The 57,671-nt window shown below is 40.6% G+C and carries 56 protein-coding genes and 3 pseudogenes; 29 read left to right on the top strand and 30 right to left on the bottom strand.

Annotation, left to right across the window (positions count from 1 at the left end; translation table 11 throughout):
* Positions 1-72: 72 nt before the first annotated feature.
* The 6 genes from ACLFKQ_RS25160 to ACLFKQ_RS25135 all read right to left on the bottom strand — a co-directional run bounded on the left by ACLFKQ_RS25160 (position 73) and on the right by ACLFKQ_RS25135 (position 3,357).
* A complete protein-coding gene (locus ACLFKQ_RS25160; RefSeq protein WP_449002418.1) occupies positions 73-564 on the bottom strand; it encodes a Jag family protein in 492 nt (163 codons plus the stop codon).
* Positions 565-573: 9 nt separating this feature from the next.
* A complete protein-coding gene (yidC, locus tag ACLFKQ_RS25155; protein WP_449002417.1) occupies positions 574-1,722 on the bottom strand; it encodes a membrane protein insertase YidC in 1,149 nt (382 codons plus the stop codon).
* 94 nt (positions 1,723-1,816) lie between these two features.
* Entirely contained in the window at positions 1,817-2,212 is a 396-nt protein-coding gene (locus ACLFKQ_RS25150; protein WP_449002416.1) for a PH domain-containing protein, read from the bottom strand.
* Positions 2,202-2,570, bottom strand: a complete 369-nt coding sequence (gene rnpA, locus ACLFKQ_RS25145; RefSeq protein ID WP_449002415.1) for a ribonuclease P protein component — start codon at positions 2,568-2,570, stop codon at positions 2,202-2,204. Before rnpA ends, ACLFKQ_RS25150 begins: the two co-directional genes overlap by 11 nt.
* A gap of 44 nt (positions 2,571-2,614) precedes the next feature.
* The gene (rpmH, locus tag ACLFKQ_RS25140) at positions 2,615-2,752 is read right to left on the bottom strand and encodes a 50S ribosomal protein L34 (protein WP_449002414.1); all 138 of its coding nucleotides are present in this window, start codon (positions 2,750-2,752) and stop codon (positions 2,615-2,617) included.
* 68 nt (positions 2,753-2,820) lie between these two features.
* Positions 2,821-3,357 (bottom strand): DUF2808 domain-containing protein, encoded by a 537-nt coding sequence (locus ACLFKQ_RS25135; protein WP_449002413.1) that lies wholly within the window; start codon positions 3,355-3,357, stop codon positions 2,821-2,823.
* A 385-nt stretch (positions 3,358-3,742) separates the two neighbouring features.
* Here ACLFKQ_RS25135 and fabD point away from each other — a divergent pair, with 385 nt between their 5' ends.
* Complete coding sequence (gene fabD / locus ACLFKQ_RS25130; protein ID WP_449002412.1) at positions 3,743-4,633, top strand: ACP S-malonyltransferase; 891 nt, start codon at positions 3,743-3,745, stop codon at positions 4,631-4,633.
* Between the two features lie 13 nt (positions 4,634-4,646).
* Here the strand turns inward: fabD and ACLFKQ_RS25125 are convergent, their stop codons facing one another.
* A complete protein-coding gene (locus ACLFKQ_RS25125) occupies positions 4,647-5,258 on the bottom strand; it encodes a hypothetical protein (RefSeq protein ID WP_449002411.1) in 612 nt (203 codons plus the stop codon).
* Positions 5,259-5,746: 488 nt separating this feature from the next.
* On the opposite strand from ACLFKQ_RS25125, the gene ACLFKQ_RS25120 reads away from it, so the two are divergent.
* Positions 5,747-6,007, top strand: a complete 261-nt coding sequence (locus ACLFKQ_RS25120; RefSeq protein WP_449002410.1) for a DUF1816 domain-containing protein — start codon at positions 5,747-5,749, stop codon at positions 6,005-6,007.
* Between the two features lie 170 nt (positions 6,008-6,177).
* Here the strand turns inward: ACLFKQ_RS25120 and ACLFKQ_RS25115 are convergent, their stop codons facing one another.
* On the bottom strand, positions 6,178-8,220 hold the full coding sequence (locus ACLFKQ_RS25115; RefSeq protein ID WP_449002409.1) for a diguanylate cyclase: 2,043 nt from the start codon (positions 8,218-8,220) through the stop codon (positions 6,178-6,180).
* Between the two features lie 785 nt (positions 8,221-9,005).
* Here ACLFKQ_RS25115 and ACLFKQ_RS25110 point away from each other — a divergent pair.
* Complete coding sequence (locus tag ACLFKQ_RS25110) at positions 9,006-10,382, top strand: NAD(P)/FAD-dependent oxidoreductase (protein ID WP_449002408.1); 1,377 nt, start codon at positions 9,006-9,008, stop codon at positions 10,380-10,382.
* Positions 10,383-10,476: 94 nt separating this feature from the next.
* Here ACLFKQ_RS25110 and ACLFKQ_RS25105 read toward each other — a convergent pair whose 3' ends face one another.
* Positions 10,477-13,032: an EAL domain-containing protein gene (locus ACLFKQ_RS25105; RefSeq protein ID WP_449002407.1), complete on the bottom strand. Its 2,556-nt coding sequence runs from the start codon at positions 13,030-13,032 to the stop codon at positions 10,477-10,479.
* Positions 13,033-13,305: 273 nt separating this feature from the next.
* Here ACLFKQ_RS25105 and ACLFKQ_RS25100 point away from each other — a divergent pair, with 273 nt between their 5' ends.
* The gene (locus ACLFKQ_RS25100; RefSeq protein WP_449002406.1) at positions 13,306-14,037 is read left to right on the top strand and encodes a DUF928 domain-containing protein; all 732 of its coding nucleotides are present in this window, start codon (positions 13,306-13,308) and stop codon (positions 14,035-14,037) included.
* 29 nt (positions 14,038-14,066) lie between these two features.
* On the opposite strand, the gene ACLFKQ_RS25095 is transcribed toward ACLFKQ_RS25100, so the two are convergent.
* Both ACLFKQ_RS25095 and ACLFKQ_RS25090 read right to left on the bottom strand, forming a co-directional pair.
* Positions 14,067-14,825, bottom strand: a complete 759-nt coding sequence (locus ACLFKQ_RS25095; RefSeq protein WP_449002405.1) for a WecB/TagA/CpsF family glycosyltransferase — start codon at positions 14,823-14,825, stop codon at positions 14,067-14,069.
* Between the two features lie 55 nt (positions 14,826-14,880).
* Positions 14,881-15,204, bottom strand: coding sequence for a YbjQ family protein (locus ACLFKQ_RS25090; RefSeq protein ID WP_449002404.1), 324 nt, complete (start codon positions 15,202-15,204; stop codon positions 14,881-14,883).
* A 308-nt stretch (positions 15,205-15,512) separates the two neighbouring features.
* On the opposite strand from ACLFKQ_RS25090, the gene ACLFKQ_RS25085 reads away from it, so the two are divergent.
* From ACLFKQ_RS25085 to thrB, 4 genes are all read left to right on the top strand, one after another.
* On the top strand, positions 15,513-16,457 hold the full coding sequence (locus ACLFKQ_RS25085; RefSeq protein WP_449002403.1) for a hypothetical protein: 945 nt from the start codon (positions 15,513-15,515) through the stop codon (positions 16,455-16,457).
* A 185-nt stretch (positions 16,458-16,642) separates the two neighbouring features.
* Complete coding sequence (locus ACLFKQ_RS25080; RefSeq protein WP_449002402.1) at positions 16,643-18,913, top strand: HD family phosphohydrolase; 2,271 nt, start codon at positions 16,643-16,645, stop codon at positions 18,911-18,913.
* A gap of 7 nt (positions 18,914-18,920) precedes the next feature.
* A complete protein-coding gene (locus ACLFKQ_RS25075) occupies positions 18,921-20,300 on the top strand; it encodes a DUF697 domain-containing protein (RefSeq protein ID WP_449002401.1) in 1,380 nt (459 codons plus the stop codon).
* A gap of 16 nt (positions 20,301-20,316) precedes the next feature.
* The gene (gene thrB, locus ACLFKQ_RS25070; RefSeq protein ID WP_449002400.1) at positions 20,317-21,228 is read left to right on the top strand and encodes a homoserine kinase; all 912 of its coding nucleotides are present in this window, start codon (positions 20,317-20,319) and stop codon (positions 21,226-21,228) included.
* Between the two features lie 31 nt (positions 21,229-21,259).
* Here the strand turns inward: thrB and ACLFKQ_RS25065 are convergent, their stop codons facing one another.
* From ACLFKQ_RS25065 to rpaB, 8 genes are all read right to left on the bottom strand, one after another.
* The gene (locus tag ACLFKQ_RS25065; protein ID WP_449002399.1) at positions 21,260-21,496 is read right to left on the bottom strand and encodes a hypothetical protein; all 237 of its coding nucleotides are present in this window, start codon (positions 21,494-21,496) and stop codon (positions 21,260-21,262) included.
* A gap of 221 nt (positions 21,497-21,717) precedes the next feature.
* Entirely contained in the window at positions 21,718-22,437 is a 720-nt protein-coding gene (gene rnc, locus ACLFKQ_RS25060; protein ID WP_449002398.1) for a ribonuclease III, read from the bottom strand.
* Positions 22,438-22,508: 71 nt separating this feature from the next.
* Positions 22,509-23,345 (bottom strand): PHP domain-containing protein, encoded by an 837-nt coding sequence (locus ACLFKQ_RS25055; RefSeq protein WP_449002397.1) that lies wholly within the window; start codon positions 23,343-23,345, stop codon positions 22,509-22,511.
* A gap of 27 nt (positions 23,346-23,372) precedes the next feature.
* On the bottom strand, positions 23,373-23,870 hold the full coding sequence (locus ACLFKQ_RS25050) for an SLOG cluster 4 domain-containing protein (protein ID WP_449002396.1): 498 nt from the start codon (positions 23,868-23,870) through the stop codon (positions 23,373-23,375).
* Positions 23,871-23,892: 22 nt separating this feature from the next.
* Positions 23,893-24,816: an alpha/beta fold hydrolase gene (locus ACLFKQ_RS25045; RefSeq protein ID WP_449002395.1), complete on the bottom strand. Its 924-nt coding sequence runs from the start codon at positions 24,814-24,816 to the stop codon at positions 23,893-23,895.
* Positions 24,817-25,069: 253 nt separating this feature from the next.
* Complete coding sequence (locus ACLFKQ_RS25040) at positions 25,070-25,534, bottom strand: DUF4168 domain-containing protein (protein WP_449002394.1); 465 nt, start codon at positions 25,532-25,534, stop codon at positions 25,070-25,072.
* Positions 25,535-25,936: 402 nt separating this feature from the next.
* Positions 25,937-26,590, bottom strand: a complete 654-nt coding sequence (locus ACLFKQ_RS25035; RefSeq protein WP_449002393.1) for a cofactor assembly of complex C subunit B — start codon at positions 26,588-26,590, stop codon at positions 25,937-25,939.
* A 141-nt stretch (positions 26,591-26,731) separates the two neighbouring features.
* On the bottom strand, positions 26,732-27,460 hold the full coding sequence (gene rpaB, locus ACLFKQ_RS25030) for a response regulator transcription factor RpaB (RefSeq protein ID WP_449002392.1): 729 nt from the start codon (positions 27,458-27,460) through the stop codon (positions 26,732-26,734).
* Positions 27,461-27,732: 272 nt separating this feature from the next.
* Between rpaB and radA the strand changes: the two genes are divergently transcribed.
* From radA to ACLFKQ_RS24990, 8 genes and pseudogenes are all read left to right on the top strand, one after another.
* Positions 27,733-29,226 carry a DNA repair protein RadA gene (radA, locus tag ACLFKQ_RS25025; protein ID WP_449002391.1) on the top strand — a complete coding sequence of 498 codons (1,494 nt, stop codon included), beginning with the start codon at positions 27,733-27,735 and terminating at the stop codon, positions 29,224-29,226.
* Between the two features lie 166 nt (positions 29,227-29,392).
* Entirely contained in the window at positions 29,393-29,992 is a 600-nt protein-coding gene (locus ACLFKQ_RS25020; RefSeq protein WP_449002430.1) for a peroxiredoxin, read from the top strand.
* A 242-nt stretch (positions 29,993-30,234) separates the two neighbouring features.
* Positions 30,235-30,570 (top strand): hypothetical protein, encoded by a 336-nt coding sequence (locus ACLFKQ_RS25015; protein WP_449002390.1) that lies wholly within the window; start codon positions 30,235-30,237, stop codon positions 30,568-30,570.
* A gap of 289 nt (positions 30,571-30,859) precedes the next feature.
* Positions 30,860-30,994, top strand: a pseudogene (locus ACLFKQ_RS25010) (IS110 family transposase); the annotation flags it as partial.
* A gap of 3 nt (positions 30,995-30,997) precedes the next feature.
* A complete protein-coding gene (locus ACLFKQ_RS25005) occupies positions 30,998-31,513 on the top strand; it encodes a transposase (protein ID WP_449002389.1) in 516 nt (171 codons plus the stop codon).
* 23 nt (positions 31,514-31,536) lie between these two features.
* Entirely contained in the window at positions 31,537-31,884 is a 348-nt protein-coding gene (locus tag ACLFKQ_RS25000; RefSeq protein WP_448999900.1) for a hypothetical protein, read from the top strand.
* A gap of 130 nt (positions 31,885-32,014) precedes the next feature.
* Positions 32,015-32,239 (top strand): NAD(P)H-quinone oxidoreductase subunit O, encoded by a 225-nt coding sequence (gene ndhO, locus ACLFKQ_RS24995; protein WP_449002388.1) that lies wholly within the window; start codon positions 32,015-32,017, stop codon positions 32,237-32,239.
* Positions 32,240-32,527: 288 nt separating this feature from the next.
* On the top strand, positions 32,528-33,727 hold the full coding sequence (locus tag ACLFKQ_RS24990; protein ID WP_449002387.1) for a phosphoglycerate kinase: 1,200 nt from the start codon (positions 32,528-32,530) through the stop codon (positions 33,725-33,727).
* Between the two features lie 89 nt (positions 33,728-33,816).
* Here ACLFKQ_RS24990 and ACLFKQ_RS24985 read toward each other — a convergent pair whose 3' ends face one another.
* Positions 33,817-34,080, bottom strand: coding sequence for a hypothetical protein (locus ACLFKQ_RS24985; RefSeq protein ID WP_449002429.1), 264 nt, complete (start codon positions 34,078-34,080; stop codon positions 33,817-33,819).
* A 156-nt stretch (positions 34,081-34,236) separates the two neighbouring features.
* Positions 34,237-34,875 (bottom strand): L-threonylcarbamoyladenylate synthase, encoded by a 639-nt coding sequence (locus ACLFKQ_RS24980; RefSeq protein WP_449002386.1) that lies wholly within the window; start codon positions 34,873-34,875, stop codon positions 34,237-34,239.
* Between the two features lie 340 nt (positions 34,876-35,215).
* Between ACLFKQ_RS24980 and ACLFKQ_RS24975 the strand changes: the two genes are divergently transcribed.
* Positions 35,216-35,365 carry a hypothetical protein gene (locus ACLFKQ_RS24975; RefSeq protein ID WP_449002385.1) on the top strand — a complete coding sequence of 50 codons (150 nt, stop codon included), beginning with the start codon at positions 35,216-35,218 and terminating at the stop codon, positions 35,363-35,365.
* Here ACLFKQ_RS24975 and ACLFKQ_RS24970 read toward each other — a convergent pair.
* A complete protein-coding gene (locus tag ACLFKQ_RS24970) occupies positions 35,362-36,300 on the bottom strand; it encodes a cysteine peptidase family C39 domain-containing protein (RefSeq protein ID WP_449002384.1) in 939 nt (312 codons plus the stop codon). The genes ACLFKQ_RS24975 and ACLFKQ_RS24970 overlap by 4 nt on opposite strands.
* A gap of 442 nt (positions 36,301-36,742) precedes the next feature.
* A complete protein-coding gene (locus ACLFKQ_RS24965) occupies positions 36,743-37,885 on the bottom strand; it encodes an IS4 family transposase (RefSeq protein WP_448998311.1) in 1,143 nt (380 codons plus the stop codon).
* 112 nt (positions 37,886-37,997) lie between these two features.
* On the opposite strand from ACLFKQ_RS24965, the gene ACLFKQ_RS24960 reads away from it, so the two are divergent.
* The 5 genes from ACLFKQ_RS24960 (at position 37,998) to ACLFKQ_RS24940 (ending at position 44,171) form a co-directional block, all read left to right on the top strand.
* Positions 37,998-38,345: a response regulator gene (locus tag ACLFKQ_RS24960; RefSeq protein WP_449002383.1), complete on the top strand. Its 348-nt coding sequence runs from the start codon at positions 37,998-38,000 to the stop codon at positions 38,343-38,345.
* A 236-nt stretch (positions 38,346-38,581) separates the two neighbouring features.
* Positions 38,582-39,289: a Crp/Fnr family transcriptional regulator gene (locus tag ACLFKQ_RS24955; protein WP_449002382.1), complete on the top strand. Its 708-nt coding sequence runs from the start codon at positions 38,582-38,584 to the stop codon at positions 39,287-39,289.
* Positions 39,290-39,382: 93 nt separating this feature from the next.
* Positions 39,383-42,610 (top strand): UvrD-helicase domain-containing protein, encoded by a 3,228-nt coding sequence (locus ACLFKQ_RS24950; protein ID WP_449002381.1) that lies wholly within the window; start codon positions 39,383-39,385, stop codon positions 42,608-42,610.
* A 260-nt stretch (positions 42,611-42,870) separates the two neighbouring features.
* Entirely contained in the window at positions 42,871-43,227 is a 357-nt protein-coding gene (locus tag ACLFKQ_RS24945; protein WP_449002380.1) for a hypothetical protein, read from the top strand.
* Positions 43,228-43,416: 189 nt separating this feature from the next.
* Positions 43,417-44,171 (top strand): IS5 family transposase gene (locus ACLFKQ_RS24940; protein ID WP_448998612.1). Its coding sequence is split into 2 segments (ribosomal slippage): positions 43,417-43,737 and positions 43,740-44,171, totalling 753 coding nucleotides; the frame shifts between segments, so codons are not numbered across the junction.
* Positions 44,172-44,191: 20 nt separating this feature from the next.
* Here ACLFKQ_RS24940 and ACLFKQ_RS24935 read toward each other — a convergent pair.
* Positions 44,192-44,629, bottom strand: a complete 438-nt coding sequence (locus ACLFKQ_RS24935) for a secondary thiamine-phosphate synthase enzyme YjbQ (protein WP_449002379.1) — start codon at positions 44,627-44,629, stop codon at positions 44,192-44,194.
* Between the two features lie 179 nt (positions 44,630-44,808).
* On the opposite strand from ACLFKQ_RS24935, the pseudogene ACLFKQ_RS24930 reads away from it, so the two are divergent.
* Positions 44,809-45,375: pseudogene (locus ACLFKQ_RS24930) on the top strand (DUF1614 domain-containing protein); the annotation flags it as partial.
* A 226-nt stretch (positions 45,376-45,601) separates the two neighbouring features.
* Here ACLFKQ_RS24930 and ACLFKQ_RS24925 read toward each other — a convergent pair.
* Positions 45,602-45,697: pseudogene (locus ACLFKQ_RS24925) on the bottom strand (erythromycin esterase family protein); the annotation flags it as partial.
* Positions 45,698-46,329: 632 nt separating this feature from the next.
* Here ACLFKQ_RS24925 and ACLFKQ_RS24920 point away from each other — a divergent pair.
* Positions 46,330-47,076 carry an LmeA family phospholipid-binding protein gene (locus tag ACLFKQ_RS24920; protein WP_449002378.1) on the top strand — a complete coding sequence of 249 codons (747 nt, stop codon included), beginning with the start codon at positions 46,330-46,332 and terminating at the stop codon, positions 47,074-47,076.
* A gap of 272 nt (positions 47,077-47,348) precedes the next feature.
* A complete protein-coding gene (locus tag ACLFKQ_RS24915) occupies positions 47,349-47,537 on the top strand; it encodes a hypothetical protein (RefSeq protein ID WP_449002377.1) in 189 nt (62 codons plus the stop codon).
* Between the two features lie 108 nt (positions 47,538-47,645).
* On the opposite strand, the gene ACLFKQ_RS24910 is transcribed toward ACLFKQ_RS24915, so the two are convergent.
* Together ACLFKQ_RS24910 and ACLFKQ_RS24905 are read right to left on the bottom strand one after the other, a co-directional pair.
* On the bottom strand, positions 47,646-47,873 hold the full coding sequence (locus ACLFKQ_RS24910; RefSeq protein WP_449002376.1) for a hypothetical protein: 228 nt from the start codon (positions 47,871-47,873) through the stop codon (positions 47,646-47,648).
* A gap of 1,095 nt (positions 47,874-48,968) precedes the next feature.
* Entirely contained in the window at positions 48,969-50,678 is a 1,710-nt protein-coding gene (locus ACLFKQ_RS24905; protein ID WP_449002375.1) for a hypothetical protein, read from the bottom strand.
* Between the two features lie 1,048 nt (positions 50,679-51,726).
* On the opposite strand from ACLFKQ_RS24905, the gene trxA reads away from it, so the two are divergent.
* Together trxA and ACLFKQ_RS24895 are read left to right on the top strand one after the other, a co-directional pair.
* On the top strand, positions 51,727-52,050 hold the full coding sequence (gene trxA, locus ACLFKQ_RS24900; RefSeq protein ID WP_449002374.1) for a thioredoxin: 324 nt from the start codon (positions 51,727-51,729) through the stop codon (positions 52,048-52,050).
* Between the two features lie 322 nt (positions 52,051-52,372).
* Positions 52,373-53,443, top strand: coding sequence for an LOG family protein (locus tag ACLFKQ_RS24895; protein ID WP_449002373.1), 1,071 nt, complete (start codon positions 52,373-52,375; stop codon positions 53,441-53,443).
* Positions 53,444-53,575: 132 nt separating this feature from the next.
* On the opposite strand, the gene ACLFKQ_RS24890 is transcribed toward ACLFKQ_RS24895, so the two are convergent.
* On the bottom strand, positions 53,576-53,914 hold the full coding sequence (locus ACLFKQ_RS24890) for a hypothetical protein (protein ID WP_449002372.1): 339 nt from the start codon (positions 53,912-53,914) through the stop codon (positions 53,576-53,578).
* A gap of 93 nt (positions 53,915-54,007) precedes the next feature.
* Here ACLFKQ_RS24890 and ACLFKQ_RS24885 point away from each other — a divergent pair, with 93 nt between their 5' ends.
* Positions 54,008-55,258 (top strand): lipid-A-disaccharide synthase-related protein, encoded by a 1,251-nt coding sequence (locus ACLFKQ_RS24885; RefSeq protein WP_449002371.1) that lies wholly within the window; start codon positions 54,008-54,010, stop codon positions 55,256-55,258.
* Here ACLFKQ_RS24885 and thpR read toward each other — a convergent pair.
* Positions 55,242-55,787, bottom strand: a complete 546-nt coding sequence (thpR, locus tag ACLFKQ_RS24880; protein ID WP_449002370.1) for an RNA 2',3'-cyclic phosphodiesterase — start codon at positions 55,785-55,787, stop codon at positions 55,242-55,244. The genes ACLFKQ_RS24885 and thpR overlap by 17 nt on opposite strands.
* Before the next feature lie 604 nt (positions 55,788-56,391).
* On the opposite strand from thpR, the gene ACLFKQ_RS24875 reads away from it, so the two are divergent.
* The gene (locus ACLFKQ_RS24875) at positions 56,392-57,402 is read left to right on the top strand and encodes a DUF2382 domain-containing protein (protein WP_449002369.1); all 1,011 of its coding nucleotides are present in this window, start codon (positions 56,392-56,394) and stop codon (positions 57,400-57,402) included.
* Positions 57,403-57,447: 45 nt separating this feature from the next.
* Here ACLFKQ_RS24875 and ACLFKQ_RS24870 read toward each other — a convergent pair.
* Positions 57,448-57,671 (bottom strand): IS1 family transposase (locus ACLFKQ_RS24870; protein ID WP_449002368.1); only part of this gene is annotated, 224 nt, incomplete at its 5' end.

Here is a 57,671-nt window from a genome sequence, read left to right as displayed (position 1 = left end):
ACCTAAAAATTACGGTGGGAATTCATATAAAAACTCATTCTTTTGGAGAATTTTGTGTTCGGAGTTGGCAATTTATTGTCGTAACTTTACTACCAATCTTCGATTTGGTTCCTGACCGCGACTTTCTGTAGCTAAATCTTCAGCGTTCTGCAGCAAAGTATGAATTTGTTTTCTTTCTGCTGAGGATAAATTGAGTATTTCAACTTCTCGTCCCGTTTGGCGAACTTTCTCTGCCGTCGATTCAGTTAAACTCAACAATTCATCGTATCTTTTAGTGCGATAGCCATTGAGTTCGAGCGTCAGCGACCGTTGAGATTCTGAATCTAAATTTAAATTTACTAGAGTATTGGCTAAATACTGCATAGCATCTAAATTTTCACCTCGCTCTCCAATGAGCAGAGCCTGTTGTTCCAGGGTTAAATTAGCTGTTTCAATATTCAACCAATCCGAATTGCGATCGCTTTCTGTCCTGGCAAATCCTTCCGTACTTACTGCAGCGGTTAGACCCATTAATGACAAGAGTTTTTCTAACCACTGCTTACCTTTTTCTACTTGACTGTCCACTATTGCCTACTAACCTGAAGTTTTCTCTTTTTTCTTAGAACGCTTGCGCTCGAAAGGTAATGCTTCTCTGCTGGCTTCTGCTTTTTCTTGTTCTTCAACAATTTTTTGCAGGTTTTCTGGTAGGGGTTCTCGCATTAAAAACCAGGTTTGACCCATTTGGAAGAAGTTAGCAACCACAATGTACATCAGTACACCGGCAGGAAGTGGGAAGAATAAAAACATTCCGCTAAACAACAGAGGAGTTATTTTGTTGACTGTCTGTTGTTGATCTGCGCCTTGTCCCCCTGACTGGGAGCCGCTTAGTTGCTGGTTGATGTAAATTCCAATTCCAAATAACAGCACCATCGATAAAATATCGAAGTTGATGTTCCCATTCTCGTCGGTCACACCGACTCTTCCTAAAGCTTTAATAAATAAAAATCCCTTATTTGCTGCAATACCTGGAATGGTCATCTGTACGGTTGCATCTCCAGGCTCTAAGGCAGTAATCGTACCGTCATCATTAATTTTTAATCTTTCGCTACCTTTGGTTATCTCTAATTCAGGTTCGAGTTGAGCCTGAGGATTTTCAGCCAGCAAAGTTTTGAAAGATTTACCTTCAGCAGTTTGCAATTCTACTTTAGTCGTTTCACCTACAGTAAGCTTGTTACCGCTCGGTAGTAGTGCCGCTATTTTATAATGAACGCCATCATCAACATAAATATTTTTAGTTTTAGTAGCAAAAGCTTGGGGTTCGATGCGCTCGATTTGTTCTCTGGGAAAGATTTGTACGTCGATATCGTATGGAGTATCGGTAAAAGGCGATCCTCTAAGAGTAGCAAACAGGGCAAATAAAATTGGCATTTGTAATAAGAGGGGCAAACAACCGGCTAACGGGTTGCCAAACTCCTGCATTAACTTTGCCATTTCTTCTTGCTGTTTGGCAGTATCGTTTTGATATCTTTGTTTTATTTGTTCTTGCCGCTCCTTCATTAATGGCTGAACGATTTTCATCTTCCGCATGTTGCGAATTTGTCCCGCACTCAAAGGGAAAACGGCAAAGCGAATGACCAATGTTAAAGCGATAATTGCAAAACCGTAGCTGGGCACAATCCCGTAAAAGAAATCTAGGATTGGCAGCATAATGTTGTTCGAGAGAAAGCCTATACCAAAATCCATGTTTATAATTTCGTGCGGTAGTTTTTTTCTCAGTCTAGTTTAGCCGATCACTCGTTCGGGAAACCGAATCTAGCTCCCAATCAGCGATCGCCGTTTAGTTGGCTTGTATTGCTCCGACTGACTTGCCTGTTTTTTCGGCTACTCGTTCGGAAATATAGTCACATATTTCTCTAAATCGAGGAACTGCTCGCATTTCTAAGCGACTTTTATCTTTAAGAGTAATTACGATATCGCCCCATAAGCCAATTCCTCTGGGAACTTTAATTATTTTTACTATTTCTGAATAGATAATATCTGTGCGTTCTCTACCCATCCAACCGCCAATTACCGAAATACGGCGGTCGGTAATTCGATAGCGCAACCACAAGGCTCTAACAATTGCACCAACTGTCAGAGGAATACAAATCACCGTAAATGCCAATAAAATATTAAATATCAGATCTCCTATATGAGGACCACCTTCATAATATACGTCTTCTTTAATGCCCATTGATTATTTTGGTTTCGATTAGTAACTCATTTAATTCTCTCAAAAAATGTTCGTATTTGCACTTAACTGCTGAGGGTTTGACGACGATTACCACTTTCCAATTAGGGGTGATCGCCGGCAATAATTCTCTAATTGCGCCTTTGATTTGCCTTTTGATACGATTGCGAACTACGGCTTTTTTACTAACTTTTTTCCCGATGGAAATTCCAATTTTACTAGGCTCTGGTATTTCAGAGTTACTATTTTTCGGGGACAAAGCTCTTAAAATTAAGTTAGGACTGTAACGGCGGATTTCTCCTTCGTAAACAGCCCGAAACTCTCGCCAGTTGGTGAGTCGGTGGTTTTTTGGTAATCCCACTTTAGTTCGCTCATTTTCATCGATAAACAATAGGTCGAATTTTTCTATACTGCTAAACGATGTCTTCCTTTTTGGCGGCGAGCTTTAATTATTTTGCTACCATTCTTAGTCCGCATCCGAGCGCGAAAACCAGATTTTCTTTTTTGCTTGCGGTTAGTACCGCCTAAAGTACGTTTAGTCACTAGATCTATTCCCTCTGGAAGTTTAGAGTTGTTTACAAAAAATCAACAATCTCTAATTTTACCATAAATTAAGGGTTGATGTTGATAACCCAAGCTCCTAACTGTTCGCGAATGGGTAAATCTGTCGCTGGTAGTACCTGAGCGAAGAAGTAATAGGTACCTACATCGGGATTTTTAACATTAGAAAAAACTAACTCGACTTTCCGGCTTTCAGTCAGGGGTTCTTCTAAGTCAATTTCAATTATATGGCTTTCTTTATCCCAGATGACTTCTCTGATTGGCAGAGATTCTTCTTCGTCTTTTTGGACTCTAACTTCAATCTTATCCGTATCGAATTTGCCATCAAAATATTCGGGATAGGAGATAAAAAATTTCGAGGCACCGCCAATTAATTTTTTGCCTGGAATTCTCAAGCGATAGCGATCGCGAGCATCGGCTTGTCCGCCAAAGTCTAGATAATAATTAAGTACATCTACATCATCTTTGCCAAAAATAACCAAACCAGAACCCCCTTGGGCATTGGCGATCGCGCTAACACCACCGAGAGTAAAGGTGGCTACAGCTAATGCTGTCAAGCAGGATTTAAAAGATAATTTACCAACCATAACCATAATTTTACTTAAATGTTTTTTTCTTTTGAATTACTGGCGATTCGGTTCCGTCTCTGTCGGACGAACGGCGGAGTAATTTCGTGACTTGAGAATCTATTTATTTTTTGACTGTAGCAAACTTATCGTTCTATCGGACGTAGTCCGAGATAAAAAGTGCCATCAGTTGGATTGTCAGTAGCTCGAAAAAATAGAAAGCAAATAGACGATTACCCCTATTCACCTACCCTCTCAATCACAACATGTCCTCGTAATCCAAAGAAAGTTTTCACGTTTTCATTTTGCTGGCTGGGTAGAAGCAATTAATTGCTTAAATCTTTCTATCCCGCCTTTTTATGAGATAATTCTTAGACGATAAAAGATCGCTAGACTAGATTAAATCGTGACCAAAACAGCATGGGTATTTCCAGGACAAGGATCGCAAACTCTCAACATGGGTGTCGATCTACAGAATATTCCTAGCGCCCGACACAAATTTGAAGCCGCAGCAGCAATACTAGGCTGGTCTGTCTTAGATATCTGTCAAAAAGACGAAGCAACTTTATCTCGCACTCTCTACACTCAGCCTTGCTTGTATGTTGTCGAATCAATTTTAGCTGACTTGTTAATGGAAAAGCTCTCCTTACCTCAGTTGGTTGCCGGCCATAGTCTGGGAGAATACGTAGCTCTTTACATTTCTGGTGTATTTGATTTTGAGTCTGGATTGAATCTGGTCAAAACAAGAGGCGAATTGATGGATAGTGCAGCAGGCGGAAAAATGGTAGCACTAATGAACTTCGATCGCGATCGCTTAGAAACCAGTTTATCAGCAACGAATAACGTGGTTTTAGCTAACGACAATAGTGCTACACAGGTGGTTATTTCCGGTGTGCCAGAAGCGGTAGACCGCCTTTTATCCGAAGTTAAAGCTAAGCGAGCTGTAGAATTGGGAGTATCTGGTGCTTTTCACTCCCCGTTGATGGAAGCTGCATCGCAACAATTTCAGTCCGTGTTGAATACTATTACTTTCTTCGATGCTAAAGTTCCCGTCTTGTCTAATGTCGATCCTACTCCCACTATTGATAAGGAGCGATTAAAACAACGCTTGATGCGACAAATGACAGGTTCGGTACGCTGGCGTGAAATTATGCTACAGCTAGGTCGAGAAGACATAGAGCGAGTAGTTGAAGTGGGACCTGGTAAAGTTTTGACGGGCTTGATTAAAAGAACCTGTCGCGGTATTGAATTAAATAATGTCGGTACCCTAGAAAAATTACAGCAAGTTACCGTCTAGACGATTGTAAAATCTATTCAAGCCGACTCCATAAAGCCAATCCGCCACCTCGCCCTCTAGCAGCAATAAAATTTTGGTGAATCAGAAAATAGACAAAAAAGGCAGAATCGGCGATCGCTCGCTCCTGGAATTTTACTTCTCTACTATGACCATTTCTGATGTAGCCGTGATAAATCTTTAAAGAACCAATTTTTACAGTTATAGCCGTAAAATCGAATACCAAAATGTTTTTGGTCGGTAAAAACTTAACTGGACCGGTTAAAGATAAGCTCACGCTACCTAATTTGACAGTATTTTTTATTCTTCCGAGATTTGCCGATTGCCTGTCGGAACCTAAATGTGGAAGAGATTCCTCTGCGGTATGATAAACCAATTCGATGTCGATAAACTTGGGAATATAGCGTCCTGCGCCTAAAACAACACCTGCTTTTTCTCTGGTTTTTTTCGTTCCCGTTATCAGACGCAATTTCCAGTTTCCTAGTAGTTCTTCAAAAGAATGTTGGGGTTTTTCTTTTCTGTTGGTTTTTTCTGCAGCAATAAGTTGCTCGACTACTTCTGATGCAGGAGGTAGCTCGTTGCTACTCAGAGAAAGATCAGCGGCTTTTTCTAAAATAAAGAGCTTCATAAATAAACCTATTACAGAGTAATCTCTAACTGCCGAAAGCGGTGTACCGTCCACTTAATCGATTAAATCGCCTCGAGCGTAAAAATACTAAGATGTATGTACTTAGTGGGAATACTTGCTATTCTTTTTGTCTAGTTGAGAATCAGATGACTACTATTAACATAGAGGTGTTAGGTGTTTAACTAAAAGCGAGCGCTAAATGGCTAGTTTAGCTTGGCATTTCGATCTTAGACATCTAAGTAACAACCTAAATTAAATACTTATTGAAAGTTGAGATGCTATATTTTCTAATTACACAATGAGAGCCAAGATAGGAAATTAGGTTACACTTCTTATCTGCCATATTTCACCGCTGAAGCTCTTCTGAGCCACATAATTACTTTGGCATTATTTGGTAGGTAAAGATTCTATCTTAATTAAAATCGATTTAAAGTTTAGAAGTATTCTGTAAATTTTTGGCAAAACTCAGCAACAAGCTAGTAATATTTATGTATTTAATTACTGAACTGCTAGGATGGTTGGGCTTTAAGAAAACATCAAAATCTTATTGGCTGAAAATCACCACTACCGTTCCTAAATGTACTTATTACTTCGGTCCATTCGATAGCCCCTGGGAAGCTAGATTGATGCAGCCTGGCTATATTGAAGACTTGACCGAAGAACGAGCAGCAGGGATCGAAGTAAAACTGCAAAAGCGCGTTCGACCCTCACAAATAACTATTTATGATGATGAAGAGCTTCTCAAGTAAGAGCAATTAGCCTAATTGCATCTGACTCAGTATAATATCCTTCTGCTTTTAGTTGAGGGGATCGTTACCCCAGTTCATTAACCGCACTTTTATCGACCTTTGGCTTTCCCCATTCATCCCTGTTACTGGGCACCTATTGTATTAGTCGGAAATTGGCAATAATTATCGCTCTAACAGCGAGCAACGCGATCGCGACCCTGTTGTTTTGCCTGATACATCGCTTTATCGGCAGCTCTGAGCAAAGCACGAGTTTCAATTCCATCATCGGGAAAACAACTAATGCCAATGGAAACTGTAACTCCTTCTAACTTCTGCCCTTCATAAACTATGTTTAAATTCTTGATTCCTTCTCGAATTCCCTCTGCCCGAAAAATTGTATTTTCGAGCGAAGCCTCTGGCATAATTGCCACCAATTCTTCACCACCATAACGACAGGCAATATCATACTGACGGGTTTGTTCGCGCAGATATTTACTAATCGACCGTAAGACCCAATCTCCCGCATCGTGACCGTAAGTATCGTTAAAGCGTTTGAAGCGATCGATATCGAGAATCATAATTCCAATGTAGTGTTGTTTTCGCTGAGCGCGCTCGATTTCTCTATCGAGAGATTCTTCTAGATAGCGACGATTGTATAATCCTGTTAGAGGATCTCGTAGACTTTGATATCTTAGAGTTTCTTGTAATTTTAGGTTGGCTAGTGACATCGCAAGGTTTTGAGCCACGGTCTCACCAAGCTTTCGGACTGAGGCTCGATTTGCATTAGAAGCAACATTTTTTATGGTTAGTTGGGTAGCGGTACGATTTGTTTGTTTATCAGTCTGAGATGTTGCTTTAGCCAGATTATGTAAATTTTTCCAACTTAAATAAAGCAGTCCTAAAGTTTCTCCTTGTGCCATCATCGGAAAGCAAATCGTAGGGCAGAGATTGTTCGGATTGACATGAATATGATGGCAGTAAACACTGGGAAAAGCTGGTTCGCTTTGATGAATATTGCTACGCCGCAGTGCCCAGCATTCTGAGGTGGTGAAATTTAACTCGCTATTGACGGTTCCCCAAGTGGCGATCGCTTCGACAAAAGTCTTGCTGTTATTAATTAAATATACTGCACCATCAGTATCGGGAAATAAAGGTCCGAGTAAATCTGCTAGTGATTTTTGCACCTCTTCTAAAGTCAAACAGGCTTGTAAAAATTCATTAATTTTTCCTAGTTTAATTTTTTGTTGATTGCTAGTTTCTAAAGCGAGAATTTTTTGTTTCAATTGTAAATTTGACGACTCTAATTTTAATGTGGTTTCTTTGTTCTTGGTAATATCTTGAGTTATACCCAAAATTTGCTTAGGTGTCCCGTCAGGTTTACGTTCGAATACAAGATCTTGATTGTGCAACCAATGCCATTTTCCTTGTTTGTCTTCGATCCGATATTCAATTTCTAGATAGTCATCATCTTCTAAAGTCATTAAGTTTTGATAATGTTGCTCTATCGATTCAGTATCTAAAGGATGTAATAATTTATTAAACAAACTACTACAGTTTAATTTTTTGTTAGTGTTATTAAAATAGTTAGGTATTTCTCCACTAAACCGATTGCAATACATATAGTGACCAATGTCTAAATCATAAATGTAAAGCAGATTGGGAGTTAAATTGAGGATTTTTTCCTTAAATTTCGTGTTTTTTGATGAATTTTTGCTGGGTCGATCACTTTGATTTAAAGTAGCTGTTTTTTGTTCTACTTCTCTTTCTAACGCTAAATTTAGTTGCTCAATTTCTATCTCTGATGATTTGTATTCTGTAATCTGCTCTTTCTTCTGTTGGTACAGAAATTCTAGCTGTTTTAAGAAAGTAAAACTTAACTTTTTAGAGATCGAGCTAATTAAACGAAATGCCGTGTATAGAAGAATTAGAGCCATAATTGCTTTAGCAACGCCAGATAACCAATACAATGGATACCATAAAGTCCAAAATTCAAGTAGATGGCTAATTCCACACGATACTATTAAAACGCTAAAAAAAACAAAAACTTGTCTAAACGGTACATTTTTTTGTCGATTAATAAAATAAACTATAAAACTTGCAATTAAAAAATAAGCACTCGCAATCAAACTATCAGATAAGGCATGTAGTAAAACTAAAGGCGTGTGCCATAAATAACAAGAACCGTAAGGTAGATATTGACTTATTATTAATAAATTAAAATGTAATTCTGACATGAACGATCTATTAATAGCTTTTCTGCTAAGTATATCTTTGTCATTTATAGCTCGTTCTCAGTTAAAAAATATAAGAAAATACCACAGTTTGTCTTGTCTAGATACGCTCGAATCAGTATTATTAACTACGAATCGTGGTTTGATTCCTAGTAAATTACTAGTTAAGAAACAAGTTCTTATTATTTTTATATTTTTTTAATAATTTATACTGAATTTACACCAGTGTACAAATCAATTAAATACAGTTGCAATCGTCTATTTCTGAGCAAATCGGATTTTTACTGTGCTTAATATCTCTGGATATCACTATGTTGTTGCGATCGTCAGCAGTACCCAAATACTAATTTAACCTCGCCCTTGGCTAACTCGAAGCTTCAAACTAAGTCTATTCATAAAAGTAATACCAATTTTCAAAAGCAACTGTAGACTTAGTCGGTCTAACTTGTCTATCTACCATCGTTTCAGGCTCGCACTCTATCTAGCCACTTTTAATAAACTGTATAAATATTAATTTATTTCCCTGATTTCCCTATTTTCCCTAGCCATTTGAACAGACAGAAAGTAAATTTTATTGTTCGATTCGCTACATTAAGCTCGAAAACTAAAGCTAATAAATTATAAAGTTTTTTAGGCTATGTAAGCAAACCATCACAATTTTTCTTTACCTTAGTTAATTAAAGTTAATATGTAGATATTTGCAGCCGACTCGGTTTTACAGAGTAAAAACTACTCAACAGCCAACAAAAAACTAAAAAATTGTAGTTCCAACAAAACATTTAGTTCTCATGCAAACTGCTCATCAAAATGACACACAAACGCCAGTTTCAGTTCCTCACGTTGTTATTGTCGGCGGTGGGTTTGGCGGACTTTATGCCGCCAAGTCCCTGAAAAATGCTCCAGTTAAAGTTACTCTCATCGATAAACGCAACTTTCATCTGTTTCAGCCATTGTTGTATCAAGTAGCCACAGGAAGTTTATCACCTGCTGATATTGCCTCTCCTCTACGAGTAGTGTTGAGTAAGCATAAAAACACCCAGGTACTACTCGATAAAGTAGTAGATGTCGATCCTGAAGCCAAAACAGTCTATTTAGAAAGTAGAAAAGAATTAAGCTACGATACCCTAGTCATAGCCACAGGAGTAAGCCACCACTACTTTGGTAACGACCAGTGGCAAGCCGACGCACCGGGATTAAAAACAGTCGAAGATGCTCTAGAAATGCGCCGTCGAATCTTTATGGCATTTGAAGCTGCTGAAAAAGAATCAGACCCTGAAAAACTTCAAGCTTTATTAACTTTTGTCATAGTCGGTGGAGGTCCGACTGGAGTAGAATTAGCTGGGGCGATCGCTGAAATTGCTCACCAATCTCTTAAAGGTGATTTTCGCAACCTCGATACCACTCAGGCGAGAGTTTTACTGTTTGAAGGTATGGATCGGGTATTACCCCCCTATCCTCCAGAATCTTCGGCTCAGGCACAGCGAGCTTTAGAAAAGTTAGGAGTTGAAATTCAAACTAAAACTTTAGTCACTAATATTTCTAACAATACGGTTACTTTCCGGCAGGGTGAAAATACGGGCACGATTGAAGCTCACACTATTTTATGGGCGGCAGGAGTCAAAGCTTCGTTTATGGGTAAAATCCTGTCAGAAAAAGCAGAAGCAGAATTGGATCGAGCGGGTCGAGTTATTGTCGAGCCAGATTTAAGCCTGAAAAAATATCCAGACATTTTTGTTATCGGCGATTTAGCCAACTTCTCCCATCAAGGCGGACGACCTCTACCTGGAGTTGCACCCGTAGCCATGAAACAGGGTAAGTATGTTGCTAAACTTATTACCAAACGTGCCCGAGGTAAAAGTATAGAACCATTCAAATACTCCGATCGCGCTAGTCTAGCAGTAATCGGGCAAAATAAAGCTGTAGTTAATTTGGGTTTTGCTAAGCTTTCAGGTTTCTTAGCTTGGATTATCTGGGTCTTTGCTCATATCTATTATTTAATTGAATTTGATAATAAGCTTATTGTCATGATTCAGTGGGCTTGGAACTATATTACTTTAGGAAGAGGAGCACGGTTAATTACCGAAAGCCCTTCTTTCTCCTTGGATTCGACAGAAAAACCAGAAGCCAAAACCGCAGTTTCAAAATATCAATTGGTAGAAAATTAATTTGATAGTGAGAAATTGAAAATCAACCAGTGGTTGTATGAGGTGGAATTAACTTTCTTGGTTACCAATTATGCGCTCGTACTTAGTAAACTAGCTACCACCTAATTTTGTCTGTTAATAATTTGGTGGCATCCGCTGAGGACAGAGGCTTTGCAAATAAATAACCCTGTCCGTATTCACAGTTCAAACTTTGTAAAATCTGCTTCTCCGTTTCGGTTTCAATTCCTTCGGCGATTACATCCATGCCCAGTTTGTGAGCCAACATCACGATGGTACTAACTATTTCTTGATTTTTGGTTCCCTCGCTCATATTACTCACAAAAGAACGGTCTACTTTTAAAGTATCCAATGGAAACCGATGTAAGTAACTAAAAGAAGAAAATCCCGTGCCAAAATCATCCATGCTCAACTTAATACCCAGATTTTTTAGGCGATTTAATAAGGCGATTGTATTTTCTACATCTTCCATCACCATACTTTCAGTGATCTCTAGCTTTAAATTTTTAGAATTTAAATTGCTAAATTGTAAAATTCCTTCGATTTGTTCTATTAAGTTGGGTTGAGAAAACTGTTGACTAGAAAGATTAACGCTAATTAATAACGAATTGCAATGGTTAAATTGTCGTTGCCATTGACGCATCTGGCAACAAGCAGCTTCTAAAATCCATTCTCCCAAAGCCACTATCGAACCCGTTTCCTCTGCTACTGGAATAAATGCACCGGGAGAAACGAACCCTCTTTTAGGAGACTGCCAGCGCACCAAAGCTTCAAAACCGACAATTTTCGCGGTTTTTAACGAAATAATTGGCTGATAATACAGCTCAAATTCACGATTAGCAATTCCTTGTTGTAAATCTGCCTCTAATTGTAGTCTTTTTAAAGCCTGTTCGTGCATTCTGGTGGCGAAGACTTGATAGCGTGTTTTACCAGAAGCTTTAGCTTTATACATCGCCGTATGGGAAGCACGAATTAATTCTTCTGAGCTAAAGTCTTCACCCCGAGATTCGGTAAAGTTTTCGCGCTTTGAAGACTTGCAGGCTTGTCCGAGCTGATTGATAGCCAGTCCCAGACTAACTGAAACTGAAACATTTTGTTCGTTTAGCTGATAAGCTGTAGCTAATTCTCGTTCGATCGCAGTTGCCAAATCGATCGCCTCAGAGATTTCCCCGGCAATTTTAATGGCGACCCCAAATTCATCCGCTCCAATTCTGGCGACAATTGCTGTTGAATCCAAACAATGTTTTAAACGTCGAGCAGTATACATCAAGAGTCGATTGCCAGCTTCATATCCCAAAGCTTCATTAATCAGGTTAAAGCGCTCGAGATCGATACATAAAACTGCAATTAGTCCATCCTTTGCAAGTTGATTTCTCTGTTTGAGCTGTGTTAGCTGTCTGGCAAAGAGCAAGCGATTGGGTAATCCCGTAAGAGAATCATAAAAGAGCATATATAAGACTTTGTATCCCAATACCAGTCCACCACTAAAGATAAATGCCAACGCGGGCGGAAAAAGTGGAATCCATCCCGATAAGATGAACGCTAGAACACAGCTACTCCATAGTCCTATCAACGAGAAAACCCCAGCCACAGCGATTGATAGAGGATGTTTTAATTTCCAGGCGATCGCCGCTCCGACTACCGACCAACCCCAAATCCAAAGAATTTCACTCCACTCTTCCCAAAACCAAAGTTGAGTAGAATCATCAAGCACTAATCCCAAAATTTGACCGACCATATGAGCATGGGCTACTGCTCCGGGAATTAAGCTTTTTGAACCCTGATAGGGAGTGTAAAAAATATCTTTAATACTAGGCGCGCTATTACCTATGATTACGATTTTATCTTTAACTAAGTCTGGTTCTAATTTGCCTGAAAGAGCTTCGGTTAAAGTAATCTTTTGAGCGATATTAGGATAAGTGTAGTCGAGTAAGATTTGCCATCCTAATGCTTCTGAAGGCGGCATTTGATAGCCTCCAGAATTGGGTTGGAGACGAGTGAAAACTTTATCGCCAATTTGTAAAGAGTCAGGATAAACTTCAAACTCAAGTTGATGCTCTTGCAAGTAAAGCAAACTCAAACGTAAGGCAAAGGAATATAGTTGGCGATCGCCTAAACGAGCATACATTAGATTACGCCTCAGCACGCCATCAATATCTAACACTACATCATTAAAACCGACTCGGTGTTCTGGGACTCCTTTTGGGGCATTGACGCGACTTTCTCCACTGCCAAGATACTCAATAGTAATTACATTTTCCGCTTGTAGCTGTCGAGCTAGAGCCGAACTACCGGGAGGGTGAGAAATATCTCGATATAAATCTAAACCAATCGCTGTTGGTTGGTGTTGTTGTAAATTTTGTAATAACCGAGCAATTGTGGCATCGGCGATTGGCCATCGATTTTGTTTTTCAATGTCTGCATCTGTAATTTCAACTACTAGTAGTCTAGAGTCAGTATTTTCTTTGGTATGTAGATTTACCATCCAGTCATAAGCTGTTAATTCTAAAAATTGCCAACCGCCTAAACGCCGAACTGTTACTACTATAAAACTAGTAATTACAGTGAGCAATAAAATTGACCAAACATATCTTTGCTCGTGATTTTTAACTAATTTGGATTGTTTTGACAGTAGAAAAAAAAACTTTTTCATGAACACATTGTCTGCAATAGTTTTGTAGCTAAAAAATCAATTATTTTATAAGTAAAATTACTGAGATTTTAATAGCCGATCTAACTTAGTGAAAATACTAGATTGCTGAATTAAAAAGTAGTTTGAACTGAGTATAAGGTTATTTATTTTAGTGGACAATTTAATTTTTTGTTATTAAAATTATACTCATGTTATAAAAAAATATTTGTCGATATTATCAAGATGATCTCAGTAGCTAAAAATATTTTTAATAGATGCAGTAAAATTATTAGTTTGCTAATAATTTTTAACTGTTTATTAGTATTTTCTCAGCCAGTCAAAGCTGAAAAATCGAGCGATCGTCGCTCGCTAGACGAAGATAACCAAGGGTTACCGATTTATCGTCGCGATGGAGGAAGCAGAACTGGTGATTTAAATCGCTGCATAGACAGCAACCGTAATTTAGTTGCTTTAGTTCCAAAAGATCGAGTACCAGCTACTGCTTCTATCTCTCCCAATCTTTTCTTCTATGTTCCCGAAACCACCGAGCCAAAAACCTTGGAGTTTGTCCTGAGAAACGAAACAGACGAACTGGTTTACGAAGCTTTCTTGACTACTAATGGCAAAGGGATAGTTGAGGTAAACATACCTGCAGAAATTCGAACTTCAGAAATAGAAACCAAGCAAAATTATCGTTGGTATCTATCATTAATTTGCAATCCCCAACAACGGGCTCGCGATCTTGTGGTTCAAGGATGGATGCGCCGAGGAACAATTGATTCAGCCAATATTAAACACCTATTAAATAACTCTGATACTGTAGATAAAGCAGAGATTTACCAACAACAAGGTTTTTGGTATGATGCACTATCAATATTAGCCGAAAGCCGCGAAAATTCTGGCACAGAGCCAATGATAGAAGCTAAATGGGTAGATTTATTAGAATCCGTAGGCTTAGCAGAATTTGCTTCCGAACCTTTTATTCAAAGTTTTCCGCTAGCAACTCCCATTAGTAAACGCTTCTAAAATAGGCTTTTGCTAAAAACTCAAAGCATTTACCTAATTTTTAGTGGGAGAGAACGCCAGAAAAATCGGGGTAAATAGAGCATTCTTCGCCAACGCCAAGGTTCTTGATAGAGGCGGTAAGTCCACTCTAAATTATTCTTTCTCAACCATCTGGGGGCACGAGATTTTTTTTCTGCCCAAATATCAAAACTACCGCCAACCCCAATCCAAATTGAGTTGGGACATAAATGGCGATTTTGCTGTATCCATAGCTCTTGCTTGGGTACACCCAAACCCACTAAAATTACTCTTGGTTGTCTGGTTTGTAAAGTCTGTTTCCATACAGCTTCAACCTCACCGGCTATATAGCCATTTTGAGTAAAAATAGAAAGGGAAGGAACTTTTTGCTGCCAATTCCGAGCGGCATCAGCAGCCACTCCAGGTTTGGCTCCATAAAAACATACTGAATCGGCAAATGAAGTTTGTCCTAGTCGCTCTAGCAAAGATGCTGCCAGTTCTATTCCAGGGCAGCGATCGCGTTTTACACCTCGAAGGCGCATATATAAAATAATTCCCGCGCCATCTGGAATGACTAAGTCTGCTTGCTCGATCGCTTTAGCTAAAGCATTATCTTCCTGTGCCATCATAGTCATCTCTGCATTGAGGGTAACTACGTGAGTGCCAATTCCTTCTGTCAGTCTGGTTAGCAACCACTGGCAATAATCATCGTGGAGATGAATCTTTAAATTAAGCACGGAAAAAGTTCGCGCTGATGGTAGTTTATTATCTAGTCTCAACCTGGGTATCATAAGTAATAAATGAATAGTAAAGTTGCCAATTTAACAGCTACTCGACCTGCGACTGCTAGAATTTAACTGCTGTTCCCGTAGCTGTAATTAAGATTAGCACTCCCCGTTCGTCAACATTAATCGTACCAGTATCGACTTCTACTCCAATAACGGCATCTGCACCTAATTTTTGAGCGCGCTGTTTTAATTCTTCAATTGCTTTGAGCTGTCCTTTCTCAAACACTCTTTCGTAACTACCAGTCCGTCCCCCGAATGTATCTCTAATGCCTGCAAAAAAATCTCGCAATGCATTGGAACCAAACACTACCTCTGCGGTAACTATTCCTAAATAAGCTTCAATAGTTTGGTTTTGAACGAATTCGGTAGTGGTAACTAACATTATATTAGGTAAATATTTTGCTTTGAGTATCTTATCAAGAATTTAAAATTAAAGTCGTCGTTCAAACTTGGCTTTTAACAAGATACCTAATATTACTTGAGTGGTTGAAAATTAATCAATTATTGTAGCAATTTTTATTAAATTTTATTAAATTTTTAAGAATTGATTTGATTTTTTCGTTTGCTGAACTGTATTTAATGTTTAAACTTTATAAGATTTAAGATTAAACAATATTATTTTTACCATAACTACAAAAATTTTTGTAGTTATGGTAAAGCTTCCAGCTTGTCATCTAATTAGCAGCTAAAATGCGATACTGTCTTTTAAGTCGATTTCAAGGAGCGTGGTTGGGAAGTATCTTGGGAGAAGCGTTAGTCGCCAAAAATCATTTCTCCGATCGCTTAAAAATTACTAACTATCAAACTTCCCAATGGTTAAAATTGAGAAATAAAATTGCGACTGCTATCGTCAACCAGAAACACCTACAAACAAAGTTATCATCGAACGGCGACAGCTTGGCTTTAGTTTTATTACCTTTAATTTTAGAGGGTCATGAAAGTCTCGAGATATTGCAGGCAACTCTAATCCAGAATAAGTTTACCGAGTTAGAGATTACGCCGAACGGGAAACAGGAGTTCTCTGTGACCAACCCAAACCAAGTAAAGATGTTGAAAAATGTATTATTATGGGGTTACGCTATTTCTTTAGCTTTAAAAGCCAAGTTAAATGTCGATAACCCAATCGAGCAAATTTTAGCTGGTGTAGAAGCCGATTTTACTTCCGCTGCTTTAATAGAACAGTTGCACATAGTAAATTGGGCTTTAAAGCAGGGTAGAAGTTTAAACAAAATGTTAGAAGTATTGCTCTCTCTAGACGAGCACTGTTTGAGTGCGATTGCTCTATCCCTATATTGTTTTGCTAATACGCCTCAAGATTTTTATCTTGCTGTCAGTCGAGCGCGAAGTCTGCCTTATGTTACTATCGATTTTCAACAAATTACAGCAGCTCTGACTGCAACCCTATCTGGAGCTTACAATAGTTTGGCAGGAATTCCTACCAGTTGGCAAATGTTCGGCAACCACAATCAAATTTATCGACAAGAGCAAAAAACAGCAGTAAATTTATTTAACTACTGGTTGGGAGTCTACTTACTTCAAAAGCCAGCAAATAACTGTAATCTAACTGTTGTGGCAACTCCTAAAATTATTCAACCTCGTTCCTCTCTAAAAATTATTTCTCAGACAGACTACTAACAAATTATCTTCTATTTATGAAGAAAAGCTGGTATTTAGATTTATTAGCACGACGAATCGAGAGAGGGTACCAAAAACTCCCTGTCTTGGAAAGTAGGTTATGGAGCCAAAAAATAATCTGGAACTTAAATTTTTTAAATGGATCGAGATTAAAGAATCGTCGTGCAGCTAAATCGCAGCAGCTAATGATTATTTTGCTGTTTTCCGTAATTACTTTGACCAGTGTAGTAGGATATCGTTTCTACAACCAACCACAGCTAACCATTGGCAAAATTTCTCCTGTAACCATTAAAGCTCCTGAAGATGGACAGTTCGAAGATACGCAGACAACAATTCACAAAAGACAAAAAGTTCAGACGGGAATCGTTCCCATTCTCAAACAAAATCGCGGCGTGACGGATGAAGTAATCGAGCGTTTAGAGCTATCGATAGATAATCTAGAAAAGTTACGCCAGTTAACCGCTCCCTTTCCATTTGTTGAGACCACAATCCTCTCTTTACCTAGCCAAAGATACCTGCGTTCTTGCTCAGAAGCAGAATTTAAGGCAATTTTGGCTTCAGTAGAATTACCCCAAAATCCCTCCAAATCTAAATCACTACAGTACGCTCGAGAAGATTTCAATCTCCGAGCGCAGCAGGTAACTGTCGAACTGCTCGAATATCGGCAACAGGGTTCACCTGAGGAATACCAAGCATTAGTCACTCAAATTACTTTAAATCGCTATCGTTATTCTCAAGGATGGAAACAAATAGAACGAGAACCAGGAGTTAGTTTAAATTCGCAACAAATAACCACCCTGTTAGACTTGAGCGATCGTAGTTGGAAAATCACCAAACTAGCTATTCTTCAGGCAGCAGAGCGGATTTTAATTCAAGGAATACCACCGGGAATGCCTTCTAATTTATTAGAAAAAACTGTTGCAGTGCAGCTCAGCTCGGATATTCCCGAATCCACTCTGCATTTTGCCAGTAATCTACTGCTAAATACCCTCGAACCTAATTTGGAAAAAGATCGAGAGGCAACGAGAAATATTGCCGAAAAAGCCGCTAGGGCGATCGAACCCGTCATCGTTAAAATAAATGCTGGCGAAATAATTGTCAAAAAAGGAGAAAAAATATCTCAAGCTGATTTTGTGCTTTTAGATGGTTTTGGCTTAAGCCGTCGCGGTACTAACTGGGATGCTCTCAGAGAGACGGGAATATTTGTAACTCTTATCGTCTGCTTGTTTTTATCGCTCCAAAAACGTATCTATACTTCGATGCGATGCCGCGACTACCTATTGATTTGTTTGATGAGTTTGAGTACGCTGCTCTTGAGTGTCTTAAATATCGAATACACTAATTTGCCAGCAATTGGTTTTTTGGTTAGTAGCTTTTACAATCCTGGTTTGGCAGTTGGTCACGTTAGTTTGTTGACGGTATTAGTCCTGTTTGGCAATCCCGCTATTCCCTGGCAATATTTACTTGCCGGAAGTGCGGGTGGTCTTCTAGCAGCGGTATTTGCTGGCAGATCGCGATCGCGTGAAGCGATGGCTCGTTTGGGTGTTTTAGTCGGACTGCTTCAAGGAAGTGTTTGTTTTGTGAGTAACTTAATTCTCAGTTCCAGTGCCGCTGCTATTTGGTCGGCAGTTTTGCCCGGTGCACTTATTTACGGCTTGTCTGGACTAGCCTGGAGTATTATCGCCATTGGTATTTCTCCTTATTTGGAAAGATACTTTGATATAATTACGCCAATTCGCTTGGCAGAATTGTCCAATCCTAATTTACCATTGCTTAAAAGGCTGGCAACTGAAACCCCAGGAACTTTTCAACATACGATGTTTGTGGCTTCTTTGGCTGAGGCTGCCGCTAGAGAACTCAACTGTAACGTAGAATTAGTTAGAGCGGGAACTCTATATCACGATATTGGCAAAATGCACGATCCTTTGGGATTTATTGAAAATCAATTGGGGGGAGTTAACAAACACGATGAAATCGACGATCCTTATTTCAGTGCCATAATTATTAAAAAACATGTCAGCGAAGGGCTAAAAATGGCTCGCAGATATGGTTTGCCAAAAGCAATTCGCGATTTTATTCCCGAACATCAGGGAACCTTATTAATCGCTTATTTTTACTATCAGGCAAAAGCAAAAGCCGAGCGAGAGGGGACTACTGTTTCAGAATCAGATTTTCGCTATGCCGGACCGATACCTCAAACGCGAGAAGCAGGGATTATGATGCTAGCAGATGGTTGTGAAGCAGCTCTACGCTCTCTAAAAGAAGCAACTACTCAACAGGCTTTGTCGACGATTAAGAAAATTTTTAAAGCTCGCTGGCAAGATAGACAATTAGTAGATAGCGGTCTGAGTTATGAGGAGTTGCCGATTATCGCCGAAGTTTTTATTCGAGTTTGGCAACAGTACAATCACAAGCGGATTGCATATCCTAAAGGCGCTTTAGATAGTAAACGTTAAATCGATTGTGACTAAGAATACGACAAAACAAGAAACTTATTACAACCAAGCCCGTGCTAGCTTGCAACAGGCAATTTCCTGGTATGGTAGTTTTCGTCGTCATGGAAAATATCCTCCTGAAGACCGCCTACAGGTCAGTGTAAAACATGATTTACAGTCTTTAAAAACAGCACTAAATAAGTTAGACGAGCGGTTAATCAGAATTAGTGCTTTCGGTTTAGTAAGCTGCGGCAAATCATCCTTAATTAATGCTTTACTAGGAGAAGAGGCCGTAGCCACTGGACCTCTTCATGGCGTTACTCAGTCATTTACGGTTTTGCGCTGGACTCCTAATCTCTCTGACCGCTCCGACTTAATCGAAGTTGAGTTAGTCGATACTCCTGGTTTAGATGAGATTGCAGGAGAAGAAAGAGCAAAAATGGCGCGAGAAATTGCTCGAAAGTCAGATTTAATTTTGTTTGTGGTAGCTGGAGATATCACTCGTACCGAATATCAGGCTTTATGCGAACTCAGAACCAGTCAAAAGCCTCTAATATTAGTATTTAATAAAATCGATCTCTATCCCGATAAAGACCGCCAGACCATTTACAATCAGCTACAAAAATTTAATACAGCCAATAGTAGTGGCGAGCTAGAACCAATGGTTACCACTAAAGAGATCGTCATGGTAGCGGCAAAACCACGACCGATTTTAGTGCGAGTAGAAGCAGCCGACGGTACGACTACCAGCAGTTGGGAGCACCCCGAACCTCAAATTGCCGAGCTTCAAGACACGATTTATCAGATTTTGCAACGAGAGGGACGAACTTTACTCGCTTTAAATGCTTTAATACAGGCAAGACAAGCTCAAGCTAATATTGCTCGTAAAACCATTGCCCTACGTCAGGAACGAGCCGAAGAGATTATTTGGGAATACGCTCGCTACAAAGCGATCGCAGTGGCAGTTAATCCTATCGTTTTGCTAGATTTAGCGGGGGGACTGGTGGCAGATTTGGCACTGATTCGCTCTTTAAGCAAGTTGTATGGACTACCAATTACTAATTATCAAGCTGGTCATCTGTGGCGCAAAATTATTGCAAGTTCTGGTGGTTTATTGTTAGGAGAAATAGCCAGCAATTTAGTTTTGGGAGTGGGTAAAAGTGGTGCTGCCGTAACTAGTATGTTTGAAAGCAGTGGGGCATTCGCGGCATATGCTTTTACTGCCAGCTTGCAGGGAGCGATCGCCGGTTATAGTACTTTTGTTGTCGGCAATGTAACTCAAATTTATCTCGAACGAGGCTGCACTTGGGGCGATCTCGGTCCCTCAACTTTGATTCGACAAATTCTCACTCAGGTAGAACCGAATACAATTATCTATCGTCTGCGTCAAGAATTGCTAGCACAATAAATAACTACAATTATTAATGAACTGCGTTACCGTTACCGTTCCAGCTACCACTGCCAATTTGGGCGTGGGTTTTGATTGTCTTGGGGCAGCCTTAACCCTTTACAATCAATTTGAGTTTACTACCGTAGCTGCTGATGCTAAGAAGTTAAACATTAAAGTTATCGGAGATGAAGCAGCTAGAGTCAGCCTCGACGAAACCAATTTAATATACAGCTCTTTTGCTCGATTTTATCGGCATATTGGTAGGACACCACCTAATGTAGAGATTGTGATTAAGCTGGATATTCCCCTGGCTAGAGGTTTGGGAAGTTCGGCAACCGCTATTGTTGGAGGTTTGGTTGGAGCGAATCAACTGGCAGGGGCTCTTTTAAGCCAAGCAGAAATTAGGGATTTAGCAATTGCAATCGAAGGACATCCCGATAACGTCGTACCTGCTTTACTGGGGAACTGTCAACTAGCTGTAGGTGATGGCGCTCGCTGGCAGATTTGCTCGATTCCCTGGCATCGAGATATTTTACCAATAGTAGCCATTCCCGATTTCGAACTGTCTACAGAGGCTGCAAGACGGGTATTGCCGACAGCAATCGAGCGCAGCGACGCTATATTTAATATATCTCGTATGGGACTACTGATCCGAGCTTTAGCAACCCATAATCGCCAGTGGTTAGAAGCCGCCTTAGCGGATAGATTACACCAACCCTATCGTCAACAATTAATTACCGGTTACCAACAGGTGAAAACGGCAGCGCTTGCGGCAGGAGCCTACGGTATAGTAATTAGTGGCGCAGGACCTACTTTGTTGGCTTTAAGCGATCTCGCCCGGGCAGAAATGGTAATCGCAGCCACGAGCCAAGCCTGGGCAGATTTAGGGGTTAAAGCTCAGGTGCGATCGCTTAGCTTGGATTACGAGGGGGCGAAAATTTCCTAAATTTTACCAACTGCAGCAATTTTTTGAATGCTTATTTATCAACATTAATTACAGGGGTAGCGATCGCCAAGGGTTTACCCAAAAATAATAAGGCAATTAGAGCTAGCAAATGAAACGACCAATGAGCGATCGTCAAAACCCAAATCAGGCAGGCGATCAACATTCCCCCAGCCAGTACGCCAAAAATCTCATAGTTGGTGCGTAGGTATAAAATTAGGCTGAGTAATGCAGTTACGAAGAGTAAAACTGGGAACATGGGGATCGCCATATTCGTCCTCCTTTTTGAGCGATAAGGTTTATCGACGAACTTTCAAGTATTTCAGTTAAAATATTTTTATGTTTTTCATTTAGTTTTCTTATAGTTTTACTTTAACGCAACTTTAAACAGGAAACCGTTAACTAGATAGCCAAAAGATCGATAACGTCAAACTTCTTAGCAAAACTTAAGATCGAGCGCCTATTATCGGGATCGCCTGGATAAGCTATTAGCTAGCAATCGGATGCCAGTTTCCCATAAATCTGTTGAAGAGCAATTTCAGCGGCGCTTTTTTCAGCTTCTTGTTTGCGACTACCTCGACCGACACCGTAAACCTTATTTTCAATTAACACTCTGGCAGTAAATTGTTTGGCATGATCGGGTCCTGTTTCGTCGATGATTTCATAGGTGGGAGTAGTTCTGCAATTTGATAATGCCCACTGCTGTAAACGATTTTTACTGTCGATAAAGGTTGAACTCGCTGTTGAATTTGCCTTTGCGCTGAGATGATAATTCTCTACTTGTTGGCTGGCAAGAACGGTAAAGATCGGTAAGAGATAATCGCGGACGGCAGAAATTCCGGCTTCTAGAAAGTACGCTCCGATCGTGGCTTCAAAAGTATCGTTGAGTAATGCAGGATTAGTTCTGCCTCCCATTTTTGCGGCACCTTTACCAAGACGCATTAATTCTCCCAGACCTAATTCTGCACCGAGTTTTCCCAACTGTTTTTCGTCTACTAAACGCGATCGCAAGTGAGTTAATTGAGCTTCATTCATAGTCGGATAGAGTTTGTAGAGCATCTCTCCCACTATAAAACCCAATACTGCATCTCCCAAAAACTCCAATCGTTCGTTATCACCTTCTACGTCGGGGTTTTCATTGGCGTAGGAACGATGGGTCAAGGCTAAATTAAATAAAGAGCGATCCCGAAACACGGGTAGTTTTTTATTCATAAACCTCTCCAGCGATCGGCTCGATCTCTTTGGGCAAACCCTAAAGGGTCGAGGGTATACAGTTAATACTTCTATAAATTTTCGCTCAATTCTGCTGCGGCTTGTTTGAGAGATTCGAGTAAAGTGAGAGGCAGCCGAAACCTGTTTAAGCGAAACTTTTCTGAACCGAGTTTACCAGAACTAAAACCATGATAATCAACTCCACCAGTAATTAATAAATTGTTATCACGACAAAATTGTCTCAATTTATTAATTTTAGTTGGAGAATGATATGGATGATAGACTTCAACTCCTAGCAACCCCGCAGCGACTAACTCTGGTAAAACCGCTTCAACTTCACCACCGCGAAACAAATAGGGATGCGCCCAGACGGGTACAGCACCGCAGGTACGAAGTAAGGCGATACCTTCGAGCGTGGAAAATTTTTCATAATGCACGTAGGCGGGTCGCTCGTCTCCGATAAAACGGTCAAAGGCTTCTTTAGTTGAGTTGACATAACCAGCTTCGACCATAGCGCGAGCAATGTGAGGGCGAGAGACTGCCATATTATCTGGTGTTTCGGGTAGTTTTAGAGGATATCCCATGTCAGCTAAGATAGCTAATATTTTGTTAGCTCTTTGTTTTCTGCCCGCAATTTGCTCTACTAGTGACTCTGCTAATAATTCTGGTTGGGGATAGTAACCTAAAAGATGGAGAGATCGCCTATTATGTACCGTACTGAGTTCGATTCCCGGTACGATTTCAATTTGATATTCTCGAGCCGCAGCGATCGCTTCATCCCAACCTGCTATAGTATCGTGGTCGGTAATGGCTAGGGCTTTAACTCCAGCATTAGCTGCTGTGGCGATTAACTCTCGTGGAGTTAAAATTCCATCGGAATAAGTGGTATGGGAGTGTAATTCTAGCATTTTTTATAAGATTTAAACTATTCTAGTTTAGTTAGAGCGAGTCACAATTTGACGAATTAAGGCGATCGCTTCAGGGACAGTGTTGGCGATCGAAATATTTTCTGGAGACAAACTAGTAAAAAACCGTTTGCTTTCCTCGTTTTCGGTTAACAAAATAACTTTTTTGCCATTTTTTAATGCCAAAGCCACTTCCGAAGCCGTACCGGCACCCATACCACAGGCGACCGTTACTCTAGCTGAAAGAACGTTGATATTGTTACGAGCATTGCCCAAATCTGTAATAATGGCAAGATCTACCGCTGCTGACATTCCCTGAGTATCGACACCAGGCAAAATCCCGACCGTTAAACCCCCTGCCGCTTTTGCCCCTTTGCTAGCTGCATCCATGACACCAGCTTTTCTTCCGCCAGTAAGCAGCACCCAATCATGCTCGGCGATCGATTTACCCAACTCGTAGGCATTCTTGAGATCTTCTGCGGTAGCTCCTTCTCCTGCACCCATAACCCCGATAATTAGTTTAGCCATTAGATTACTATCGCGATCGCATTTAATTGCTTACGGTCGTCTCCGTTATAGTTTCGTTACCAGATTCAAGCAGGGGCAAAAATTTGCGAATCAAGCCAATAGTAACTGCAGGCAGCTCTAGCTGGGGAGTAAAGCCAACATCATCTATAGTGTAGAGGATACGGATTGCCTGGGGATTCATTTCTGCTAGGCGGCGACCGACTTCAGGACCAGTGAATTTTGACGCTTTCCCCCAAATTAAAGCAGTAGGAGTAGTTAAGCGAGGGATATCTTGAGTGAGATCGAAACAAAGATCGCCCCGTACGAATGACAGTGCCGCATATTCTGCATTGGGTTGTCGGGCCGATTGTAGGTAGGCTTCTACGATTTCGGGATAAATTCGGTCTGGGTTGGCAAACTGACGCTGTTCGAGAAAACTACGAATCCCGAAACTGGTAGCGACACCAGTATTGTAAAGTAGGCGATCGATAATTGGAGTACCTGCCAGCTGAGTAAAAAAGTTGTTTTGATAGTCGTTACCAAACTCTGATAGACCTGCTGCAGTAGTCAAAATCAGAGATTTAAACAGTTCGGGACGAGCGATCGCTGCTCGAATGGTAAATGCTGCTGTCAATGCCGAACCAACAACCGTGACGGGACTGGTACAGGCTTTAGTAATAAATTCTTCAATGGTAGTAACGTAGTCCTCTACTTGATAGTCTCGCTCTGGATGTTCCGATCTTCCCCAACCGAGCATATCGGGAGCCAGAATACGATATTCTGCCGCAAAAGCCGGATAAACTTTCGACCATTCATAAGCGGAAGAGCCGCCGCCCAAACCATGTAAAAATACTAAGGTAGGTCTGAGAGTGTCACTTTCCCAAGGTTGCCCTTCATTGGTGTAATAGACGATTTCTCCCAAACTGGTAGCTAGAGAGTTTTGCACGAAGCCTAATGGTATAAACATAGCGACATCCTTTAAATTAAATATAAATATTCATCAGCCAAAATATTATTTCGACCCAATGTTTACAAATTACTCTCTCGTCTCACCAGGGAGTAATTTTGGCATACTTCGATCTAAAGATTGTCTCAAAATCAACTAGATAAACATCGCCCCAAAGTCATATCATTGTTTGAGAACCAGATTTTTAAGCGTCTCTGTCCATTCGAAGTTTAAGTTTGTCGAATTTTTTTGGTTGGGAAAGATTGTCAATCGTTTATTGTTTTTGTAGATCGATGAGAATATTTTGAACCTGCTGATAGAAATCATCGCCGCGATCGTAGTATTGTTTTAATTCATTAAATCGATTGACAGTTAAGTTATTATCTCTAACAATTTGCCGCGATTCATTACAGTAACGCTCCGCAATTTGGCGCACCTCACTACTTAAACCCTGAAGAGTTTCTTGTCGATTACAAACGATATTAGGTGGTGGTTCGGAGATCAATGATTTAATTTCTTGATATGCTTTTTGCCTGAGTAACTCTACTTGAAAACCAGCTCTGGCATAGTTGCGGGCTTCATCTTCAGTGTAGTCTCTAGCATAAGCGTAACTAACGATAGAAATAGGAAAAGACTGAAAAGATACTTCTGGTACCAAGCCGCACATGATTTCCATTGCCGCTATAATGCCTGTAGTCGAGATACGAGTCAAAATTTTACTTAAATTACCAATAGACATAATCGCGAACATAAAGATTAAAACGGACTACTGTATTGTTTTGAGTTATTTTTAACTGTAGATGTTCCTGATTTTTATTTTCTTCAGCTAGGGTACGATATTCGACTCTAACATGTGCGATCGATGCTCTAATCTGTAGCGGTCAAATCAACCTAAGTCAGTAAGAATTCTATGTATCCAGTCGTGTAACTCAAGCACTCTGTAGTGGTAGAGCAAGAGCAGTTCCATTTCTCTAAAAAGTTTTGGCACATCGATTGCTATGGCAATATCTCGACTCATGCTAGTGGTCGAGGGTGGCTTTGGGGAACTATCAGCTAATGAATTGGTGACAAAAAGGGTCGCTCGATCGGAATTAATTTATCAAGTAATGTGGCACAAAAAAATTTGAAATCCCTTAATATTTTAGGGATCAATCTCAAGCGTTTTTAAAGTTTCCCCAAGCTTATCGGCTATTCCCTCGATCCAGCTTTCGTCCTGCTTAGTATAGCTACGGGGTGCATTTGCACCCAAAATCAACACCCCATTTTCGCCGAGAGGCTGGCAAATCACTCCTTGAGTATTTTCTGGTAAATAGTCAAATTCAAATCTGCCGGGATAGAGAGCGAGATTAACTAAATAAACGGGTCGGTGTTTATCTAGTACCCTCTGCAGAATAGTTCCTGGTTTAACTACGGTATTTTTACCTAAAACGCCGCGTCGCAGTAAAGTTTTGCCTCGCTCGTAAACTACCAAAGAGCGCGTTGTCGTATTGGTCAAAAGTAAATGGGAAGCCCAAGCTAGTTCGGTTTTAACCTCATCGGGAAGTTCGGAAGCAAATTCTAACCCCTGTTCCCCTATTAAAGTCACTGTCTCTGGCGATCGCGGCTGAATCTGCTGCCAAATTAGACCGATTAAGATTAATACTGCCGCTTCAATTACACCCACTATATCAGAACGAGCCTGAAAATCGGTAAGCTGAGATGTTAGCAATCGATTGACCAATAACAATAACCCTCCCAATCCTCCAGCTACAATCGGCAATAAACGTAAAATACGGTTGGGATCGGATTTACTCATTTGTGTGTCACCAATGAATAATTAACCAAAAGCCAGCTCGTGGGGAACTTTAAGCTCATCCAAGGTCTCAAGGAAACAACTCACCACAAAGTGAGTTTCTTTCCGTGGTGCTTTTGATAATCAACGTTCGCCAGTCACTAATCATTGTTCTCCTTCTTCTAGAATGCGCTGAAACAGATAACCCGTTCCTCTGGCAGTTAAAATTAGTTCTGGGTTACTAGGATCGTCTTCTAATTTGGCACGTAAGCGAGAAATGTGAACGTCTACTACCCTAGTGTCTACGTGTCGTTCGGGAGTATAACCCCAGACCTCCTGTAAAATTTCCGAGCGCGAGAAAGGTTCGCCAGAACGACTGACCAATAATTCTAAAAGGCTAAACTCCATTCCAGTGAGTCGGATACGTTCGTCGCCTTTATATACTTGTCTTTTGTTGGTATCAATTCTAATCGAACCGACATGAATTACTCCCGAACTGGGAATCCCAGGTGTGCCGTCTTTGTCTACCCTTCGCAATACCGAACGGATTCTCGCTTCTAATTCTTTGGGAGAAAAGGGTTTGACAACATAATCGTCGGCACCTAATTCCAAACCAGTAATGCGATCGGCAACGTCACCCAAAGCTGTTAGCATAATAATCGGAATGTCCGATTCTTTGCGTAGTTCCTGACAGACGCCATAACCATCTAGTTTAGGCATCATTACGTCTAGAACCACCAAGCTGGGTTCGCTGGTGCGAAAGGTTTCTAAAGCTTCTTCACCATCGGCAGCAGTAACTACATCGTAGCCAATCATCGAGAGGCGAGTTTCCAAAATACGGCGAATACTAGCTTCATCGTCAACAACTAAAATCTTTTCTTTATGAGTTTCCAAACTATCGTTCTCTCCTTGTTAAAGTAAAATTACCATTCTTTAAGTAAAATCTAGATTTTTTGAGTTTTAGATTACTTTTTTATTTTTTATGAGTCAACTATTTAGGCTGAGTATTTATTTTATTGCCTTTGCGTTAACATTTCCTAGCTTTTTTCAGATTAAATTTAGCTTTGAAACTATTTAAATTTTTTTAAGTTTTATATTTATTGTCTGACATTTAATTGATTTATCCCAGGTATTTTCTTAAGATTTTTTAAAAAATTGACGTATATATGGCTAAGTCTAAACAAGTTTATGTCTGCAGCGAGTGTGGTGCTGAATATACTCAATGGTTTGGTCTTTGCAAAGAGTGTAACGAGTTTGGCACTATTTCTGAAGAACCAATAGAAGTTACTCCTGGCGGAAGTTATACTCGTGCGGGATGGCAATCCCACACGCGATCCTTTGCTAAAGTTTCTACTCAAGCAAAGCCGAGATCGGCTTTAAAATTTTCCCAGATTAATAATGACGTACAGGCACGATTTCCCTCTGGCTACGGTGAATTAGACCGAGTTTTAGGTGGCGGGGTCGTACCTGGTTCTTTGGTATTGATTGGTGGCGATCCTGGCATCGGTAAATCGACATTGTTATTGCAAGTAGCTAACCAACTTTCTTATCGCCTACCCCGCATTCTTTATGTTTCAGCCGAAGAATCGGGACAGCAAGTAAAGCTGAGGGCATCTCGTTTGAATGTGGATCGAGCTCCAGACAGAAATTTAGTAGATGCTGCCAGTAATGGCAACGGTAATGGCAAGTCCGCCGGTGCCGAAAGTAATAGCAATCTCTACGTGATGCCAGAAACCGATTTAGAGGAAATTTTACGGGAATTAGAATCGTTAAAACCCCAGGTAGCCGTAATCGATAGTATTCAAACTCTACATTTTGCAGCTTTAACTTCTGCCCCAGGTTCGGTGGCGCAAGTAAGAGAATGTACTTCAGCTTTAATGCAGGTTGGCAAAAGAGAAAATATTACTTTGTTAATTGTCGGTCACGTAACTAAAGAAGGAGCGATCGCCGGACCGAGAGTATTAGAACATCTAGTAGATACGGTACTATATTTTGAAGGCGACCGCTATGCCTCTCATCGTCTGTTGCGTTCGGTCAAAAACCGTTTTGGGGCAACTCACGAAATTGGAATTTTTGAGATGGCAGATAAAGGTTTAGTAGAAGTGGACAACCCTTCTAAGTTGTTTTTAGGCAGTCGAGATGAAGTTGCTCCAGGTACGGCGACTGTAGTAGCTTGCGAAGGAACTCGTCCCCTAGTAGTTGAAATTCAGGCGTTGGTCAGTCCTACTAGCTACACTTCTCCCCGTCGTTCTACTACAGGAGTCGATTACAATCGCCTCCAGCAGATTTTGGCAGTGTTAGAAAAAAGAGTTGGCATTCCCCTATCTAAATTAGATGCTTATGTATCTTCGGTAGGGGGACTGGGAGTAGGAGAACCTGCCGCCGATTTGGGAGTGGCGATCGCCATTGTCGCCAGTTTCCGCGATCGCATCGTCGACCCCCGTACGGTAGCCATCGGTGAAGTCGGCTTGGGGGGACAGGTAAGATTGGTTTCACAAATGGAACTAAGACTTAAAGAGGCAGCAAAATTAGGATTTAAACGGGCGATCGTCCCTACAGGTCAAAGCTTACCTGACGATATTGGACTGGAAATAGTGGCGATTTCGCGAGTAATCGATGCGATTATTGCTGCTATTCCTCCAGAGCGCTCGCTAAATTAAATTGGCAATCGTGTTCGAGTAAATTGACAATCGTGTTCGAGGCTCGATGCAAACTTTTCAATCGTGATATATTTTGTAAGAACAGTAAAGGAATAATAATAATTATTTATTTAACCAAATTATTAATTATTAATTAAATCGATTGACCTTTGAGGAGATTATGAATATGAGTGAAGGATGTTTGAAAGTCGGGCAAGAAGCTCCGAATTTTACCGCTACTGCCGTATTCGACCAAGAATTTAAAATCGTCAAGTTATCTGACTATCGCGATCGCTATGTAGTGTTATTTTTCTATCCTCTAGATTTTACTTTTGTCTGTCCGACAGAAATTATTGCCTTTAGCGAACGCTACAGTGAATTTCAGGAAATAAACACCGAAATACTGGGTGTATCTGTCGATAGTGAATTTTCTCATTTAGCCTGGATGCAGACCCCCCGTAAAGAAGGCGGTATCGGCGACATCGAATATCCTTTAATTTCCGATATTAAAAAAGAAATTAGTACGGCTTATAATGTTCTCGATCCAGAAGCAGGAGTTGCTCTAAGAGGACTGTTTATTATCGACGGAGATGGTATTATCCAGCACTCTACGATCAACAATCTCTCTTTCGGTCGCAGTGTCGAAGAAACTCTCCGAACTCTTAAAGCAATTCAATACGTTCAGGCACATCCCGAAGAAGTTTGTCCTGCAGAGTGGGTCGAGGGAGGCAAAACTATGATTCCCGATCCTAAAGACTCTAAGGTTTACTTTTCTTCTGTTAATTAACTTAGGGTTTAATTCAAAGCTTCACTTAATTTGAACAATAACGGCAATCAATTTAAAGGGTCTCGTTTTTGGGGAATGTTCGCTAGCTGTCTGTTATCTAGTTTTTCCGAGCGCAATTTGCGACTCGTATGTTCTGCTCGGTCGCTAGCTGAATTCGATAAAATCTATAGCTTAGGTTAGATGTGGGCTGATTGAATTGTCTTTTAAAGTTGCGATTAATTTAAGTTAAAGGACAGCATCTTATGGGTTTTTTAAGTAAGCTATTTGGCAAAAAAGAAGAAGAGAAAGCAGCAAGAACGCCTAAAGTGTCAGTTTCATCAGCAGCTAGAGAAAATTCTATTCCTCCAGAAAAAGTAGGAATAGATGGAAAGTTTGATGAGAGCGGATTAGCCAAGCGTGTTGCTAAAGCTTTAGATGTTGCTAATATTTCCGATGATGTAGGACTTTGGGTGGCTCAATCAGGCAGCACGGTCGTTCTCAAATATAATGAGGATGCTAAAAGTATATTGAAAGAAGCGGAGCGAATCGCTAAAGGTGTCGAAGGAGCAACTGAAGTAAAAACTCAACCTAATGCATAACTCCTTTCTAGAAAGGATTAAAGGATCTCGAAATTTGAGCTAGTATGTTTGGTTACATCTAGTTTTTTTTTCTTTACACGATTGTTTCTAGGTATAGTTGGCTTTATTAGACTTGTTGCACAATTTATTATTAATTAACTACTTAAACTAAGGGTAAAAGGATAAAGGTCAAAGGGAAAACGATCTGATTATCTATTTTCAAGACAGACACCATGCGCGATCGCGCACAACAAAGAAATGAAAATCTGGTACACTTCCTTCCAGGCAGTTGATCTAGTTGATCTAATGGATTGCCGATTTATTACGTCACGGCTTATTAAGAGGCAGCTTGATCCCGCCCCTACCTCAACGAGACTTAAGAGATTTAACTCGCCAACGTACTAACCTGGTCCGAGAGAGAGCAACGGTAATTAACCGTCTTCAGAAGGTGCTGGAGTGGGCCAACCTGAAACTTGCTTCCGTAGTCACCGATGTAACGGGTGTCTCTGCTCGGAAAATGCTCAAGGCGATCGCTCAAGGGGAGACAGATACCCAGACTTTGGCTGAATTAGCTAAGGGACGTTTGCGTCGGAAACTCCAGGAATTGAAACAAGCTCTTTTCGGTCAACTGCGCTCACACCATCGCTTTTTAATTTCCAATCACTTAACTCATCTCGATTTCCTGGAAGAGCAAATGGCTGTTTTTGATGCTCAAATTAGCGAACAGATCCGCGCACAGACCACCTCGGGACAACTGGAAGTAACAAATGCACTGCTCTCAACTGAGTCAACCGAACAAAACTTATCTCAACTAGAAAATTTATCCCAGAGCTGGGAACAGGCTGTTGTTTTATTGGATACCATTCCTGGGGTGGGACGTCAAACCGCAGAGTTGTTGCTGGCGGAAATTGGTATGGACATGAGTCGATTCAAAAGCGAAGCTCACTTAGCGCTCGTGGGCTAAACTCTGTCCTGGTAATCACGAAAGTGCGCCTTCTGCGTTACTCTGGTCGAACTGGTCAGGGCAACCGTTGGTTACGCAGTGGTTTAATTCAAGCAGCTCACGCTGCCGTGAGGTATAAAGGTACCTATCTCAAAGCAGTGTATCAACGTTTGGTTCGACGCCGAGGTCAAAAAAAAGCCATTATTGCTGTTGCCCATAAGATTTTAACGGCGGCTTACCATATTTTATCGAAACAGGAGCCTTACAGAGAATTAGGGGAAAATTATCTAGACCAGCATCGTACTGACAAAATGCTCAATCGCTTACGCCATCGCATTGAAAAACTTGGCTACCAAGTCTCTCTGGAGCCTAAACTCAAAGGAGCTGGTTAAGCTGCGATCGCTCCTGACTGATAACCCTACCTCAAGATCAAGTTTATTTTCAGAGGAGATCTATTAATGACTTTTGGTCTATGCTGCAAATTAAGAGATAATTGAAAATTGTTTATCGCTCGCGAAGAAAATGGCAAGTAAATTAAAGAAAGGTGCGTTAGTACGAGTAGTTAAAGAAAAAATTGAAAATAGTGTCGAAGCTTTGGCTAGCGATCGCACTTTACCAGGCTACATTTTTGAAAGCAAAGGCGAAATTTTAGATATGGATGATGCAGGGGAATATGCTTTGGTGAAATTTTACGTTCCCACTCCCAGTGTTTGGTTGAGTCTAGAAGAACTCGAACTCGCAGAATAACTCAGATGCGATCGCGTCCTTAAGGCTTTTCTAAGTGCCACACCTCTGGTAGATTAATCCTAAGACCCAGTTTTTAGTTTATTTTTAGATTTGGGTCGAGTCAGAGATTACTCCGCCGCGTCCGTCATAAACAAGGGGCTGTGACTCGAATTCACTTCGAGTCCTTGTGACCCCCGCGCCTGGGGACCCCCCAGGCGACGCGGACTTATAAAACGACGGACTCTGCCCTGACCGTTGGTTAATTTATAATTTTGTTCCACCATAACTATAGGCAACAGGAGGATAATAGTGGCAAAAAAAACCGTAGCGAGTTTAACTGAAGCAGATGTAGCAGGCAAAAAAGTTTTAGTCAGAGCTGATTTCAACGTACCACTCGACGATAGTGGCAACATTTCCGACGATACTCGCATTAGAGCTGCTTTACCTACTATTCAAGATTTAATCGGTAAAGGCGGAAAAGTCATTTTATGTAGTCATATGGGTCGTCCTAAAGGAGAGGTAAAAGAAAAATTACGCCTAACTCCTGTTGCCAAACGCCTCTCTGAGTTACTCGGACAGGAAGTTATTAAGTGTGACGACTGTATTGGCGAAGAAGTAAAATCCACCATCGATGGAATGGAAAACGGTCAGGTGGTTCTACTAGAAAATCTACGTTTCCACGATGAAGAAACCAGCAACGATCCCGAATTTGCCAAACAACTGGCAGCTAATGCCGATTTGTACGTCAATGACGCTTTTGGCACCGCTCACCGTGCTCATGCTTCTACAGAAGGAGTAACTAAATATTTAAGTCCTTGCGTAGGTGGTTACCTCATCGAAAAAGAACTAGACTATCTTCAAAATGCGGTTGACAACCCCCAAAAACCTCTAGCCGCAATCATCGGCGGTTCTAAGGTATCAAGTAAAATTGGCGTTATCGAAACCTTACTCGATAAATGCGACAAGCTGCTAATTGGCGGCGGGATGATTTTTACTTTCTATAAAGCTCGGGGTTTGAGTGTCGGTAAGTCTTTGGTAGAAGAAGATAAGTTAGATTTAGCTAAATCTTTAGAAGCCAAAGCTAAAGAGCAAGGTGTGGAATTTTTATTACCTACTGATGTGGTAGTTGCCGATAATTTTGCTGCGGATGCTAATGACCAAGTCGTCAGCGTAGAGAATATTCCCGATGGCTGGATGGGTTTGGATATCGGTCCCGATTCGATTAAAGTTTTCCAGGAGGCTTTGGCAGACTGTAACTCTGTGATTTGGAACGGTCCTATGGGGGTATTTGAATTCGAAAAGTTTGCTAAAGGTACAGAAGCGATCGCTAATACCCTAGCAAATAAACCAGATGCGATCACGATCATCGGTGGTGGAGACTCAGTTGCTGCCGTCGAAAAAGTAGGCGTAGCTTCTAAAATGAGCCATATTTCTACCGGTGGCGGTGCTAGCTTGGAATTACTTGAAGGTAAGCAATTACCTAGCATCGTCGCTTTAGACGACGCCTAAATGTAGCTAAATATAACTCAGACCAATTTTGCTGAGAACTTTACCTGTAAACTAGCGATTTTTAGTTTGCAGTTTTTTTGTTTCTATGTCTAGTTACAGGTAGTGGGAAAACAGAATTGCTCGATATTAATCACAGCTTCGCCGTGGTCGGGAATCCAGGCAATCCACTCCCAGTTTGAGATTTGACAAAGCAGCAAAGCTTCCTCATGACAATAGGGATTGAATAATTCCAACAGCTTTACCCAAGTATTGGAGTTGGGTTGAGGTGCATCTGTGCTACCTCGAGTTCGATTCAGAGGAACCGAACACCATTGCACTGTGGATTGTGACTCGCTTGGTTTTAGTGTAGACATCATTCCTCCCCGATCGCTTAACAGCACGTACGAATACGAGCAAAAATAGTTTCTGTATACAAAGCTACAAAATTGCTTGTTTTTCAGTCAAGTTAACGTTTCATAACTTAACCCGGCTGCAACTAAAATTATTATTCTCGCTCCCGATCGAGCGTTTTATTTCATTAAGTGAGAAGGAAGTACGATTTCGGGAATAATCGGTCTGAGATCGTCTACCGAAACGGTGCCAAAAGTTAAAATAGTAGGCACTTCAACAGTAAAATCGACTAAAGTTCCGCTTTGACCGTATTTGCTTTTTCCTCCATCTACAATTAAAGGGACTTTATCTTCATAGAATCGCACTGCCATATCAAAAGTTGTTGCCTTGACACCTGTTGAGACAGTTACTGGAGCACAAACCAGTGGGTTAGAGACGGCTGGAATTAGGTCGTAAATAAAGCGATCGGGACAAACTATGAAAACATTTTTAAACCCATTGGTTACCGTCTCCGGTAAAGTATTTTTGGCTGGCATAATCATCGTTACTGGATAAGGAAAATGCTTCATTAGTTGCTTGGCAGCACGATTGACCACAACAATTTCTTCAGCTTTTTCTTGGCGACTGAAAAGTGCCATAGGTTGCAAATGACTGAATTGTTTGAGCTTTTTTATTCTATTTATTGCATTGGAATTATAAGCATCGGCAACGAAGGCATATACTGTATCAGTAGGTAAAATAATCACTTCCCCTGCTTGAAGACGCTGGGTAATCTCTGGGATTAAACTGGAATCCCGTTTGGCTATTTTCGTTTTCATCAATAAATTTGTAACAACTAATACAGAATTTTACAACGATTACGGTCTAGGAATCAGTACGATTAGAAGCCAATTGAGAATTTCCGCTCTAAAACCGTTAAATTTTTTATTTGTAGTCTAAGAAGTTCGATCTTATCTATCGCATTCGAGGGTAAGGTAATAGAATAATTAAGTAAGCTGAGGAGCATGATTTTGCCCGAAAATATTGCAAAATTAGTTAACGAATAAATAGGTAATTTTTAGGTAATATGACAGTATAAAACCTGTAATGATACTGAAAAAATCGATGGAATCTTCTTTCATCCTATAAATATAAATAGAAAAGGTTGAAAGAATAGTTATGCCCTCTAAGAATGCGTTTGCAACCTTGAATAGACTGTTTACCGCAGGTTTGTTGGTGATTTCCCTAATCGCTTGTCAAGGAATGACCGAATCAGAACATCCTGGTTCTAAAACTCAAAATGAAATCGACGTTAATATCTCTCGCTAGCGATCGCTGTTCACTAAGATAGCTTCGCCGAACCAGTATTCATCCATATCTTTAACAGATTTAATTTGCAAGCCGTATAGAGGGTTGGCAATAACTAAAAGTTTTTTCTGGCGATCGCTCGTTAAATATGCCACGGCATGAGAAAATCTGATGTCTTTTCTAGTTTTCTTTTTTTCTTTGACGTGGAGTAAAGCAGGTCGATTGAAATTTATTAAGTCTTCTAAAGTTAAATTATGTCGATACTGTGGCTCTAATCCCAGCCGTTCCATAGCTTTGATTTCTAATAGGGTAGTCGTACCAAAACGATTGGTTTTAGTTAGTTTGACTACATCTTTTTCAGTTATATCGGGATGTTTTTGAATATAGCGAGCGATCGTGGCAATGCTAGCAGGAGAGCAGGTATAAGGAGTAGATTGTATCACTATATTATTAATAATTATCGAACTTTTGACAAAAGGCGCTACGGGCTGCAAGAAGAATAATAAAATACTTAAAGCTAGAGAAATAATACCGCTGGCGATGATTGACTGACGAATTCTTCGGCGCGAAGATTTACCAGCTAATTCCAAACTAACTAATAATCCCAAACCAAAAAATCCCAATCCTAAAATAGTTTCATTAAAATAACCTGCCAGGTAAATTAAAAATAAAGGAGGAAATATTTTCGGTAAGATCGAGACTAAATTAAACTTGTCGATCGCAATTAAAATTCCTAAAAGTATGGCGATCGCAGCTAAACCCCATACTAAAGGTTTTTGAAAATTTTCCAGTGCATTATCAGAATTTATCCCAGTAGCAGCCAAAACTCTGCCAAAAATAGCACCGCCAATAAAAGCTAAACCGCAAATTATCGCTAAAGTAATCATTACTAAATTAAAAACAATAGAGTTAGAGATCCCGTCGTCATCAAACCACGAGGCGGAGGAGATTTTCACATATCCTCAATGCCTAAAGTGACTTTAACCTTGGTTATCGCAGTACGTTAATTAATTAGGACAAGTTTAGTTACTAGTTCGTAAGTAATGAGTAAGAAGTGTCCTAATAACAGTACGTATTGCTATAAAATTAATTATTCCCAGAACGAGTTGAATACTTAAGAAAATGGCAGAAATTTAGGAAAAAGATTCAATTCTATCGAGCTGTATCGTTGTAATTTATTCACAGACAAGTTCGATCGCATCACCAGGGAATGTAAATTAAATTTTCATTATGTTTGAACTTGTACCGAAAAACTCTGACAAATAAATCAAGATAGAAGTCAATATATTAAACTCAATTTAAAAAAATTTGGGCTGAATTAAGATGGCTACGAAACGGCTTCTACTGATCGACGATAACGAAGACAATAGAATTTTGGCTGAAGGGGTGACAAGGGAGCTAGAAAGATTGCTGGATAATAAACATAGCTCGTAGACCCCTCTGGTAAAAAGGCAGCTTATTGAGATTGAGCCACATCAATTTGTTTATCCATTCCTTCATCAAGGTAAATGAAACCAGCCAGCTACTACCATATAAACCAAGCCAAAAGTAGCTGTTGCGAGTCAAAGATTGTTTAATTTTTCGATGGCGACCGATGTATTTAGACTGACCTCGAAGGCTAAGAGTATGTCCTTTGAACACCGAGTGAGTGTAAGCAATGGCGATGAGCAAAACTAGACGAGTAAGGCGTTCAATCTGAGCTTGCGACCCCTCGAGATTGTAGCCACCTGACTTGCAATCTTTAAACATCGCCTCAATCCCTACGCGCTTTTTATAGGCTTTGACAGCTTCAGGTAAATTGGGTAAATTTGTCAGCAGATACCAGGGTTCCTTTGCCCCCATGCCTCGGTAAATACGTCGCCAATAGACCCCTAAATAAATCCCCGAAACTTGATGCAGTTGAGTGACTTTAGTTTCTTGATAAAACCGTTGGTCTCCTGGATTAACGTCTAGGTCTTTTAAGGGAGTAAAACCTAATTGAGTTACCATTATCTTCGTACTCTTTCTCTGTCGAAGCACAAAGTAGACCTGCTGCTGGGTCAGCCACTTAGCTAGTTCAACACTCTGGAATTCTCTGTCTCCTAAAATAACGATTTGGTGTTGTTTAAACAGCTTCAATACTGGACGTAATATGGCTTTTTGTTGAGCGAAGTTACTGGCTCCTTTCTTCTCTAGAAACTGCCAGTATATAGGCAAAGCTCTTTTCGCCATCACTACTCCAACCATGAACAGATTTTTATCTTGCCATTGAGTTCTATCTAAGACTAGATAAATTGTCTGGTCTGGCAAGAATTTCTTTTGAACTACTTCTTTGACTATGGGAAACCAGACTAACGAAACTGATAAAGCTGAGGACTTCAAAAACCTTTGGATTCGGCGACGACGGCTCTCATATTTAATTGGTAAAGGGAAGTATGCAGCTAGTCTTTCTATCTTTACTTGTTTGTAGGTCTGGATAAGGTATACCAGCACTTCCAAAGTAATTAGTTGGTCATCACTCAGATAACGTGAAAGATGATTGCGGTACAATTGGTTTAACATTTTTTAGGGTTCGGTCGGATTCTCAATAACTGACCGAATCTTTTTTACCATAGGTTGTCTCTGTTCCCTACACTGTCTGACTTCTCACAGGGTTGTCACCCCGTCAGGAATTTTGGTTAAGTTTGCTCTCGAAATGAATCGAGACTGGAAAGTTTTCTTAGCATCGGATGGAATAGAAGGTGTTACTAAGGCAGAATTAGAACGTCCCGATGTTATTTTGTTGGATTTGGTTATGCCACACTTAGATGGATTAACTGTCTGTGAAGTTTTAAAGACTAATCTAATTACTCGTTCGATTCCGCTTATTTTTATGACAGCAATGACGCAAGACAAGATAGTCGCTCGATTGGAAAATAGTTTAGCCGAAGGAATAATTTTCAAGCCTTTTAACCCTCTTAACTTAGATTCTCAAATAGCAATAATTTGTCAGTGGCGATCGAGCGAGAATGTTTTAGTTTAATTGCCATATTTTAATTTTGTTGTGATTGGTTTGTGCTTGAGTGCTTATAAGTATGTAACCGCACCATAATGAGCTAAAAAATTAAGTATGATTATAGATAGTAAGTAAGTTTAATTTGTATCCAAAATACATAACGACATAAGAATCAAATCTCTCGTTTCTTTTTGTGCCGTTGAAGTTGTAACAGCTTCTTGAGCTTTATCGAAAACAGCAGCACATTATAGAGGTTTTTTCTGATGTCTCGAGACCGTTCGCACGCAGCTAATCGTCTTTTAGCATCTTTGCCAGAAGATGAATATCAACGCCTAGAGCCTCACCTAACGTCCGTTCAACTTCCTGTTAATACAGTTTTATACGAAGCTTCAGAAAAAATTGAAACTGTTTATTTTCCTAATACTGCAATAATTTCTATAGTTAGTATCTTGTCAAATGGAGCTACTACTGAAGTTGGTTTAGTCGGAGGCACGGGAATGGTCGGTCTTCCGGTTATTGTTGGTAGTGGTTATAGTAGAAACCGCGCTATCGTTCAGGCACCAAATGAGGCGATGAAGATTTCCGCTAAGATTTTGCAACGAGAGTTCGAGCGAGGAGAAGAGTTACAGAAGCTGTTACTTCGCTATATCGAAAGTAGACTGAACGAGGTAGCCCAATTAGCGGTTTGTAACGCTCATCATACTATTGAAGAGCGTATGGCGACATGGTTGCTAACAACTAGAGATTTAATCCAATCTGATAATTTAAATTCAACTCAGGAGTTTCTCAGTCAGATGCTAGGAGTTCGTCGAGCGGGCGTAACCATAACCGCACAAATATTGAAACGAGCGGGAATGATTAGTTACAGTCGCGGCAGGATTCAAATTTTAGATTGCGAAGCATTGAAAAATACTACCTGCGAATGCTATCAGCTTTTCTATGACAACTACCATCGACAGCAACTTTCGTAGCTAGAAAGTTAATTTTGAAGCTTTTGGTTGAGGCTAAGACAAAGAGTTATATTAGACGATCGAGCAAACTGATAATCACTTTAAAATTGTTGAATGCGCGATCGCTCTAGTCTGACATCCCAACAACAAGCCGCCGCCTATGCACCCGGTAGCGTCGTCGTTACTGCGGGTGCGGGAACGGGTAAAACCCATATGTTGGCGGAAAGATATGTATATTACTTACGAGAAAAGCAGCTTTCGCCGTTAGCAATAGTTGCGGTTACCTTTACCGAAAAAGCTGCTACGGAATTGCGATCGCGCATTCGTAATTTAGTCAGGCAGCAATTACCAGAACGCAACGATACTTTAGCAGAATTGGAAGCAGCTCCAATTACTACGATTCATGCCCTTTGCAGTCGTATCTGTCGAGAAAATTTTCAGGTTATTGACATACCCGCCGATTTTGAAGTTTTCGAAGATTTAGAAGGAAGGGTATGGTTGAATGAAGGTTTAGCTGCGGCTTTAGCAACATTACCGCCACAACTTTATCAGCTAATTCCCTATTCTTTAATGTCGGATATTATCGACAATTTATTAGCAGATCCTCATACGGCAACAAAAGCTTTTGAAAGAGGTATTGGAGACTGGAAGAAATTAATTATTGAAGCTCGCACTGCAGTATTAGAAAATTTGACGAGCGATCGCCCTTGGCTAGAAAATCGAGAAATTTTACAGCAATATCGAGGAAAACCAGGAGATAAATTAGAGTTCACTCGCGAAAATGTTCTCGAGGCAATGGCAGACATTGAAGCGCAACGAGATATTGAAAACGCGCTGCTGACGATCGACCGAATCAATCTCAGAGTCGGCAGTCAAAAAAACTGGCAAAGCGATGCTTTTAAACAAGTCAAAGATGCTCTGAAAGCCATCAGAGAATTAATTAGAGAAGTTGAAGCAAAAGGATTGATTAGTTTGGCGTTAACTGAGGCAGACGAACGGCTCAAAACTATCTTTCCCGCACTCAACGAAGCATATTTAGAAGTAAGTAATTACTTAGATCGTCTGAAGCAACAGGCAAGAGTTTTAACTTTTAACGATTTAGAAATTTATGCTTTAAAAGGACTGCAAAATCCTTTGGTCAAACAATATTACCAGCAAAGGTGGCAAGTATTTTTAGTAGATGAATTTCAGGATACCAATCCTACTCAAGCCGAACTATTAACCTTACTGACCGATAAAGCAGAATTAACCGTTGTCGGGGATATCAAACAGTCAATTTACGGCTTTAGACGAGCCGATATCAGAGTATTCCAAGAATTTCGCGCTCGCCTGCTCGCTAAGCAAGGTCGAGAAGTCGTTCTCAGTCAGAGCTTTCGCACCCATCGGCAATTGAGCGATCGCCTCAATCGGATCTTTGCTCCCTTGTTAGCCGAAAATTATCAGCCGTTAAATGCCCAACGTCAACCAACAAGATCGGAAGCCAGCGACTATATTCAAGTCTTGGCAATTGATGCCGACAATAAACAAACCAGTAAAACTCAACGTCAGTATTTAGAAGCCAATCTTCTGGCGGAGCGACTCAAGCAGATGCTGGCAGAGCAAACTCCAGTTTACGACAAGCAAACTCGACAATTACGTCCCATTGAACCGCGAGATATTGCCATTCTCACTCGAACCTGGCAACCTTTAGAACTCTATGCCACAGCCTTAGCTGCAGTAGGTATTCCCGTCGCTCCAGCCGGAGGTGGCAATTTACTCGCCACTAGAGAAGCCAAAGATGCCAGCACCCTGTTGAGGTTTCTTGCCGATCCCAGAGACGATCTGGCTTTAGTAGCATTGCTGCGCAGTCCTTTTTTTGCCGTAAGCGATCGCATCTTATTTCAAATCGAGACAGAAACTGGTTCTTCAAAGAAAAAAAAAGAAAAAGTCACTTGGTGGCAGAAAGTTAAAGCCTCGAAGATCGGCGAAATAGAGCATCCAGTTAAAATTCTTCACGAGCTTTTGCAAATTCGCCACACAGAAATCCCCTCGCGTCTGTTACAGATCGCAGATCGCCTTACTGGTTACACGGCAGTAATTGCTAATTTACCAGGCGCAGAACGCCGCCAAGCAGACTGGCAAGGATTTTATCGCTTAGTCCGAGAATTAGAGGCAGGAATTAAAGATATCTTTAGCGTAGTGCGCCGGCTCAAAAGTCTCTTCGACAATGAAGTAACTGTACCGCGCTTAGTTTTAGCCAGCGATAACGATAACGCCGTCTCCCTAATGACTGTTTTTGCCGCTAAGGGTTTGGAGTGGTCTTTAGTAGTAGTTGCCGATCTCAGTCGAGAATATTATCCTGCTTCCCCTCCGGTATATTTCGACTCGCAATGGGGAGTAGGGGTTAAAGTTAAAGATGAGACAGGAGAAACTCAAAAACCTCTACTTTACTCCTGGTTGGAATATTGTCAGCAGCAGCGAGAAGAAGCAGAAGCACTGCGAGTTTTATATGTCGCTTTAACCAGAGCTAGAGACTATCTAATTTTAAGCGCCACTGAGTCGGACAAAGGGGATTTAAAGCGATTGAGTTCTGGTTTAGCTGAAGCCGAACTTGCTATCGAAACTATTCTTTTCGTAGCAGAACGAGCCCTACCGCCCATTCCGCTCACTCCTCCCGTTCCCGAGGTTTTACCCCCACTGCTCTTAAATTCTGCTGGTGCTAGCTTATCAGAACTCCCCGTATCGGCTTTAACCGAATATGCACGGTGTCCCCAGCGATTTTATCAGCAATTTATTCAGGGACATCCAGGTATGGGAGCGGGAATTTCTTATGGAATGCAGGTTGGCTCTTTAGTACATAAAGCTCTCGAACACAACATCATTCGTGTAGAAGACTTACAGGTGTTTGCTGATGCTAGTTGCGATCGCTATATGGTTGCCGAAGCTCTGGCGATCGCCAAGCAATTTTTTCAACTACCAATGTATGAATACTTCCGCAATACCGCCATCGCCAAAGAACGGCAAATTAGCTTGCAAATCGGACAAATTACTTTTAACGGCATTGTCGATCTCGTCGGACGAGACTGGGTATTAGACTATAAAAGCGATCGCCAGATCGGTCCCGACGAACATCGCTTTCAACTCGGAGTATATGCTCGTGCTTTAAACTCAGAGCAGGCTCATATTGCCTATTTGCGCCATCAACACATACATACTTTTACTAAGAGCCAATTAGAAGCGATCGCTCGAGAAACTGAAGCTCTCGTCGAACAAATTAATTTGGGTAACTATAGTGCTACCCCCATAGTCGAACAATGCGTTATTTGCCCCTATCTGGCTTTATGCGATTATGCTGCTTTTTAAAAGTAAAGTATTCAAGAAAATAGCGAGCAGATAACCCCAGAAGGATTATCCACAACGCTATGGCTAAATACCGCCCTAACTTACTCTAGTATTCAGCTATTTTATTGTTACGTACGATCGCAATAAATTTATGCACGATTATAAACAGCGATTTCGCTCGGAGTTTTTTGACCTCTTCTTAGTATGACGAGCTGTCTTTTGACTGGGATCTATAGTATCGCTATGATACACACTACTCAAAAAACTATCAGTAAAATCAAATGGCGATCGGCAAAACACAGAAACATTCGATTGAGAAACAAAAAGCAAAAAGACAGCTAATTAACATCGGCTATGCGCCGCATACGGGGATCGTTACTATCGGCGTTTCTCCTCATGGCTTTATCTCCATTGGTGCAGTTCCTCATGGCTTTATTTCTATTGGACTCGTACCAATGGGTGTCTTATCATTTGGTTTAGTTTCCATGGGGTTGCTCAGTGTAGGAAGCGTTTCCATGGGATTACTGAGTTTTGGCAGAACTACAATGAGTATCGTCCAGCCTCACGAAGGACATATGATGATGCAGGAGGAAAACTCAAATTCAGAAATGGAAATGCCTGGATTAGAAAGCAATTAAACCCTCCCAATCACAATGTCTACATAAGACTGTACTATTCTAAATAAAATAAGGTAGTGAACGTCAATGCGACTGGTTTTTGTGGTGAACTATTTTAATGAATTTAATAGCATCTCTAGGTTCTGTTGACGTAAAGAGGCAAAGATGAGAAAGTACCTGAAGTTGCTGATTTTAGTCAAAAAATTCTTCATGAAATCTCGTGTTAAGTTGGACGATTCTGCTTGGCAGCAAATTTTCGTTGTTCTGAGCCACCAACAAGACATCCGTATCAAAGACCCCAAAGCTTGTCGTCGTTTTCTGAATGCGGTTCTCTGGATTACTCGCACAGGTGCTCAATGGCGTGAATTACCCAAACGTTTTGGCAACTGGAACAGCCTCTACAAACGATATCGGCGTTGGTGTCAGAAGGGAGTTTGGCATCGTCTCTTGCAAGAAATGTCCCACTCTGCTGACTTAGAAAGTTTAATTCCCGATAGCACCATGATTCGTGCTCATCCCTGTGCAGCAGGAGCAAAAGGGGGTCAGAAAAACACTCTTTAGGAGGTTCTTGTGGCGGATTTAGTACCAAGTTACATGCTGTGGTAGATGCGTTGGGCAATCCGCTGCGGTTGCTTCTGACTCCAGGGCAAACCGCCGATATCAGTCAAGGAGAGGCATTGGTGGCTGGTTATCGAGCTCAACAGGTAATTGCCGATAAAGGCTATGATTGTGATGCTTTTGTGGTCTTGATTGAGGAAACTGGTGCTCAAGGCGTGATTCCGCCTCGTTCTGGTCGCCTCAACCCTAGAGATTACGATTCACATCTGTACAAGGAGCGACATCTAGTTGAGTGCTTTTTTAACAAACTTAAATACTATCGTCGCGTTTTCAGCCGTTTTGACAAAACTGACGAATGTTATTTGGGATTTGCCGAATTTGCTTCGGCTTTAATTTGGTTGCGTTAATTGTGTCAACAGAACCTAGTTTATTCTCCAGTAATTTGAACTAAAACACTACGATGACGAGGACCATCTAATTCAAAAAATAATACCGATTGCCATGTTCCCAATGCCAATTTACCATCAACCAGAGGAATGGTTTCACTGTTGTTAAGCATCATGGCAATTAAATGGGAATGTGCATTTATTGGTTCGTCAGGTGGAACATCTCGTAAGTGTAGATCGTTGTGTAAATATTTAGCTGTAGGTGGTGCTAATTTGTGAAAATGATTTTTTAAGTCTTCTAGCAATCTAACTTCATATTCGTTAATTGCTAAAGCGGTGGTCGTATGACGAGAAAAAACTATAACTTGACCGTTTCTAATCGTGGTGTTGGCAATAATTGTTTCTATTTTAGAGGTTAAGTTGTGAATATCTAGCTCTGTTTTGGTTTCAAGCTCGATAAACTGATTGATAATTGGCATTTTTTCAGTTTTCTCAATCTAAATTTATTTACGATCTTTTGTTTATTAAAATTTGCTTATTATATATATTGTTAGGAGATTGAGTAAATTAACTGGCAGAAAGTTTTGCCTCCTGTTTGGTTTTTACTGTCAATTATTTTGATGGTAGGACTGCATTTATGGCTACCGGTTAAACAGCTGCCAAACTTGGTTTTTCTCCAGGCGTGGCGTTTGTGCTCTTCGCTGCTGTGCTAGTGGGCAGCACGATTAATATTCCCCTTTACCAGGTCGAATCTAACGTGACAATCGTTCCCGATCTCAGGGATATGTGGTTGCAGCAATTTTGGGGGATTCCCTTACGCCAGGTCAAGCAAAAAACCATTATCGCTCTAAATGTCGGTGGGGGTTTAATTCCCGTAATACTAGCAATCTATGAATTAATTCGCTCTGATGCCGTTGCCATTTTGGGGGTTACGGCGATCGTGACACTGGTCAGCTACTTTTCAGCCCAAATAGTTCCAGGAATTGGCATTCAGATGAATGCCTTAATTCCTCCCCTAACTGCTTCCATTAGTGCTCTTCTGATTATCGAACCATTAGCTTCTTCAGTCGCTTTTGCTGGAGGAATATTAGGAACGCTGATTGGTGCCGATTTACTGCACCTTAAAGAGATCGAACGCATGAGTCCTGGTGTTCTTAGTATTGGTGGTGCGGGAGTGTTTGACGGCATTGCTATGTGTGGTTTGTTTGCTTTACTTCTTACTTAAATCCATAACTGATTTCATTTAGTTTGGACTCTAAGTTGATAGAAATATCTTTCTGCTGATTGATGAAAGCGATCGCGACCGTTGATACGGTAAAAGATGAGCGGGAATGCGCCAGAGAATAGAGTTAGTGGTAACGAAAACGAGTTTTAGTTATCTTTTCCCAAGACGATATTTACCGAACCGAGCAAATCCAATCACTCGAACCAGGTTGAGCGCAACTGGGATTGTGGCGATCGCCTAAATTCCACGAAGACATTTGACCGCGAAACATATTTCGATAGTATTCTTCACCATTCTTGACTAGCTGCGCATTCTGTAGAGCTTTATGAGCTATATATCTGTAAAAGTCAACAGAGATGATTTTTTTGCAGAATTTTAAGCTTTGTTTTTCGTAATTGTTTTTGACTAACTCTCAATTCAACCTATTTCTTTAGAGTGAGGAGAAATCGACGAACTGCTACCTACGCTGATAACAAAACCTATTAAAATCCGGTAAGTTAGTTATCAATGAAGAATTTTAAAAAATGCGATCTCCACCAAATAACCCAACTTAAGTGAAACAGCTTCTCAAACTTTTCAAACAGATACTGCTCGAGAAAAGGTAATTGAGACAAACGGAAGCATCTTATTCATTCCCTTAGGCTTTGTTGCTGTCGTTTGGATGGTGCTCTTTGTCTCGCGCCTGAATTTTTGGAAAAGCGTCAACCGTAGAATATTACCTCTGAGAAGATTTCCCAAATCTTCTTGTTCGAACTGCCGTTTTTATCAAAATAATTGTTCTCTTAAATGTGTAAATGTGCCGTACATCCTTCTAAAGTTTTTAGTAATCAAGCAACAGACTGCCTTGACTTCTGGTCACAAAATGACGATAAGTTTCTTCGCTCTTAAGTCGTACAAGAGTAGAGCTTCGTATCACTAAGCAATTAACCAACAAATTATAAGGAGATCGTTTATATGGATATGTTAGGAACAGAAAACCTTGGCGAGCAAGCATTTAACAAATTTGCTGAATTAGCTTTATCTTCTCAACTAGAAGATTGCGAGCGCTTAGAAGTTAAAGTCAAAACCGCTCCAGAAAAGCTAGCTACCGGCGAACTAGAATCACTCTTAATCGAAGGGGAAGGACTCGTTATTGAAACCGATTTGCGGGTTCAAGTGCTAAAAATTGGGATGAAAGCGATCGCTGTCGAGCCTTTGAAAGCTCTGACGGGCAATATCGAGCTTACCCAGCCCACTGAAGGAACCGCCCATTTAGTTTTAACCGAAACCGACCTCAATTGCGCTTTAAACTCACCAGACCTTAGAGCCAAAATCGATGTTTTAGACACGTATTTATCAACAGCAAAGAGCAAGTTGACCGTTCCTCAAAAAAGATGCCAGCTTCGCAAAAATGGAACGGTAGCAGTAGAAGCTTTGGTTGAGTTACAACCATCGGGCGAAACTAAAGAAGTTGCCTTTACTACAACTCCCAAAATTGCTTCAGGAGGCAGGAGCGTAGTGCTGGAAGATATTCAATACGAGTCTGGAAAAGAAGTATCAGAGGACTTAACTCAAGCCTTCCTAGATAAAGCGTCAAAAATGCTAGATTTGCGTAACTTTGAGAAACAAGGACTCGCTCTACGCATTCAACACCTTAATGTAGAAGCCGGTCGGATAACGCTATCAGCAGCAGCAGATATTACTGAATTTCCCACACTTTGATTAGCAACCTCTACATTACTACTGGGGATAATGCTACCGCTTCGGCTGCATTTCCCCAATTGTTCTTTACGGCAGAAGAAATCTTATCTGCTTAGTCATTTCCCATTCTTACCTCATCGATGATTTAATTCTCCTGGCAATTATTTTAAAACTCTGGCGATCGCTTTGAAACTTATTAATATTAACTAAAAATTCTATCTCTAGTACGAGAAACTATTTAACGCTTCTAGTCAAAATGTACGAGAATTTAGAAGATTTTGGTTTGAATTATTATGTCCGATCGTAAAAATGCTACTAGCAAAAGCCCTACGGTAAAACCCAATACGAATGCCGAGGGTCAAATAGATACAGCTTCCAAGCCAACAGTCGATCCAGAAGCAGTTACTGAGGAAGCACCCGCAGCAGAACGCGCTGAGGAAGCACCCGAAAACGAAGCGGCTACTAAAAGAGAGGAAACGTAAATATTTGACAACCGCTACCTAATTTCAACTATATCCAGCAGCGACGGGTTTAACCGCATTCCGCGGTTAAAGGGCAAGGGGCAAAGGGAAAAGCGATTGTCTTGAATGTCAAGTATCTTCTTTTTTCTTCATGCGATCGCTTTTTGTGACAGTTAGAATTACACAACTGAATAATTCTTCTAAACTATAAATGGGACAGACAGATTTTGACCTGGCTGCCTGACACAAGTGCCTCAAAACCTTACACTCTATAGAATTTGCTTTTTTCTCTAAAAAGACATTTTCTAAGAAAGCGATCGCTTGAAAGCGTTGATTTATTGTACTGGAAAAATTCAATTATCACGAAAAATATGAGTTTGACATAGATGTGTCAGGCAGTCAGGATTTTGACTAATTTTGCATCAGCTTATCTGGTTTATCCTTTATTTAACAGAGAATGTCATCTAGGGCAAGCTGTTTTTACAAAATTATGACCCATACGAGCAGTAAAGGTCATAAATATTAAGTATATTATATTAGTGTCAGCATACTACGTAGTGTCGTCTAGAAAATTGAAGTTTGGCATATGTCCTTGCTGCCAGCGCAAAGTCGATTTAACTTTTCATCATCTCATTCCCAAAAAGATGCATCGAAGGGAATATTTTAAGAAAAAATACACCAAAGAAAAGTTAAACGATGGTATAGATATTTGTAGATTATGTCACGATGGTATAGATATTTGTATGATGAAATGAAGTTGGCAAAACAATTCAACTCAATTAAGGAAATTAAAAGTGACGAATCTTTACAAAAACACTTCAATTGGGTTGCCAAGCAAAAAGCATAGTTTAGCAAATTTTCATTATAGAATACGTACTGTATATTAGGACACTTCTTACTCATTACTTTTTACTGATTACTTACGAACTAGTAACTAAACTTGTCCTAACCAATTAACGTATTGTGATACTAATGAGAGCACATTATAGTGAACGGTTTTTGTCTAGGCAGGATGCCTTAATGGCAAGTCTTTTAGCAAATTTAAGGTGTTAACCATTTCCCGCTCTCATTAGTAGAAGAATATCCTAACTAGTCAGATAGGATTTTAGTTGATGGTTGACAGTTAATTGATTTTTAACCCATCGATTTGAACAAGAGTGGCTTTTAGCCAGCGAATCACTTTTAGAAAGCTCGCGATCGCTGTTTTGAGGAAGTACTAGATATTCAAGGGTACGGAAGAAACTGCCGAATACAGTACGGACGACTTAAAGACTGGCTCGTTCAGCTGAATTCAATTCAGGTGCTTGCAAAGCCAGCCCATTCCTCGTTTGAGGTTTGCTCGAATTTCCCGTTTTTTCCCGCTCAAAACTACGCCGCATCAACAACCAACCCAATAGTAAACGGTTTAAACCAATAAAAGGTCGACATTGGCTATGAAATATTAACTAATAATTACAGAAAGTAGGTTCTAAAAGTTATTGTCGAAGTAACGGTAAGCAAAACCACCAATAGTATAATCGTCCAGGTTTTATATTTGCCGCTGGCAGCTTTCTTTTCGAACGAAGACTCTAGTTCTGCTAGCTGCGATCGCAACTCGTTAATGATGTCGGTTTGTTTGACTCCTTGTTGAGTTAATAGATTGTAATTATTCGTTTCTTTCTCTAGTTGTTCGTTTAGTCGAGCAATTTGGCGATCGCGATCGCTTAGTTGAGTTTGCAAAGTTTGATGGTCATCTGTCTGTTGCTGCAATAGGTTCTGTTGCTCGGTCAATTGTTGCCGTACTGAGCTAAGAGTTCGTTCTTTATCGCTTGCTTGCGCTTCTAAATCCCCAACTGTTTTCTGTTTTTCTGCTAATAACTCTTGTTGTTGCTGGTTTTCCCGTTCGAGGTTCGTAACCTGCTGCTGAGTTTCGTTTAACTTTTGCTCTAATGCTTGCTTATCTGCCGACAGGCGATCGCCTTCTGTTTTTCTTTCCTGAATTTCTGCTTTTAAACTATCGGCTTGTTGCTGTACTGCAGTAAGCTGGGTTTGAATATCCCGAGAGTCATCCATTTGTCGGGATAATTCATCCTGTAATTCTGCAACTGTTTGTTCTGTGTTAGTAACTTGCTGTTGTAAATCGTGATTCGCCGCTTCTAAAGAGGCTCGTTTTGCTTCTAGCTGTTGCTGGAGATTTCCAGCCTGTTCTCGTTCTTGAGAGAGCTGCTGGGATAACTCGTCAATTTGCGACTGCAAACCCTGACGTTCGTCGTGGAAACTGCTTACTTCGGTTTGTGCTGTTTCGAGCTGCTGTTGGAAATCTTGACTCTCTTCCCGAGTCTGAGATAGCTCGTCGCTCATCGTGTCGATTTGCTGCTGTAAACCGAGATTGTTTTGGGTTTGACGTTCTAAAGAGTCTCGTTCTGCTTCTAGTTGATGCTGGAGATTTTCAGCCTGTTCTCGTTCTTGAGAGAGCTGCTGAGATAACTCGTCAATTCGCGACTGCAAACCCTGACGTTCGTCGTGGAAACTGCTTACTTCGGTTTGTGCTGCTTCGAGCTGCTGTTGGAAATCTTGACTCTCTTCCCAAGTCTGAGATAGCTCGCTTTGCAACTCCTCCAATTTTATTTCTGAAGAGCGAGCTTTATTTTCTTGTTGAGCCAACTGCTGTTTTAATTCTGCAACTAAACTAGTTTGCATTTCCAACTGTTTCATTTGTTGAGAATCTGCAGTTTCTCGTTCTTTTAACTGTTTTTGTAGTTTGGCGAGTATTTGTTCCTTTTCTTCGAGCTGACGTTGCAAATCTTGAGAGCTTTCAGCTAATGCTGTTAGTTCGCTTTCTACTTCTTCTACTAAAGATGATTGCTGTTTCCAGACTTCGGTGGATACAGAAAACTGTTCTTCATTTTGACCGACGAATCCACCTTCTAACACTTTGATTCTATCTGAAGCAGAGTCTTGGGTTTTAAAGTCGGCTATGGCAATAGTTTGTGCTGCGGAGCTACTAGCGATAGCAATTTGTCCGAGAACCAGGCTTTCGACTAGCTTAGATTTACTCAATCCGGTTTCTTTAACTATCAAATTCAAATTTTTCATAGCTTCTGAGGTTAGGGAAATTCCTAACTGAGATTTTTCTAGAAAACCGATATTTTTTCTAGTGTTTTTGTGTTTTTTACGCGCCATTTAGTTTACTCCAGTTATTGGGCTCAAACTTGTTTTTAGATAATATTGAGTTACTTCAGGCTAATAGTTTAGCTATAGACCATCAAACTTTAGAAAATTAAATTTTATTTACAGGTAAATGTTAAGAACCGAGTAGGTCAACTCGATCGAAGTACTTAACCAAGGATTGGGGTTGGCAAATTAGAACTCAACAGAGAAACACGGTAAATTATTTTGGCATTACTCACTGCTCGATCGACTTAGATTTTCGGCTGCGGCAAGTTTGGCTCCGTAGGGTATGGGGTGCGATCGCACCCTGCCAACTACAATATTATAGAATGATAAAGCTAAAAATATAGAGGCGATTGCTTTTTAGGTTTTGGCGGAAAAAGTCAGAGATTACTGCGCAGACAAGCAAGTCATACTCGCGAGGCGAGAAACTGAGTCTACGACTTGCAAGGACACGGGGCGCGAATTCAGTTTGCGCCGGACTCGCATCCGCGAGCGCGCCCCTTCTTCTAAATTTAATGAAGGAGCGCGGGTCGGTAGCTCCCCAGCTGTCCGCTCCGCAAACGCAACCCACAGCCTGACGGGCGGCATAAACATCTGAGGTTTACTCAGATAACGCGCCCTACTCTGACCGTTAGTCAATTCAACACCAACAGACACGATAGTACTTCCTCTAATTCGATAATTTTATGGTAGCTACCTCTCGACCCAGATTTGTAGAAGCTGGTCAATGTTTAATTTTTTGCGAAAATATTCTGCAAAATTCTGGCAAATCTGAAGTTCTATTTTAGAATAGAAATAGGGCGGAGACAGATGTTTCCGTTCACTCCTCACACCACACTCCGTCCGGTAACATAACGGACGGTTTTCTATTTTTAAACAAGATAATAGCAAACAAACCAGAAATAAACACTCCATTACGGTAAATTATCTTTAAGATCTTTGCCTAGTTTATTAATTATTGATATGAGATAAGCCCATCTATCTATAGAGTAATCTCCGATCGTGATAAAATCCTGTAATATTGAATAGAATTGTGCTAAATAAGGATTTAATAGGCATGTCATCAGCTGCCCCAGTAACAGATTCAAGTTTTACGGAACAAGTTTTAGAAAGCGAAGTTCCCGTACTCGTAGATTTTTGGGCACCTTGGTGCGGACCCTGTCGCATGGTTGCGCCAGTAGTCGAAGAAATAGCCGAGCAATACGAGGGACAAGTAAAAGTAGTCAAACTAAATACTGACGAAAATCCTCAAGTTGCTAGCCAATACGGTATTCGCAGCATTCCTACCTTAATGATTTTTAAGGACGGACAGCGTGTGGATATGGTGGTAGGTGCAGTTCCCAAAACTACATTAGCTAATACTCTGGAAAAATATCTTTAGTTTTTTCAAAGTATAATATTAAAAATAATCTATCAAACTGTAGCTTCAGTCGAGCTTTCCCTTGAAAGTTAGCTGAGGCTATTTTTATCGCTCGAATTTATTCTGCGTCATTTATTCCGTTATTCCGTAAAATTGCTTATTGATCGCCACCAAACAAAATTAACCGTCAAAGATTGGATAATTAATTATTAGTAAGCTTGTCGAGAAACACCGTCAGGCTAGTACACCTCCCGCTACTGACAAAATGTAGCGAATATTACCGTCTATTGGGTAATGACGATTAGCCAGCTACAATACAAAATAGCCGCAGAGGTTATATTATATGGTTTTATCTTCCTCACAAACTGACTGGGAATCTTTACTCAGCCAGGAAATCAAAGAGTTACTCGATAGCTTGGGCAAACATAAAAATAAACAGTGGATTGAAAGAGCCCTATCAGTGTTGGTTAGACTTGCCCGAGAAGATACCGAACGCTTGGATTGGAAAATATTAACGGCCTCTTTAGAAGATTTAGAACAGGGATTTAAAAAATTTTATCCCTACCGTCACGTCAGAAAGATCGCTATTTTTGGTTCTGCCAGGATAGCTAGTGATACTGCCGAATACCAAATGGCAGTTGATTTTGCGCGTCGAGTTACTCAGTTGGGATTTATGGTAATTACTGGCGGTGGAGGCGGAATCATGCATGCAGGCAACATCGGTGCGGGAAGAGCCAATTCCTTTGGTCTTAACATTAGGCTGCCTTTCGAGCAAAATGCGAATCAGGAAATTGTCGGAGACGACAAGCTGATTGATTTTAAATACTTTTTTACCCGCAAGCTCTTCTTTTTACGGGAAAGTGATGCGATCGCCTTATTTCCAGGGGGATTTGGTACCCAAGATGAAGCCTTTGAAACTCTAACTCTCTGTCAAACTGGTAAATATGGTCCCGTACCTTTGGTTTTAATCGACAAACCAGGAGGAGACTATTGGTATTTTTGGAACGACTATATTCATCAGCAGTTGTGCGCTCGTGGTTTGATTAGTCCGGACGATCCTAGTATTTACACTATTACCGACAGCATAGATGAAGCTTGCAAGACGATTCAAAATTTCTATCGAGAATATCACTCTAGCCGCTATGTAGGCAAACAGTTCGTTATTCGCCTTAATTCCGAATTAAGCGATGCTACCGTAGAACGCCTCAACGAAGAGTTTAGCGATATCCTGGTTAAAGGTAAAATTGTCAAAAGTGCGGCACTACCAGAAGAACGAGAAGATGAAACTGCCGATTTGCCTCGTTTAGTATTTCACTTCAATCAACGTAATTTAGGACGTTTGTATCAGTTGATTACTGTTATCAATCAGTCTAGTATTTCCTGTGAAGCTACGGAACATCCAGAACGAAAATAATTATTAATGGCTGGTTGCTGCTTAATCGTTTCGTTGAAACCCGATACCAAGCACGATCGTTTATCAGTTCATCGTGAATAATATCGGTATAGCGATCGCCAGTCTGCGGCAATTAACAGTTTCCTTCATGAGCTACTGTCTGAGATATTTACGCCAAACCCGATAACTCCAACTAAGTACTAACAAAATTTGTCGGATCTTTTGCAGTCTCAGTTGTAGTAGTTTATAACGATGTCTAAAAAGATGAATATTGCTATGTCCCCGAGCGAGAACTGGGGGAGCGATCGCTAGAACGTAGCGAAAATAATTCTCGTAGTTGACTAAAATTGAGTCAATTCGCTTGATTATTTCTCGCACTTGCCAAATTTTAATTGCTAAATAAATATTGAGCAGGGTAATCGACAAATTAATTAGGACAATCAGGACGATCGTTATTTGATGTTGAACTAAAAAATTGTAAATTAAGAGCAATTCTTAAAAATAAATATTACGACTAATTACTGTCTATTCTTTTCTTTTGCTTGACTCTTGGAGCTGTACTTGTGGCGATTGCCTTAGAAATTAATGAAACTACTAATTTTGAGTAACGGTCATGGAGAAGATCTAATTGCTATTCGTATTATAAAACAATTACAACAACAAGCTGCCTGTGGATTAGAGTTAGCTGCTTTGCCAATTGTAGGGGAAGGATACGCCTACACTAAATCTAATATTCCCATCATCGGTAAAGTACGGCAAATGCCTTCTGGTGGTTTTATCTATATGGAAAGCAAGCATTTGTGGCAAGATGTCCGGGGTGGTTTAATTGGATTGACTATCGAACAAATTAATCTAGTTAGAAAACTCAGTCAACAATGGCTGGTTTTAGCAGTAGGAGATCTCGTTCCTTTACTCTATGCTTGGCTGGGAAGCAGTAACTACGCTTTTGTGGGAACGGCTAAATCAGAATACTATTTGAGAGACGAAACTGGATGGTTGGCTCGAACTTCTTGGATAGAACGTTGCTTCGGTTCGGTATATCTTCCTTGGGAACGGTGGTTGATGGGTAATGCTCGCTGTAAAGCCGTGTTTCCCAGAGATACTCTGACCACTAAAATTTTACAGCAGTGGTCGATACCCGCTTACGATCTGGGCAATCCGATGATGGATGATTTGGAAAATAAATCTAGCGATCGCCTTGCCAGCAAGATCGACAAACGAGATAAAGTAAAGGTATTGCTCTTACCTGGTTCGAGAATGCCAGAAGCGTTACGTAATTGGCAACAAATAGTTGCCGCACTATTTGGAGTAATCGCTCGTTTCAATCGTATTGAATTAGAATTTTTAGGAGCCATCGCACCTAGTTTGAACCTCGAACCATTTCTAGAGTATGCGATCGCGCAAGGCTGGAATATATCTACCCAGCCAGAATCTACAGCCAGATCTTTAACCCAAGCTAACGCTACTTTATACTTAACTCACAATAGCTACGCTCGATGCTTGCAGCGAGCGCAAATCGCGATCGCTATGGCCGGTACTGCTACCGAACAGTTTGTCGGTTTGGGTAAACCGGTAATTACCATGCCGGGGAAAGGTCCACAATTTATCTACGCTTTTGCCGAAGCGCAAACCAGATTGTTAGGCTGTTCGGTTATTTTAGTCGAGAATTACCAGCAAGTTGGCAAAGCCATATTTTCAGTTCTAAACAATCCTCGGCAGCTAGAGGCGATCGCGCTTAATGGTAGAAGGCGCATGGGAAGTGCTGGCGCGTCTAGAAGAATCGCTTCCTGTTTGCAGGCGAAATTATTGGATCGAAATCTCAATTTAAGGGGATAGAAGTAACAATAGTGTACTTTGCAGCAGGACTCGGTTGCGATCGCACTAAAGCGATCTTGGCTATGGGTTCGACTAGGTGAAACGGAACAGAAGATATGGTTTCCTTTTGCCAATGACGAGAGCGCGCTACGGTAATATGAGGCTTGAAGGAGCGTTCCTCGGCAGAAATTCCCAGATCCGAAAAACCTCGATCGAAACATTGGAAAATATCGTGCAGTTCGGGAGAGCGATCAATTTGAGCAGCTAAAACTCGGGGTTTTCGACTTGAAGGAAAAAGCGTTAGTTGCTTGATTTGAAGTAATGTAGAGGGTAAATTATCCGTTGCTTTGAGAAATGCTGTAGTAAAATCGTCGAGCTTTGTGTGGTCTACATTTCCGATGAATTTTATTGTTAGGTGTAATAACTCGGGTGCTAAAATCCGTACTTTTGTTTGAAGTTTTTTAGACCAGTTTGCTGCTTCTCGATTGAGTCGTTGTTGAGTAGTTTGGCTAGGGAAAATCCCTACAAACAGACGTAATAGCTCGCTCATATACCCAAATTTATCTTTAAAGTTTTTAACTTGTGAATGTTTTTCGACGAGATTTTAGTAAAGAATACTCGTTATTTTTACCACTTATCAAAGGTAAATAGAGCAAAAACTAAGTTTTTACAGACAAATATAAATCTAATATTTAAGTTAGACTGGGCGGAATTAGTCGGTCAAAAATCTAACCGTGGTAAGATTGCATCTTTTTTTTGATTATTCGTTAGATGTCAATCCTGTTTGTTGATTCACGGAACATTTAAACCATGCTAAGGCACGAGACTAAATCTATTTCAGCAATGATTTGAGATTGCTACATCGCCCTCTTCATACTAGCAAGATAACGATAATCACTTAAATCTTTAGTACCTGTATTGCCCCAATTGTATTTAGTAAACGGAAAATTGCTATATATAATAAGACCTCGATCGCCATGAGTTTAGCCATGCAAAATGCCAAATTATTCCATTGAATTAATTATGCTTGAGATAGATGCAAATACAATAAATTTTTGAATAAATATTTAATAAGAGTTAATTTTTATATCGATTAAATAAAAGTTAAATAAAAGTTAAGTACGAGAGTTTATTGAATTTTGAGGTTAAATATTATGGATAAAGAGCTCGGGTGCTACAAACGTGCTGCTGGATTATTTCATAGCCGTGATGAAGCAGAGGCTGCGGTTCGCGCCTTGAAAGATGACAACTACGATATGGAGCACGTTTCCGTAATTGCTCGAGATGCAGATGAAAATGTTGCCGGAACAGAAGTTACCGACACCGAACGAGTAGGCAATAAAGCCGATGAAGGTGCGACGACAGGAGCAATAACAGGCGGTGCTTTAGGGGGAATTGGAGGCTTGCTAGTTGGTTTAGGAGCTTTAGCAATTCCAGGAATTGGTCCGATCGTGCTCGCTGGTGCCGAAGCAACCGCTATTGCTACGACCGTAGCTGGTGCGGGAATTGGTGCCGTGGCTGGAGGTCTAATTGGAGCTTTAATTGGTTTGGGTATTCCCGAAGAAAAAGCTAAAGTTTATAGCGATCGCGTTGCCAGTGGCAGCTTTTTGGTGCTGGCGACAGGTAAGGCAGCAGAAATTGCTCGTGCTGAAGCTATTATGAAGCGTCATGGAGTAGAAGAATTTGGCATTTACGATGTACCTGGATCTACTCCAACGGCAGTTTCGGATGTAGATGACGATATTCGAGCCAGATCCGATCTCAGCGATGCAGACAAAATTAGATTATACGAAGAACGTCTGATGGTTAACAAACAGCGAGAGAAAACGGGAGAAGTGGCGATCGGTAAAAAAGTAGCGACAGATACGGCTCAAGTCTCGGTTCCGATAGAAAAAGAAAAAGTAGTTGTCGAACGTACGACTCCTGACTCTACTGCAAGAGTAGCTTCCGATCGAGTCGATTTTGATACGGAAGAAGTAGCTCGCGTTGATGTTTACGAAGAAGCGGCAGACATCAAAAAGCAGGCTTTCGTTAGAGAAGAAGTCAACATTCGCAAAGAAATAGATCGAGACACAGTAAGTGCTAGTGAAAACGTCCGTCACGAAGAATTAGAAGTAGACGTAGATGGCAAACCTATAATTAATAAGCCTTCAGGCGATCGCTAAATCGAACGTCTAGTTAAGAAAATCAATAATCAATTTTGGGTAGTACTAAAGATGCAATGAAGCATTATAGTAATACACGAAGTGCCAGATAGCACCTAGATGATTCTCTAATGATTTGGAAAATGATAGGGTTTTTCCCACTAATCGAGATACTCTTTGTCTAAGAGTATTGTTAAACCGTTCAATATAACTTGTTCTTCCTGTTTCTTTTCCCACTGCTTGATGGGGTTGTTGAGGAAATACCGTCTCATAAGCTGCCCAAAAATCAG

The organism is Myxosarcina sp. GI1(2024) (genome assembly GCF_053543375.1).
This window is presented reverse-complemented; position numbering and strand designations above follow the sequence as displayed.

What these genes read in the sequence shown, in the direction of transcription:
- ACLFKQ_RS25125 (WP_449002411.1), bottom strand. Translation starts at nt 5,258, where the DNA reads ATGAAGCTCTTTATTTTAGAAAAAGCCGCTGATCTTTCTCTGAGTAGC.
- thpR (WP_449002370.1), bottom strand. Translation starts at nt 55,787, where the DNA reads ATGAGCGAGCTATTACGTCTGTTTGTAGGGATTTTCCCTAGCCAAACT.
- ACLFKQ_RS25105 (WP_449002407.1), bottom strand. Translation starts at nt 13,032, where the DNA reads ATGAAAAAGTTTTTTTTTCTACTGTCAAAACAATCCAAATTAGTTAAA.
- ndhO (WP_449002388.1), top strand. Translation starts at nt 32,015, where the DNA reads ATGGCAAGTAAATTAAAGAAAGGTGCGTTAGTACGAGTAGTTAAAGAA.
- ACLFKQ_RS25085 (WP_449002403.1), top strand. Translation starts at nt 15,513, where the DNA reads ATGCGATACTGTCTTTTAAGTCGATTTCAAGGAGCGTGGTTGGGAAGT.
- ACLFKQ_RS25110 (WP_449002408.1), top strand. Translation starts at nt 9,006, where the DNA reads ATGCAAACTGCTCATCAAAATGACACACAAACGCCAGTTTCAGTTCCT.
- ACLFKQ_RS24975 (WP_449002385.1), top strand. Translation starts at nt 35,216, where the DNA reads ATGCCCTCTAAGAATGCGTTTGCAACCTTGAATAGACTGTTTACCGCA.
- ACLFKQ_RS25115 (WP_449002409.1), bottom strand. Translation starts at nt 8,220, where the DNA reads ATGTCAGAATTACATTTTAATTTATTAATAATAAGTCAATATCTACCT.
- ACLFKQ_RS24915 (WP_449002377.1), top strand. Translation starts at nt 47,349, where the DNA reads ATGTCCGATCGTAAAAATGCTACTAGCAAAAGCCCTACGGTAAAACCC.
- ACLFKQ_RS24955 (WP_449002382.1), top strand. Translation starts at nt 38,582, where the DNA reads ATGTCTCGAGACCGTTCGCACGCAGCTAATCGTCTTTTAGCATCTTTG.
- ACLFKQ_RS24935 (WP_449002379.1), bottom strand. Translation starts at nt 44,629, where the DNA reads ATGCCAATTATCAATCAGTTTATCGAGCTTGAAACCAAAACAGAGCTA.
- ACLFKQ_RS25040 (WP_449002394.1), bottom strand. Translation starts at nt 25,534, where the DNA reads ATGTCTATTGGTAATTTAAGTAAAATTTTGACTCGTATCTCGACTACA.
- ACLFKQ_RS24945 (WP_449002380.1), top strand. Translation starts at nt 42,871, where the DNA reads ATGGCGATCGGCAAAACACAGAAACATTCGATTGAGAAACAAAAAGCA.
- ACLFKQ_RS25065 (WP_449002399.1), bottom strand. Translation starts at nt 21,496, where the DNA reads ATGGCGATCCCCATGTTCCCAGTTTTACTCTTCGTAACTGCATTACTC.
- yidC (WP_449002417.1), bottom strand. Translation starts at nt 1,722, where the DNA reads ATGGATTTTGGTATAGGCTTTCTCTCGAACAACATTATGCTGCCAATC.
- ACLFKQ_RS24950 (WP_449002381.1), top strand. Translation starts at nt 39,383, where the DNA reads ATGCGCGATCGCTCTAGTCTGACATCCCAACAACAAGCCGCCGCCTAT.
- ACLFKQ_RS25045 (WP_449002395.1), bottom strand. Translation starts at nt 24,816, where the DNA reads ATGTTTATACCATTAGGCTTCGTGCAAAACTCTCTAGCTACCAGTTTG.
- thrB (WP_449002400.1), top strand. Translation starts at nt 20,317, where the DNA reads ATGAACTGCGTTACCGTTACCGTTCCAGCTACCACTGCCAATTTGGGC.
- ACLFKQ_RS25150 (WP_449002416.1), bottom strand. Translation starts at nt 2,212, where the DNA reads ATGGGCATTAAAGAAGACGTATATTATGAAGGTGGTCCTCATATAGGA.
- ACLFKQ_RS24885 (WP_449002371.1), top strand. Translation starts at nt 54,008, where the DNA reads ATGAAACTACTAATTTTGAGTAACGGTCATGGAGAAGATCTAATTGCT.
- ACLFKQ_RS24905 (WP_449002375.1), bottom strand. Translation starts at nt 50,678, where the DNA reads ATGGCGCGTAAAAAACACAAAAACACTAGAAAAAATATCGGTTTTCTA.
- ACLFKQ_RS25055 (WP_449002397.1), bottom strand. Translation starts at nt 23,345, where the DNA reads ATGCTAGAATTACACTCCCATACCACTTATTCCGATGGAATTTTAACT.
- ACLFKQ_RS25035 (WP_449002393.1), bottom strand. Translation starts at nt 26,590, where the DNA reads ATGAGTAAATCCGATCCCAACCGTATTTTACGTTTATTGCCGATTGTA.
- trxA (WP_449002374.1), top strand. Translation starts at nt 51,727, where the DNA reads ATGTCATCAGCTGCCCCAGTAACAGATTCAAGTTTTACGGAACAAGTT.
- ACLFKQ_RS24985 (WP_449002429.1), bottom strand. Translation starts at nt 34,080, where the DNA reads ATGTCTACACTAAAACCAAGCGAGTCACAATCCACAGTGCAATGGTGT.
- ACLFKQ_RS25120 (WP_449002410.1), top strand. Translation starts at nt 5,747, where the DNA reads ATGTATTTAATTACTGAACTGCTAGGATGGTTGGGCTTTAAGAAAACA.
- ACLFKQ_RS25020 (WP_449002430.1), top strand. Translation starts at nt 29,393, where the DNA reads ATGAGTGAAGGATGTTTGAAAGTCGGGCAAGAAGCTCCGAATTTTACC.
- ACLFKQ_RS25095 (WP_449002405.1), bottom strand. Translation starts at nt 14,825, where the DNA reads ATGATACCCAGGTTGAGACTAGATAATAAACTACCATCAGCGCGAACT.
- ACLFKQ_RS25015 (WP_449002390.1), top strand. Translation starts at nt 30,235, where the DNA reads ATGGGTTTTTTAAGTAAGCTATTTGGCAAAAAAGAAGAAGAGAAAGCA.
- ACLFKQ_RS24920 (WP_449002378.1), top strand. Translation starts at nt 46,330, where the DNA reads ATGGATATGTTAGGAACAGAAAACCTTGGCGAGCAAGCATTTAACAAA.
- ACLFKQ_RS25050 (WP_449002396.1), bottom strand. Translation starts at nt 23,870, where the DNA reads ATGGCTAAACTAATTATCGGGGTTATGGGTGCAGGAGAAGGAGCTACC.
- ACLFKQ_RS24965 (WP_448998311.1), bottom strand. Translation starts at nt 37,885, where the DNA reads ATGTTAAACCAATTGTACCGCAATCATCTTTCACGTTATCTGAGTGAT.
- ACLFKQ_RS25090 (WP_449002404.1), bottom strand. Translation starts at nt 15,204, where the DNA reads ATGTTAGTTACCACTACCGAATTCGTTCAAAACCAAACTATTGAAGCT.
- ACLFKQ_RS24895 (WP_449002373.1), top strand. Translation starts at nt 52,373, where the DNA reads ATGGTTTTATCTTCCTCACAAACTGACTGGGAATCTTTACTCAGCCAG.
- rnc (WP_449002398.1), bottom strand. Translation starts at nt 22,437, where the DNA reads ATGAATAAAAAACTACCCGTGTTTCGGGATCGCTCTTTATTTAATTTA.
- radA (WP_449002391.1), top strand. Translation starts at nt 27,733, where the DNA reads ATGGCTAAGTCTAAACAAGTTTATGTCTGCAGCGAGTGTGGTGCTGAA.
- ACLFKQ_RS24980 (WP_449002386.1), bottom strand. Translation starts at nt 34,875, where the DNA reads ATGAAAACGAAAATAGCCAAACGGGATTCCAGTTTAATCCCAGAGATT.
- ACLFKQ_RS25080 (WP_449002402.1), top strand. Translation starts at nt 16,643, where the DNA reads ATGATTATTTTGCTGTTTTCCGTAATTACTTTGACCAGTGTAGTAGGA.
- ACLFKQ_RS25135 (WP_449002413.1), bottom strand. Translation starts at nt 3,357, where the DNA reads ATGGTTGGTAAATTATCTTTTAAATCCTGCTTGACAGCATTAGCTGTA.
- ACLFKQ_RS24875 (WP_449002369.1), top strand. Translation starts at nt 56,392, where the DNA reads ATGGATAAAGAGCTCGGGTGCTACAAACGTGCTGCTGGATTATTTCAT.